The organism is Methanothrix sp., assembly GCF_030055635.1.
Taxonomy (GTDB): domain Archaea; phylum Halobacteriota; class Methanosarcinia; order Methanotrichales; family Methanotrichaceae; genus Methanothrix_B.
The window spans coordinates 1-54,506 of sequence record NZ_JASFYM010000014.1 but is presented as its reverse complement, the minus strand read 5'-3'; the positions used below and the strand labels follow the sequence as shown (position 1 = coordinate 54,506).

The window sequence follows — 54,506 nt, the reverse complement described above, 5'->3', positions numbered from 1 at the left end:
GAAGGATCGAGTCCACGAGTGCCCGCGATGCGGGCTCAGGCTTGATCGGGATCTCAACGCGGCATTAAACATTCTCACCCTCGGACTGAGGGGCAGAGCCTGTGGAGATGCTGGATGAAACAGATCAGTGAGACAGGAAGCTCCGGCCTTCAGGCCGGAGAGGAAGTCACCTGCATGTCAGAAAAGCAGGATAGGTGCGCAGGCACCAGGAGCCTCAGGGAGACGATACAGTTCTACATGATAGACTTCCAGACGCCTCTGGGCAGGGCCATAGACATAGCCATCATCACACTGAACATACTGGTTGTGGCGCTCTTTGTCATCGAGACGTATCCGCTGCCGCCACATATATCATCGACGCTCTGGAGGCTTGAGGTTGCGATCATATTCATATTCGTGATCGAGTACCTTCTCAGGTTCTATGGTGCACCAGATCGCTGGAGTTACGTTAAGGACGCCTACAGCATTATAGACCTCGTAGCCATAATGCCGACTCTCATACTGCTGGTGCTTCCGCTCTCCGGTTTTTACGTGGATCTGCGCTTCATCCAGACCATAAGAATCATGGCAGTCTTCAGGATATTCAGGTTCCTCAGGTTCATAGCCGAGGACCATCTGCTATTTGGAATAATCAGCCTGAGGATGCTGAACGTCGCAAGGCTTGTCTTCATTGTAATAATAATATTTTTTATATACTCCGGTCTCTTCTACTTTGCCGAGAGCCCTTTGAATCCCGATGTCAACAACTTCGGCGATGCGTTCTACTTCACAGTGGTTGCAGTCGCGACCGTCGGCTTTGGCGATATCGTCCCTGTATCAGGAGCAGGTCGTCTCGTCACGCTGATGATGATCATATCGGGCATAATTCTGATACCCATACAGGTGAGCAGGATCTTCAGAGAGTGGATCTCAGCCCCGCGAAAGAGGTATACCTGCAGTGGATGCGGTCAGGAGTGGCACGAGGAGGATGCGAGATACTGCAGGATATGCGGCAGCCCTCTTGAGGATGGGTCGGCTGTAGCAGCATGCGAAGAAGATGCTCAAGCGTGAGAGCATCTGGATGGAGGTCATGAGCCGGATTGGAGGAGGTCTCTCAGGAGTCTGTGCCCGACGCTGAGAGCTCCAATCTCCAGGATCAAATGCTGTTTATGCCTGCATGCTGATATCAATGATAGGGTGGCTCATCCAGTGAATTTGCGGATTGGTGAGAATGACAAAAAGAAGCTTCAACGATGCCGAAAATCCGGCTCAATTCAGCCTTCCGATAATTCGCGGAGGCGATCCATACGGTTTCACAACCAGCATCAACGATCGATCTCCAGCTCCATCATGTTCCTCATCCCTGCCTGGGCCTCAGCAGATACAGGTACTCGATCGTGCCCCTGTTCTTCGGTCCTCCACGAATTGGTGAGGGGCATGCATGAATCACCTCGAAATCCGGCTCGAGCCACCTCTCGAAGCTGTTCCTCGCCATCTCAACATCCTCCTCTCTGTGGCCGCCATCGATCTCATACGGCGGCTTGAAGAGCGCCACTATTCTTCCTTTGCTCCTCAGAAACCCCCTCAGGTTCGGCAGGACCTCTCTCAGAGAGACATTGCTCACATCCACCGAGATCAGGTCGAACTTCTCGCCATCCAGATGCCTTAAAAGCTCCTCGGAAGATCCCGCATCGACCCCGCCAATGAACCTGAACCTGGGATCGCTGAGTATTGTGGGGTCCACGCACTCCTCTGCGATATCGATCCCCACAACCCTGGCCGCGCCATGCTGAAGGAAGAAGTCTGAGAATCCGCCCGCAGAGCATCCCACATCCAGGACGCTCAGGTCTATCAGCTCATCCAATCTTTCCTGGAAGATGGCCTCTATCTTGTAGCCTCCCCTGCTGACATACCTGAAGCCCTCCACGATCTCGATTCTGTCAGCAGGCTTCACCCTGTAGGATTGCTTCCTGCAAATAACACCATTCACCATGACCTTTCCGCTCTTGATCAGGTGCACAGCCTTTGATCTGGAGCCTGCGATCTCCACAAGGTAGATATCGAGCCGCATCATCATTGCCTCCACCTGTTAGATAAAATACTGATGGATGGTGCATGGTATCATGATTTTATTTATTACAAGCAACAGAGGAAAGTTCGTTGAGGCGCAGAGGATACTGGGGGACATTGTTCAGGCCGATCTGGGTTATACTGAGATCCAGGCTGATACGCTGGAGGAGGTTGTGCTTTTTGGGTTGAAGGAGCTGTCGTCCAGGCTGGACTCACCGTTCATCATAGAGGATGCCGGACTCTTTATAGAGGCTCTGAATGGGTTTCCCGGGGTCTATTCCGCTTACGTCCAGAGGACGATAGGTAACAGCGGCATACTCAGGCTCATGGATGGGATTGAGAATCGCGCCGCGTTCTTCAAATCTGTCGTGGGATACTCAGCGCCGGGAATGGAGCCGGTTCTGTTTAAAGGAGAGCTCCACGGGGGGATAGGTTTCGAGGCCCGTGGCGCCGGTGGGTTCGGCTACGATCCGATATTCGAGGTCGATGGCAGGACTCTTGCTGAGATGGACCTCGAGGAGAAGAACATGATCTCTCACAGGGGGAGATCCATGAAAGCGCTGAAGAGATGGCTTGAGAGCCGGTGATCCTCTCCGTGGATCACGCATACCTGGACTATCTCCTCTCAAGAGCGCAGCGGGGCAGCATCCTCCTGTTTATTGATTTTATCAGTGGTGCCTGAACCGCTGAGATGTATATCTTCTTCCCCTCGACCTCCATGTAGAAATCTGTCTCCTTCGGAGGGCTCGTCTTGATGGAGAAGATCAGAGGACCCTCGCAGGTCGTTGCTATCCGAAGATCTGTCTTTTTGGATTTTATGTACTCCAGCATCTCAGGCTCTATCCACACGTTGACTCTCTTCATCCAGATCTCACTGGAAATAGCTTTTATATCAAATCATCCCCCTGGTCGGATGTGAAGAGGCGGCAGGCTCATCTACTGAAGGATATCGCACGGCAGCGCATGGAGAGGCTCTTCGAGCTGGCCAGGGTCAATGCAGAGACTCATCCGGAGAGGAGCGACAGGTACGTCGAGCTGGCTCTGAGAATCGGGATGCGTCTCAGGGTGAGGCCAACAAAAGAGATGAAGCGCATGTTCTGCAAGAGCTGCAGGGGTTTTCTGTCGCCCGCGCAGAGAATGGTCAGGCTGCGAGATGGCATTCTTGTGATAAGATGCATGCGATGCGGCCACATCTCGAGAATGAGATACAGGTAGGTTCCAGTGATGGGACTGGTGACAGAATCTGTGGAGAGCGCAGCCCATGTCACCTGCTCCCGGTACATGGGATCGTGAATCCTGCAGGTTCACATGGTCCATCTGCACCAGCTCAGGGGCAATAAATCTTTGAGACCGCAGATCTGAGGAACAACAAGAGGGTCTTGATCATGCTCAGGGCCGGCGATCAGTTCATATCCGGCAGATCCGGCGGGGTGGTTTCGGCATTCTACCCCTACAGAGGGGGTTACCTGGGGGTGGCACCGGCCCACGTATTTCGATACTCCGGGACAGACATGCTCAGGATAGGCCCTCACCGCGCCAGGGTCATTCATTACTGCAGCGATGCGGACATCGCATTCTTTCTGGTTCTCGGGCCATGCGAGCCCACAAGGTTCGCCAGGCCCAGGCTGGGGGACGCAGAGCTCATCAACAGCGCCAGGCGCATGGGCTGCAGGATAACCGATGCCTCCTGGAGCATAGCATATGTCGTGCTCCAGCCCGGAAACCTCCCGGGTCCTGGAGACAGCGGCACCCCTGTATTCCAGGATGGCGCAGTTGTGGGGATGCTGATCGCAATAAATCTCGGAACCTGCAGGGGGACTGTGATAACAGGCGAGTTCATGCACTCGAAGCTCAGCGAGTACGCTCAATCTTCTCACAGGATGTGAGGTTAGTGTACCGCTGAATGACCTCTCCGGCCTGAACTCCTGAGTTTGCGCCCTGCTGCTCTCCATGAAGTTGAATTCACCCTGCACCGCCAGCTATATGTTTGATAAGGTGAACTCAGTGATGGATGGGTCCATCTGAGAGGCCGATGCGCATTGGGGTTTACATCTGCCACTGCGGGCTCAACATAGCAGCTACCCTCGATGTCGAGGAGCTGAGGCGCTTTGCCGAGACGCTCCCGAATGTGGTTGTGGCCCGCGACATACAGTTCACATGCTCTGATGCAGGCCAGAACACGATCAAGAGCGATATAGCAGAGCTCAAGCTCGATGCGGTCGTGGTTGCAGCATGCTCCCCGCGGCTTCACGAGCCCACATTTCGCAGGACCATAACCGAGGCCGGACTCAACCAGTACATGCTTGAGATGGCGAACATCAGGGAGCAGTGCTCCTGGGTCCACATGGACTCGCCGGCGCTGGCGACCCAGAAGGCCAAGGATCTCATAGCGATGGCAGTCGCCAAGGCAGCTCTGCTCCGCCCGCTCGAGACGGAGAGCGTGCCCGTTAGCAGGGACGTGCTCGTGATAGGCGGGGGCGTCGCCGGGATCTCTGCCGCGCTCGATCTTGCGAATGCGGGCCTGAGGGTGTACCTGGTAGAGCGCAGGCCCACCATCGGCGGCTACATGGCTCTTCTCACAGATGTGTTCCCGACAAACGACTGCTCGATCTGCGTCCTCGCGCCCAAGATGGCCGAGGTCTACGCAAACCCCATGATAAAGCTCATGACATACTCTGAGATACTCGCGATCGAGGGGACCGTGGGCCACTTCAGGGTGACAGGGGTCACAAAGCCGCGGTACGTGGATCCGACGCTGTGCAAGGGCTGCATAAATGAGTGCTCTGGAGCGTGCCCTGTGGAGGTTCCGAACGAGTACGATTTTGGTCTGGGGAAGAGAAAGGCGATTTACATGGCGATCCCGCAGTCTGTGCCTCTTGTGGCATGCATAGACACAGACGCATGCATAGGCTGCGGGCTCTGCGCAGAGGCCTGCCCTGCGGACGCGGTTAAGTACGATCAGCAATCTGAGGAGTTCAAGCTGGATGTCGGCGCGATAATAGTCGCCACCGGATGGCAGCCGTTCGATGCATCCAGGAAGGAGGAGTACGGCTTCGGAAGGTACAGGGATGTCGTGACCACTCTCCAGATAGAGAGGATGCTGAATGCGGCGGGCCCCACAAGAGGAGAGATCGTAAGACCCTCCACAGGGGAGATCGCGAGATCCATTGCATTCATCCAGTGCGTGGGATCAAGAGACCATACTGTGGGTAACCCGTACTGCTCAAGGATCTGCTGCATGGCGTCCCTGAAGAACGCACAGCTCATCAAGGAAAGATATCCTGATGCGGATGTAGCGATACACTACATAGACATAAGGGCCGGGGGCGAGGGGTACGAGGAGTTCTACCTCCGTGCGCAGAGGCTCGGCATAAACTTCATCCGCGGGCGTGTCTCCTCTGTGGAGGAGGGCGACGATGGTCTCTACGTCCACTACGAGGACACCCTTCTGGGAAAGACCCTCATGAAAAGATACGATCTCGTTGTGCTCTCCATCGGGCTCGAGGCGAACAGGGATGCCGAGGTCGTGGGGAATCTCCTTGGATTATCGAGAAGGCCTGACAGGTTCTTCGAGATCGCCCACCCGAAGATGCGGCCTGTGGAGGCCCACATAGATGGTGTTTTCATAGCAGGATGCGCATCCGGACCGAAGGAGATACAGGTCTCGATAGCCCAGGGGAGCGCTGCAGCATCGAAGGCGATGCAGCTGCTCTTCAAGGGTGAGATCGAACTGGATCCAACAGTCGCATTCGTGGACAGGGAGAAATGCATAGGCTGCAAGCTCTGCGTCGACACATGCCCGAGCAGGGCGATAAGCGTGAAGGACACAGCCTTCGTCGATGAGGCGAGATGCAAGGGGTGCGGGACATGTGCAGCAGCATGCCCTGTTGATGCGATAGAGATGCGTCTGTTCTCGGATGAGCAGATCCTCGCCCAGATCAGGGCTGCCACAGCTGTAAAGGGCGAGTATCCATTCATAGTTGGGTTTCTCTGCAACTGGTGCAGCTACGCCGGAGCGGATCTCGCAGGCACCTCCAGGATACAGTATCCGACGAACATCCGCATAATTAGAGTGATGTGCGCGGGCAGGGTCGACCCCAGCTTTGTGCTCGAGGCGTTCAGGCGCGGCGCTGACGGCGTTCTCGTAGCAGGATGCCGCATAGGGGAGTGCCATTACGTAAGCGGAAACCTGCATGCCCTCCAGCGGGTGGAGGTACTCAGGGGTCTTCTCAGGGAGATCGGGATCGATCCGAGGCGGCTCAAGGTGGCATGGTGCGCGGCGAGCGAGGGGGATGTACTTGCGAGGAAAATACAGGAGTTCGTCGAGGAGCTCAGGGATCTCGGTCCGGTCGGAACAGAGCTTGCGGCCGCGCTGCCCTCAGGGAAGGTCTGAGCATGCTGGAAATACAGAAGGATATGGATGTTGAGGGCTCCCATGTAGTATGCAGGCAGAGGAGCGGGGATATCACCAAGATCCTGGACTACGATTACAAAAAATGCAACGGTTGCGGCATATGCATCTCCCTCTGCCCGACGAAGGCCCTCCAGCCGGGGCCCCTTCTGGAGATAGCAACAGGCCTGGATGCTCCGCCAGTGCTCATAGATCTTGATGCATGCGTCTTCTGCGGGATGTGCGCGAACTTCTGTCCGGTGAATGCGTACAGGTTCACGGTAAACGATGTGGATATCAAGACCGATGACCGGTACCCAAGACTTCTCAGAAAAGCGGAGCCGAACGAGAGGTGCCTGCCGTGCACATTATGCGAGCCTGTTTGCCCGACAGAGGCGATAACCGTTGTGTTCAACAGAACAAGAGAGGACTTCGGGCCGCTCAGGGAGGGCATCGAGGGTGAGATCTCTGTCGACAGGGAGAAGTGCAACCTCTGCGGGATATGCGCCAGGTTCTGCAGGGCCTTTGTGCTCCTCGAAAAGAAGCCCGATCCTAGGGATCTCAGGCCGTATGAGCAGCTCCTCGTCGATGAGGATATGTGCGACTACTGCGGGCTTTGCGTGGGCATATGCCCTGAGGAGGCGATATCTGTAAAGGGAGAGCCTCTCGATGCGACCCTTGATCTCAAGGGCAGCATAGATGTGGACCAGGAGAGGTGCATCGGATGCGGCAGATGCGCTATAGTCTGCCCGTACGACGCGATGGATGTCGTGAAGCCATTCGAGGGTGAGATCAGGCTCGTGAGCGATCGCCTGGTGAAGTGCGATCCGATCGGATGCCACGGGTGCTTCAACGTCTGCCCCACCGACTGCTGGTATGTCGATGATCAGGGCAGGATTGGAGTTGTCGAGGACCAGTGCATACTCTGCGGCGCCTGCTCAAGAGCATGTCACCTCTTCGGCATAGATGTGACAAGGACAAAGGTCTCTCACACACCGGTAAAGGAGACGCCATGGGCCTCGGAGTGGCGGGATGCGATAAATGCGATACTCACAGGCGAGAAGAGGCGGTATGATGTCTCAGGAACGCTGGTGCCTCCTGTCCTTGAAAGGCCCCCACCGCCGAAGATCGAAGCGCCAGAGCGCGATCCTGAGCTTCTCAGGCGGATCGATGAATCTCTGCGAAGAATAGACGTGGCGATGAGGAAGCCGAAGGTCAGGTACCTCTGGGAGAGGGCGCCTGTCGATGAGGCGAGGAGAAAGATCGCTGCCAGGATCGCTCAGGAGGAATCCGGATGAGCGATGCCGCATTCAGGGAGGAGGTCGTCAGGCTTGCAGGAGATGAGATCAGGACATGCATCCAGTGCGGCACGTGCTCCTCGAGCTGCTCCACCGCTCATCTGATGGACAACAGCATAAGAAAGCTGATCCGCCTGGTTCTTGAGGGCAGAAGGAGAGAGGCGCTTGCCAGCGAATCCATATGGCTCTGCACATCCTGTCTCCTATGCACGGTCAGATGCCCCCGGGGTATAAGGCCGAAGGCGGTGGTCTCTGCGTTGAGGCAGATCTGCGAGCGTGAGGGGATCAGCAGCAGGGATGCATCCTTTGAGAGGATCTTCATGGATCAGATCAGGAGCAAGGGCAGGATATCCGAGGTTCTCCTCTCAGCTGCATATGCTCTGAGGAATCCAGATGCAGCGGTTCCGATAATGGAGATGGGGATAGAGCTTCTCAGCAGGGGCAAGGTGTCACTGGATCCGGGCACTGTTAAGGGCATGGACGAGATCGAGCGCATCTTCAGGGAGCTTGGGAATGACTGAGATCGCATACTACCCCGGCTGCGTGTCAAAGGCGACAGGACGCGAGTACGATATCTCCACGAGATCCGTCGCAAGGGCTCTCGGAATAGAGCTGATCGAGCTGGATGACTGGAGCTGCTGCGGAGCCACCCATGTGCCGAACGAGACGCTCGCCATCGGCCTCGCTGCCAGGAATCTCACACAGACCGAGCTGCCGGTGATGACAACGTGCTCCATATGCTACAGCAACCTGCGCACTGCGGTTCGCCGCCTTGAGGATAACGGCCTGCGCGCGCGCGTGAACTCGGTGCTGGAGAGGAAATACAAAGGCGCGCGGGTCATGCATGTCGTTGAGATGCTATCAGAGTCTCTCAGGAACAGAGAACTCCCCATAAAGCTCAGCGGTCTCAGGGTCACTCCCTATTATGGCTGTCTTCTCACCAGACCTGGCAACGGCATCGACAGCCCCGAGCATCCAAAAGTGCTTGAGGATATGGTGAGAATGCTGGGCGCTGAGCCTGTCGAGTCGCCGCTCAAGATGCTCTGCTGTGGCGGCCCGATATTCATGCCCAGAGAGGATGCAGCGCTGGAGAGCGTGTATCACATACTTCAGAGCGCGAAGCGGGCGGGCGCGGATGCGATTATGGTGGTGTGCCCTCTATGCCATCTCATGCTGGATGCGAAGCAGGGCGCGATCGAGCGGCGCTACGGCGTTGATCTCGGGATGCCTGTGCTCTACATCACACAGCTTGCCGGCATCGCCCTCGGTCTTGGCCCTGAGGAGCTGGCCCTGGAGATGAACAGCATATCTCCCCTCCCGCTTCTGGAACGTGTGTACCAGAGGATGACAGGAGATTGAAGTTTCATCTTACAATAACGACATGCATTCCGCCTGGCGATCGTATTCGCTCGCAGCCCAGTTGCGTCAGCTGCTCCTTCCCGATCCGCTATGCTCACCCGGAGGTTCCATGAACCCGGGCTGAACTGCTCTGTTGATACCCAAAATGCCCATCTGGAGATGCCCAGCTGCCTACGGAAAAAGCATTTATACTTGTTTTGTTTTTAAGTTTCCTGGTCCGTTCCTTATCATCGTGGAGGATTGAAGGATTTGACAACTGTTTATGATGTGCCTCCAGCTGATCTGATAAACGCGGTTGCTGAGGAGCTGAAGGCGAGCGGCAAGATCACGCCGCCTGCATGGGCCGCGTACGTGAAGACTGGAGTGCATACGGAGATGCCACCCAGCAATGCTGACTGGTGGTACGTGAGATGTGCATCGGTACTCCGCCATGTCTATGTCGACGGGCCAGTGGGCGTGTCCAGGCTCAGGACGCATTACGGTGGGAAGACCAAGAACCGGGTGGCCACAGGCAGATCGGTCAAGGGAAGCGGCTCTGTTATAAGAGAGGCGCTTCAGCAGCTCGAAAAGGCCGGATACGTCAAGAAGCAGAAGGACGGGAGACATATCACACCTGAGGGCCAGGCCTTTCTGGACGATATCGCCCACAGGGTCAAGATGAGACTGGTGGAGAAGATTCCCGAACTGGCGAGGTATTGAGATATGGACGATGAGCTGGCAGATCTGAGACGCAAGAGGCTTGAGGAGCTGCAGAGACGGCAGCTGGAGTCCCAGCTGTATGCAGCGCAGCAGGAGCAGATGCAGCAGGAGCTCGAGGCCAAGAAGCAGGCGATACTCAGGGCCATACTGACGCCCGAGGCCAGAGAGCGGCTGAGCAGCATCCGCATGACGAGGCCTGAGTTTGTAGCTCAGATAGAGGCCCAGCTTATCATGCTCGCCCAGAGCGGACGCATAAGATCAGCGATAACAGATGAGCAGCTGAAGGCCATACTGAAGCAGGCCCAGCCGAAGAAGAGAGATATCAACATCCGGCGGATCTGAGGATGAAGGTCACCACTCTGTTCAGCGGCGGGAAGGATAGCGGGCTGACTGCGATACTGCTTGAGCCGTTCTTCGACGAGATCGAGCTTGTGACGTTCAGCTTCGGGCATGACAGAGCATGGGAGGTGGCTGCAAGGGCAGCCAGGGCCATAGGCCATCCCCATCGGGTCGAGATCCTGGAAGGGGAGGTTCTGGAGACTGGTCTAGAGATGCTCCGGAGGGATGGGTACCCGAACAATGCCCTGAACTACGTTCACATGTGCGCTGTCGAGATCCTGGCGGAGAGCTGCGAGTATGTCGCAGACGGCACACGCAGGGATGACAGAGCCCCGGTCATGACCGCAAGCTCCATAAGAAGCCTGGAGGACAGGCACAAAATGCACTATCTGAGACCGCTTGCGGGCTGGGGCTGGAGGGCGATAAACGAGATGGCCAGCAAGTACCTCGAGTTCGAGGTGCTGCCGAGCGACAGGTATCCGGCCTCTGATTTCGAGGTCGGCCTTAGATATGCGCTCGCAGAGCGGTATGGCCAGAGCGAGGTAGACAGGATATTCCCTGCAAATCACACGCATTCCAGAGTTGTTCGGAGGAAGTTGTTTTGAGCAAGAAGATGAAGCCGAAGAAGATACGGCTTGCCAAGGCTCTTAGGCAGAACCAGAGGGTGCCTCTCTGGGTCATAATGAAGACGAAGCGCAGGGTTGTATCACACCCGAAGAGGCGCCACTGGAGAAGGAGCTCGTTGGAGTGAGCATTTATGGAGGTTGAGCAGGTATATACAGTTCCACTCAGGCACGTCAAGCGAGTGCCGAGGTGGAGAAGGGCGAAAAGGGCGGTTTCAGAGCTGAAGAGCTATCTCTCCAGGCACATGAAGGCCCCGCTAAATAAGATCAGCATAGACAACACACTGAATGAGATGATCTGGGCCAGGAGCAATGAGAAGCCCCCAAGCAGGATCAGGGTGAAGGCGGTAAGGTTCGACGATGGCAGAGTTGAGGCGGAGTTTGCAGGTGGCAGATAGACGCACACAGGTCGCCGGGAGCTCCCTCCTTGGGGTATTTGCGAGATGCACCGAGTCGCTCGTTCTGGTGCCGCCGGAGGCGAGCGAGCGGAGCGTGGAGATGCTCAGTGCCGGCTTGGATGTGGAGCCAGTGGTCACCGTCATCGGCTGCAGCTCAGTGCTCGGCTCCCTGATATGTGCGAACTCCGAGGGCTTCGTGGTGACCAGGTACGCCACAGACGACGAGATCAGGGTGCTTGAGGAGCACGGCAGGGTTGCAAGGCTGCCTGGCAAGATAACAGCTGCGGGGAATGTCATACTGGCTAATGACAACGCTGCGCTCGTCCATCCGGGCCTCAGCGACAGCGCATGTGAGGTCATCTCTGATACGCTGGGCGTCGTCGTGCGCAGGGGCACCATTGGCGGGCTGAAGACCGTCGGGATGACGGCTGTGGCGACGAACAAGGGCATACTTGCACATCCCAGGATATCTGCAGAGGAGATAAACGTGCTTGAGGATCTCTTCGGGCTTCCGGTCGATGTAGGCACGGTAAACTTCGGCTCACCCCTCGTCGGCTCCGGGCTGCTGGCGAACAGCCGGGGGTACATGGCAGGTCTGGAGACCACAGGGCCCGAGCTCGGCAGGATTGAGGATGCTCTTGGATTTCTGGAGTGATTGATATGGGTAAGTATATCGTAACCGGGCGTTACAAGGCCAGCTTCATCGGCAATGTCTGGCAGAAGTTCACCAAGGTTCTGGAGTGCCCGAACGAGAGGGTAGCCATAGAGTGGGCATACTCTCTGATGGGAAGCAAGCATGGTCTGAAGCGCGGCCTGATAAAGATCGATGAGGTGAGGGCTGGTGAGTGGTAAGCCACAGTCGCCTGAGAACCAGGCGCGCCAGCTCATAGTCGCATACCAGCAGTACCAGGCGGAGGCCGAATCCCTCGTGAGGGAGCTGGGACTAATACAGATGACCGCAGAGGGTCTGGACAAGGCCATAAGCGCCATAGGAGCCCTCTCAAAGGCAGCTGAAGGGCAGGAGATGCTCGTTCCGATCGGCTCCGGATCGTTCGCCTATGCGAAGCTATCCTCCAAAGACAGAGTCGTGGTTAATGTGGGCGGTGGCGTCTCCATAGAGAAGCCCGCTGGCGAGGCGATGGAGATGCTCAGGGCCAGGAGGAACGCCATATCTGAGAGCTCGAAGAAGATAAACGAGGCGCTGGCTAAGATCGAGCAGGAGATGGCCAGAATCCAGCTCGCTCTTGAGAGGCTTGAGAGAGAGCTGCAGAAGCAGGGTGGGAGCGAAGGGTTTGTTCAATAAGCTAAAGGAGAAGCTCTCGGGCTTCAAGGAATCCATAACAACCAAGATCCTGGAGAAGGCTGCGGGAAGCATACCGATAATAGGCAACAGATCAGAGCCCGCGGCAGCTCAGCAGGAGATGAGACCTGCGCCGGAGATTCCCGTGAAAACCTCTGAGAGCAGATCAGCCGCTCCAAATCCACAGGTGGAGGCGGTCCAGCCTCCCAGGGTATCGATTGTGGACAAGGCCAGGTCCCTGATCTTCGAGAGGGAGGTCATTCTCGACGAGAAGGATCTCGAGGAGCCGCTTTGGGGTCTGGAGATGGCTCTCCTCGAGAGCGATGTGGCTCTGCCTGTCGCAGAGGAGATCGTGAGCTCCGTGAAGAGCTCTCTCGTGGGAAGCAGGAAGAAGATCGGATCTGATACAGGCGATCTGGTTGAGAACGCGCTCCGGGCGGCACTTCTCAAGGTCCTATCGAAGAACGTCTTCGACTTTGATGAGTTCATAAAAAACGCTCCAAAACCCGTGAAGATCCTGTTCGTGGGGGTCAACGGCACAGGCAAGACCACCAGCATAGCGAAGGTCGCCAGATACCTCAGGGATCGCGGCTACTCTGTGGTTCTCGCGGCTGGCGACACATTCAGGGCAGGGGCGATAGAGCAGCTCGAGACCCATGGTCAGCGTCTGGACCTCAAGGTCATAAAGCACAAGACCGGCGGGGATCCGGCTGCTGTGATATTCGATGCCATCGAGTATGCGAAGGCCCACAAGAAGGATGTTGTGCTTGCTGATACGGCCGGCAGGCTTCACACGAATATAAACCTCATGGACCAGATGAAGAAGATCGTGAGGGTCACGAAGCCTGACATGCTCATATTCGTGGACGAGGCGATCGCTGGAAATGACGCGGTCGAGAGGGCCAGGCTGTTCAACGAGTCTGTCCCGATCACGGGCACGATACTGACGAAGACAGATGCTGACGCGAAGGGCGGATCCGCGATATCGATCGCCCATGTCACAGGAAAGCCCATCATATTCCTGGGTGTGGGCCAGGACTACCCGGACCTCGTGAAGTTCGACCCGCAGTGGCTCGTGGACAGGCTGCTGGGCGATTGACGAGAAAGGTTTCCCCATCTGGCAGCTGGATGCATCCCTTTTATCATTTTCCTTAAATACCACCCTCACAGGAAGCAATATCAATGCTTCCCGATCTGAGCGAGGATGATGTTCGAGCTCTTGTGGGTCCGAGGAGCTTCGAGCGCGGCTACCGCTATTTTCTTGATGGCGCTGTCTTCGATACCCGTCTCCAGGGAATGAGACTCAGGGCCTACTGCGAGGGCTCACAGCCCCAGCCATACAGGGTACATGTCACATTTGGTCCTGATGGGATTAAAGAGTCCCGCTGCTCCTGTCCAGTGGGCGGTGATGGCGACTGCAAGCACATCGCAGCATTGCTCCTCACATGGATCCATCGCAGGGACGAGTTCAGAGAGGTCGAGGATACGGATGCGGTTCTGGGGAGGATGAGCAGAGAGGAGCTGATCGCGCTCGTCAGGCGAATGCTGGCCCGGCGGCCGGAGCTGGAAGCGCTGGTGGTATCCCCAGAAGGAGGCAAGCGCCGCATGCCTATGAAGCCGGAGGTGTATCGCAGCCGCGCAGCAGCGGTATTTCGGCGCGCGGATTACGGCTGGAGTGTCGAGGAAGCCATCGCGAATGAGCTGAAGGATATCCTCGAGGCCGGCTCAGGCTTCCTGGCACAGGAGGATCCCGCCAGCGCTGCAGCTGTCTACACCGGTGTGGTCCTTGAGATCCTCTCCAGGTACGAGGAGTTCCAGGATGCAGAGGGTCGCCTCTGCGAGGTGGTGCAGGATTGCGCTGAGGGGCTGGGGCTATGCCTGCAGGGCTCTGACGATCCCACGCTCAGAGCGAATATGCTGCGGACGCTCTTCGAGATCGTAAGATATGATATGGACCTCGGCGGTGTCGGGCTGAGCGACGATGTGGTTGATATCATCTTAGAGCATGCATCCCCCGAGGAGCGGCGTGTCTTCGCGTCCTGGATTCACCATGTTTCAGATGGCGATGCGCTGGATGACTGGCAGAGCCGCACATATGGGGAGCTTCTGCTCAGGCTGGAGGGCGAGGATCTGGATGATGAGAGGTTTCTGGAGCTGTGCAGGAAGATGGGGCTCGTGGAGCAGATGGTGGATCGGCTGATCGCCATCGGTCGGCTGGATGAGGCGGTCGCCGAGACGAAGAGAGTGGATGACAAGAGGCTGCTCAGGATTGCGGATATCTTCGTGGCCCACGGACACAGGGACATCGCGGAGCGGTTTGTTGCGGAGCAAATTGGGGCCACAGGCAGCTGGATCTTGATGGACTGGCTCAAAGATCGGTATCTTGAGAAGGGTGAGCTCTCCGGCGCTTTGGAGCTGAGCAAGCAGCTCTTTAAGATGCACCGGACATTTTCGAGGTATCAGGATCTGCGGGGCATCGCCAGGGAGCTCGGCACATGGGAGCATCTGAGAGCGCAGCTGCTCGATCCTGTTATCACAGAAGGCAAGCACGATCTTCTCCTGAAGATCTATTTGGACGAAGGGGAGATCGATCGGGCGATCGAATCGGCGAAGATGCTCTTGGAGAGAGGTGTCCTTAACACATCGGATGCAGATCTCATCGAGAGCGCGGCGCGGGCCGCGGAGGATGAGCGCCCGGATGCTGCGCTGGAGATCTACCGCGCCCTTTCGGAGAAGCTGATCGACGCACGTGGGCGGGACAACTACCAGCGGGCCTGCAGGTACCTCACCCGCATGCGTGATCTCCACCGGCATTCAGGTAGGGAAGAGGAATGGGAGAGATGCATACGCGATCTCCGCGAGCGCAACCGGAGACTTCCCGCGCTGATGGAGGAGCTGAAGAAAGCAGGGCTGTAGCATTTCTATCATCGCTCTCATGTGATAATGCATCGATCAGGATTCCGTCGGCATACATGGACAGGTGTGAGGAGCATCTCAGCCTGAACTCAAACTCACATCTTTTGGAACATCTCGATCGCCCTCGCGCAGTTCCTCAGAAGCCCTGCTGCGAGATTCTGAGAAGGCCAGGAGCCAAGGCCGCAGTCGGGACCTGCGTATCTTACTAGATCACCAAACATCCGCACAGCCCGCTCGAGCCTCTTCCTGATGACCTCCGGGGACTCCATCCTGAGTATCTCGGACTCGAGCCTCTCCGGCTGCTCCCAGAGGTTTGTGCCGAGCCTATCGTTGAGCCTCGCAACCATCGAGAGTATGTCTGTTCTGGCTATCCCGGCTCTCAGGAACGCATCATTCTCCTCGAGCACCTTGCGATCGATGATATCAAGATAATCAGGATGCGACGCTGACTCCACGCCTATTACATTTATGCCGGGAACGCGTGCGCAGAGCTCCGCGTAAACCGGAGAGTGTAGATGCACCTGAACATCAACCCTTCCAGCGCATCCTCTGGTAGCCACATCGAGCGCTTTGATGATCACATCCTCCGAGAAGACTATGCTGGAGCTGATCCCCAGGCTCGGCTCGTCGATCGAGATGACAGCCACATCGATGCCGAGCAGCCGTGCTTTATCGATGGCGCTTTCTATGAAGCGTGAGACGCTCTCCGCCATGTTGAAAAGCAGATCCTCGTACTCTGTCGATCCGAATTCCGATATGTAGAGCTCGAGAGGTCCGGTGACACACACCCGGATGTTTCGTCCGATCGATCTGAGGGCGTCGAGCTCCATTATCTCGGCTGCATCCCTGCGGATCAGATACGGCCCCTCTGTGGTCTCAGGGGATCTCATGGGGTCCAGGAACATGCCTATCATATCCCTGAGCTGCGGGTACGTCGGCACCTGGACGCCAGCGGAGATCTTCATCTCCATTATGCTCCTCACGAGAGAGAGGTACTCCTCTCCGCTCATCCCGTCAATCCTGGCATGCGGAAAGCTTCCTATATCATCGAATCTCATCGCAGACCTCTCAGATATGATTTCAGGGACTCGTACGATCCGCTTATCCGCTCTATGTGCTCCTCCAGGCTGTCGAGCTCTGCCATCGCCCTCGGAATGGGTGGCACCACTCCAAGCACGCGAACGATCTCCTCAGGGAACTTCGCTGGATCCGCGGTCTCCAGCGAGACTGATGGCTCCCAGCGCTCTATCTCCTCAAAGTATCTCATGAGCCCTGCCCATCCAACAGCGCCATGCGGCTCCAGGAGCACCCTGTAACGCTCGTACACCTCCTTTATCGTCTTTCTCGTCTCCTCATCGCTCACAGAGACCGCGAACATATCCCTGCGCATCGCATCGAGATCCGGCTCTCCTCTCACCTCACCCTTCTCATCCATCCAGCCGCCGTAAAGCGCGAATACCCTGGCGAGGTTGCTCGGATGGCCCACGTTCATCGCATTTGAGATGCAGTTCCTGCTGGGTCGAATCGGTCTGTAAACGCCTGTGCGCATGAACACGGGAAACTCATCGTTCTCGTTTGTCGCCACGACAAACCGCCTTACGGGTAAACCCATACGCATCGCGATGAGCCCGCCCATCAGGTTGCCGAAGTTGCCGCTCGGCACTGATACCACGATCTCATCTCCATCAGAGATCCTGGAGTATGCGTAGAAGTAGTAGACCGCCTGCGGCAGGAGCCTTCCGACGTTTATCGAGTTCGCCGAGGAGAGGTTGAGGTCTCTCAAATCAGGATCTGCGAATGCTCTCTTGACAAGAGCCTGGCAGTCATCGAACTTGCCGTCCACTGCCAGAGCGTGCACGTTCCCGCCGAGAGTGGTCATCTGCTTTCTCTGCCGCTCGGTGACCTCCTCCCTCGGGTAGAGAACGACAACCCGAACGTTGCTCAGGCCGTAGAATGCATGGGCCACGGCGCTGCCCGTGTCTCCTGAAGTCGCGGTCAGTATGATTATGCTCCTGCCCTCCCTTTCCAGGAAGTACTGAACGAGCCTGCCCATCAGCCTGGCAGCAAAGTCCTTGAATGAGCAGGTTGGCCCCCGATCCAAACGCATGATATGAGCCTGATCGAAGACCCTCTCGATCGGGACATCGAAGTTGTATGCGTCCTCTAATATGGAGATGAGATCCTTTTCTGGGATGAGATCACCGATGTAGGGGCTCACAACACTGTATGCAATCTCAGGATACCTCATTTCTGAGAAACGCGAGATCTCCTCTGCGCTGATCCTCGGGATGTGCTCCGGCATGTAAAGGCCCATATCTGGAGCCTGGCCTGATAGAAGTGCCTGCCTGAAGTCGACACGCTCCGGCGAGCCGTTTGTGCTGCAGAACATAAGGTTGGTCATGCTGCTGAGAGTTGGAAAGGGAACTATTAAAATCTGTGCGGTCCACGGTGATCCAAAGCAATCATGTGCCTTATAACCGCGGTAAGATCTGCCCGATCATCCTGCAGCACAGCCACACGAAGACATCGACAGCATGGGTACAGGCAACCAGCTGCTGACTGTGTGCAGTCGCGCCGCACGCTGTGGATCTGCGTCTGATCCATCTATGAAGATAGCATGATCGGAAGGCGTCGATTTGTCACAGTGGAGTCACCACGCTCGCATCCATGGCGACTCAATCCATGCGCAGATCGTAACCGCTCAGGTCCGCAAGCAGTAACACGTTGCATATTCAGCGTGCCACCCAACACCGTAATGATTATTAATTATTATTGCGCTACATTAACATGTAAAAACATATGGGGAGGTGAATGGGATGGATGCATTCACAAGCCAGGTGATTGCGGTGATCATCTTCGGCCTGCTGGTGACTCTCCTGCCCGGGCTGCTCAACAGGTTCGCTGACTCAAGAAGCGGAGGCATCAGGACGACATAAGGGGTGAGCATCTTCGCCACCTTTTTCCATTGCTCGAAATTGAGATTTGTAAAGTCCTGAGATTATATCGCTGTCGTTCCAATTGTATGCAGTTTGAATTATTTATATTTTATTCACAACCAGAACAACCTGTGTGTGATTGCAAAATAGGCTTCTAAAGGCATTTTTCGCCTGAAAGTCATTTCAGGAGTCCCAATTCGTTCTAAATCCAGGCTTCCATGAGTTCTGTCGTTATACCATCGTATAAAATCTTCAAATGAAGAAAAAGCTGATCTATGCCTGTTATATTCTCCAAAGAACTGTTCTAGCTTCCTGTTGGTCTGGGGATGCTTTACTCTGGCCAGTATTGGCTTAATGCCGTATTTTTCGATGCTCATCCCCGAGATTTATCGGAAAGCTGGACTGAACCGGATTTTCGGTATCGTTGATGCTTCCTTTTTCGTCATTCTCACCAGTCCGCTAATTCACATGGATGCGTCTCCGGATTACGACTATTACGCCGGAGTTAGATGAGACGCGAAATAATCTCGGGACCCTACAAGCGCAACCAAAAGCCATTTATAAGAAAACTTTAAAATTAAGTTTAGCCTATTTCAAAAAGGAGGCTTCCATGTCCAGCAGTACTCTGTATCTCACAGTTGGCTTTGTGATACTGATTGGAGTCGCATCAGCAGGTTTCGGATCGAAGGTCGATAACACCTCGCCAGACCTGGGTTATCCTCTGGTCGACTTTGGGGGTTACCAGGTGCCGATAGACATAGGATACAGGGATACCGGGTCGAATCCACACATCTTCGATAAGGATGATATGGTCTATCTTCACTTCGGAAGTGCAGTTCCTGCCGAGATCAGTGCAAATGATATTCGTCTGACAACTAGAGGGGAACTGAAGGCGGGCACCAAGGTAAAGGAAGGTGATATAGATTATGGGAAGAACCTGAAACCCCTTCCAGCACCACCGATGACCGCAGGCATATACTTTATGGATTTAGGCGGCTCTTCTCCTGGATATGATTTTGAGGATCTGATTTACCTCAAGATCCTGCTTCCAGGTGGGATTACAGTGACAAACGATGTGAGACTGAGCGATGTTATGGAAAAAACCGGCACTCTTCTACCTGCAGGCACCAAGGTTCTGGACTACAATGATGATCACAACAGGCTCATAATCCCGATGATAATCGGATTCCCAATATATCCGCCTGTCTGGCAGGAGAGCATAGCGACGATCAGATTCTACAATGTAAAAGGCAACACGATGAACGGCATACCAATCTATGATTACGAGGATCCTGTCTACATAGACGTCCCGTTCTCGCCGCTGTCGCCCGGGGTTGTCTCAGTCAACGATGTGCGTCTTACCGCGTAGAGCATCCAGGGACGGGCCCTGCAGCATGACCTGATGCAGGGCCGGGTGCTCATGCTCAGTGTATCGAGGTTTTCCAGAGTGGGCGCATACAGACAAAAAGCGGGATGAGGGCTGCCAGCGAGTCCCTGGAAAAAAGCCGCTTTTTTAGGGCGAGCCACCAAGCGAGTCATCTACAGTGCATTTCAAAAATATTCACGGGAGGAGCAGGAATAAATTAGACATCAAGCGCCTCTCGGACCGAGGACCTTTCTCAGGAACACACCGGGGCCCTTTTGCGGCTCTCTCCTGGGCGCAGGCCCTTTCACTCCCTGTTCGGTCATCACTATAGGGGTGCTCACGCCGCCATGCCGCGACCTTCTGGGTCTTATGTTAACCACAATGGGCCTCTCGATCTCGTTGCTCACTATCATCGCTGTCCCTGGAGGAAGCCTCTTGATCTCCTCCTCGAGCTCGGAGCTCATCCCCTCCAGCCCCTTCGAGAGGGCTTTGAGATCATTCGGATTAGTCACACGCATTATTATCTGGGTGTTGCACTGGGACAGAACATTCTTATCGACCCTTGCAGGCCTCTGGCTTATTATCATCAGACCCATGCCAAACTTGCGCCCCTCTGCAGCGATCGTTCTTATTATAGATGTTGACGCTGCCTTGCCCGTTCCCCTCTCGGGTATGTAGTTGTGTGCCTCCTCTATGACGACCATCCCGGGGCAGACCCTTCCAAGCTTCCGTGCCTCGAATAAATCTGTGAGAAGCTTTGCAACTATCATCGGCTGCATCTCCTGTGGGACCCCGGTCATGTCGATCACAGACGCATGGCCCCGCTGGAGCAGCTCCTCAGGCCTCGTCGGCTCCCCTGAGAAGATCCCCATCTCGAGGAGCTGCTCGAGCTGCCCGATAAGCGTCCACTTCGATTTGGAGCTGGACCGTTCGACCTGTCTCAGTATGTCCTCGAGATCGTAGCTCTCCCTCTCAGCCTTCAGAGCCGCTATCGCCTCGTAGAGAAGCGCCACAGAGCCGTTCGTCGGGTCATCTGGAAGCATCCTGGAGATATCTCTGGCAGAGAGGTTCAGTCCGTCGAACCTGAACGGCCTGTCAGCCCTCGGGTTTACTGCGAGATTCGCTGGAGTGTATACAGTTATGTTGTAGCCCTTTGGCTTCACCCCGAACCTGCTGAAGTCCCCCTCCCTGTTCGGGTACCTCATCGAGCCGTACTCGCCGTGCGTGTCTATCACGAGAAGCGCCACACCCTTATCGAGCAGCTCCTCCAGGATCACCGCAGCGGTGTACGATTTGCCGCTGCCGGTCTTGGCCAGAACACTGCAGTGCTTCTGCACAAGAGTGTTGGCATCCAGCTCCACCCTCAGATCGTGGCCTTTCAGGATGCCTATGTACATATCGCCTTTGGAGAGACCAAGTGCAGCAGCTATCATCTTCTCATCGGCTGCAAAAACCTCCTCACCAGGCCTGGGTGGCGTTGCGGGCGATCTTATGCGACCGTCCGAGGGCACACCTATAACACGCGCATCCGCAACAACCCACTCCCTGCATGTCTGTGTGCAGCCCCTCTCCATGTGGGCGATGCTGTACGCGGTGTTCGATCTCCTTATCTCCTCGACCTGAGCGAGTATCCAGCTCTTGCCCTCCCCCCTCACCTTCACGTAGTCGCCCCTGCCCACAGCGCCGTGAATCATGAATTTGAACTGCAGTGGGCTTGTCTCACCCACTATCACACCAACAGAACCTCGCAAGAATCATCACCGCTGCTCAGCTACTCCCTCTGATCAATTTGTGCTCCACCTTAATTATATTTTCTCTCTAAGGAGATCAGGCGGTGGAGGTCAGCTCCCTGAGCTTCCTTATCGACTCCATCGCCTTGGCAGACTCCTTCAGCTTCTGATCCTCGAAATGCTTTATGATCTCGTCTATCGAGACCTTAAGGGCGTACACCTTCATGGGCCTGCCCTTGCCCTCGCCCTTGACATCGCGCTCCTCGATCCAGCCGTTCTGTCTGAGGAACCTCATCCCTATGCTGACCTCCGGCTGCCTCAGCCCTGTGCCCATCTCAATCTCCCTCGAGGAGACCTCCTTTGCGTTTGAGAGATATGTGACCAGAGCTGCGACATTCCTCTGCACTCCGAGGCTTCTGAGCGCTTCGATGAACTCCAGATCCCGATCGTCCAGCACCTTTACAGTGTAATCCTTCATCCACGACCACCATTAACCAAAGAGCTTTTACATATAATGGAAATAACGTAATCATATAAATAATTTGTTTTGAAACTTGTAGATATTTATAGAAAGTGTGCATCTGAGTGTCACTGATGCATGATCATCTGGCGAATTGAGATGCTCATCTGCAGCAGCTCGTAACTTCGAGTACGCAACTGCTCAGGCCTGAAGGCCAGGGCTTGTAACTGCTTCCACGCTAGCAGAAGCATACCGGATAACCGGATCTGTGAAACCTTCGACTTTGTCGAAGCGCAGGCAGCTCTTCCCCATCAGGGAAGGAAGTCACATCGAGCCTTTCTCAAAAACAGCCGTCAAGTGGAGGTTCTGGAAAAACGCACATGACGCAAGATCACCCATGTGAATGAAAAGTGGTCTGCATTCAATAACCATTTTCGTACCAACCGGAGACGCTGCCCCATAGCAGCATTTGCTGATGCAGTTTTGAGACGGGCTCATCAAAAGTCAGCATGCTGCCGCTCCACGGCATGTGCCTCCATCATCCTGGTGCAAATGGATGCGCATTCCACAAGCGAGGCTGTGTACCGATGCGCTGGTTCTCTTAGAACCTCGCCCGACGGTCCCTCCTCAACTATGCTGCCTCTGAGCATGACCGCGACCCTGTCGCTCACCTTTCTCGCCAGGGCGATGTCGTGCGTTATGAAAATGATCGATAGACCCATACGCTCCTGCAGGTTCATGAGCAGCTTCAGGATCTTCGCCTGGACGCTCGGATCCAGCGCTGATGTGGGCTCATCAGCAATGAGGAGCTTTGGATGCATGACCAGAGCCCGCGCAATGGCGACACGCTGCGCCTCGCCACCGCTGAGCTGGTGCGGATACCTCCTGAGAAACTCAGGATCTGTGGGCAGCTCGGCGCTCTCCAGAGCCCTCATCGCTCTTGTGATCCTCTCCTCCTCGCTTCCGATCTTCTGCACGTCCAGGGGCTCCCTCACAGCCTGAAGCACGTTCAGCCTGTGGCTTATCGACTCCTTCGGGTTCTGGAATACCATCTGCACGCGCCTGTAAAATCCAGCGTCCCATCTTGCCCTCTGGCCCTCAAGAAGTATCTCTCCAGAGTCGGGCTCGACGAGACCCATGATGATCTTTGCAAGCGTGGTCTTTCCGGATCCGCTCTCGCCCACAAGCGCGATCGTCTCGCCCTCGTAGAGCGTGAGGCTGACATGCGATACCGCGGGAAAACCGTTGAAACTCCTGCTCACATCCCTGATCTCCAGCAGCGGGACTATGCCACCCCTGTGGCACGCGATCAGCCTGCCGTTCAATTCCGCGGGTCTCGGTATTTCCACCTCACATATCTCTATCCTCTGAGTGCAGCGCGGGTGAAATGGACATCCACCGATCCCAGGGATGGTCCTCCCCGGAATCCCCTGGAGGTCCTTTGTTGTTCTCATGCTCGGAAATGATCGCAGAAGACCTCTGGTGTACGGATGTCTAGGGTTTCTTATCAGATCTCCCGTCCTGCCCATCTCCATGATCACGCCGGAGTAGAGCACTGCCATCTTTTTGGATAGCGACGATGCGAGCGATATGTCGTGTGTGATTATTATAGAAATGCGATCTGAGGTTGCGGATCTGAGAAGCTCCACGATATCAGCCTTCGTGAGCGCATCAAGAGAAGCTGTCGGCTCATCTAGGATCAGAAGATCCGGGTCGTTGGCAAGAGCCATGGCGATGAGAACCCTCTGCCTCTCCCCTCCGCTGAGCTGATGAGGATAAAGCCTGTACCTCATCTCGTCTAGGCCGACTGCGGTGAGCAGTGCGCGTGCCCTCTCCCTCACACGCGTCCTGCTCCATTTATTGTGAGCCGATATCGCTTCGGAGACCTGCTCCTCTGCGGTGTAAACCGGATCGAGCGCATCCTCGACGTTCTGGAATACCATTGCCATCCTGTCCCCACGCAGACGCCTCATCTCACCCTCTGAGAGCTCGAGGAGGTTCATACCATCGAAGACCATATCGCCGTCGAGCCGGGCGCCGGTGAGCCGCATTATCGCCAGCCCCAGCGTTGTCTTGCCCGCTCCGGACTCTCCGACGACCGCCAGGGAGTCGCCCTTTTCAAGCCTGAGATCTATGCCTCTCAGGACCTCATGCTCTCCATACCGCGCTCTGAGTCCAGATATCTCCAGCATCAGACATCCTCCTGCAGCCTCGGATCCATCGCCCTCTCGAGTGATGCGGCGATCAGGCTCAAACCTACAAGCGTTAACGAGAGCAGAGCACCCGCTGGAATCAGCCACCACTTCCATACATCCAGATACGTGAATGACATCGCCTGCTTCATCATCCTGCCCCAGCTCACCACCATCGGGTCTGAGACACCAAGAAATGCCAGGCCAGCCTCCATGAGAACAGCGCGCCTGGCATCCTGTATCATTATTGCCACGAGGACCGGCCCCAGGTCAGGGAGGATGTGTCTCCAGAGAAGGTATCTCCGGGAGGCGCCGAAGGTGCGGGCAGCCATGACATGCAGCCTCTCCCGGAGCGATAGCGTCTGCGATCTAACGATCCTCGCACCGCCCGGCCAGCTGAAGAGAGAAATCAGGATTATAAGCAGCCACAGATTCGGGCGGATATAGGCTGCCACAAGTATCATCACGACCACTGAGGGTAAAGACATCACAGCATCCACAGCCCTCATGCAGACCCTGTCGTATGTGCCGCCGAGCATCGCTGCGCTTCCCCCCATGATCACGCTTATCACCACTGAGAGGAGTGACACCCCCAATGCGATTATCAGCGATGTCCTCGCTCCATGTATCAGCTTGGCCGCGATATCCTGACCGAGATCGTCTGTGCCGAGCAGATGCTCCTCCGACGGCGGGCTGAAGACCGGCCCGATATCCCTGTATGATGGAGCTATGATAGGAGCGGATAACGCAAGGCCTGCGATTACCGCAACTATCACCATCCCGAATACTCCAGCAGAGCTGGATCTCATCTCATTCCAGAGATCAACGTGCATATCTCACCCTCGGATCCAGGCGGACGTAGGTCATATCCACCAGAAAGTTCGTCACCAGTACGGTTACCGTGACGATCAGCAGCACCCCCTGTATGAGCGGGTAGTCCCGGGCGCTGAGCGCGGTGTTGAGCAGCGTTCCAACGCCGGGGTAAGAGAAGACTATCTCCAGGAAGAGGGCACCTGTTATCATGTTCGGCACGCGCATTCCCATCGCTGTCACGACAGGCAGAAGCGAGTTCCTGCCGGCATGTCTGTATCTTATCGCCCCCTCCTTCAAACCCGTCGCCTTCGCCGTCATTATGAACCTGGCCCTGAGCGTTGTTAGCATGGCATTTCTTGTGAGCAGGTATGTGGGGGCGAGCTGTACGAGCACAAGAGAAATCAGAGGGAGAACAAGGTGATGGGCGAGATCCAGAACCAGATCAATCCCATCATGCCCGGCGTATGGACTCATCGCCCCTCCCAGAGGGGCCCATCCCAGAGTCACGCCGAAGAGCAGCAGGAGAACTATTCCGATGAAGAAGTCGGGCATGCCTCCCAGGAACATCATTCCTGAAAGCATGCAACCATCCAGCTTCGAGCCCCTTCTGTAGCCGGACTCTATGCCCAGAACCACTCCTATGCACGATGAGATGATGAACGCAAGACCTGTCAGGAGCAGAGTCCATGGGAGGAAGCTTATTATCACATCCGAGACACCGGTTCTGTAGTAGTAGGAGTATCCGAGATCACCCCTGAGCAGTGCAACAATGTATGTGAGCAGCTGTGCGTGCCATGGCTGGTCGAGGGCGAATCTCTTTATTATTTCAGCCTCCATCTCCGGGGTCATTGCTATCAGCGCCTCCTCCCCGTAGATGGCATGCAGCGGATCGCCAGGCATCATTCTGGGAAGCACAAAGTTGAGGATGAGTATGAGCAGAAATGATACGGCGTAATTGGATAGCCAGATGTGATCTATCTTGATGATGCAATCATATTTTTTTAGCGAAATGGGCATATGAACAGCCAAACTACAACCACCTGATATAACTTAATTTTATGATTGTTAGATAATTTAAATGTATTATTACTATAATTAATATGTCACTCGTTTGATGTTACAAGTATGAAATGAGTTACATGATTTATTAATTTTTTGGATAAAACTGCTCACAACGCGGGGTCACCCATGTGGATGAAATGGTATGGCGTCAAAGGGCTGTGTGCTTGAATAGCTGAAGTGGCTTTCAGGAATCAGAGTACACCGGCATAATGCTACATGAAATGAGGAAACATGATCTGAATTCGGTTATACGGGTCCACGACCGCATCAAAGGACATTTTCGTACCAAACACTCATGACCTGAGAGGAGTGCACATCTCCCAACCCACCTGGAGGAAAGTGTTTTATCTGGAGATTACCTCAGCTCCCGCGAATGAGCTCAGGGATCAAGCATCATGTCCACAGGCTTCTTGAGCCCGGGGACGATGAGGGGAGATGGTTCGACGTCTTCATAATATGTCTCATAGTCCTAAACGTTACGGCAGTGGTGCTTGAGACCGTCTGGTGGATAAACGCGCGCTTTGCGCATCTCTTCGATCTCTTCGAGATGTTCTCTGTTGCCGTTTTCACCGTAGAATACATTCTCCGGGTCTGGTCGTGCACAGTCGATCCCCGCTTCAGCGACCCCATACGGGGAAGATTCAGGTTCATGAGAACGCCGCTTGCGGTTGCTGACCTGCTTGCGTTTTTGCCATTCTATCTGCCATTCGTGTTTCCGGACATGAGGGTTCTCAGAGTGGTACGCCTCTTCCGGCTGCTCAGGATCATGAAGCTCGTGAGATACACAGAGTCGATCGATCTATTCGAGGATGTCATCAGGATGAAGAAGGATGAGCTTGTACTGGTCTTTGTCTCGCTGCTGATACTTCTCCTGGTCTCATCCACGCTTATGTACGAGGTGGAGCATGATGCACAGCCCGATAAGTTCTCATCGATACCCGCAGCCATGTGGTGGGGTCTGGTGACTCTGGCAACCGTAGGCTACGGCGATGTGTACCCTGTAACGCCCGCTGGCAAGCTCATAGGCTCTGTGGTAGTTATGCTTGGAATAGGTCTCTTCGCTCTGCCAGCTGGCATAATCGCATCCGGCTTCAGCGAGGCCCTTCAGAGGAGAAGGGAGAGCCACGAGATGGTGTGTCCTCACTGTGGAAAGCCGATAAAGAGGAGATGATATCTATTGCTCCGCCAAGGCACCTTTGTGGAGGCCCGAAATTATTTCGCGTTTCATATAACTCCGGCATCGTAGTCCGGAATATGAAGCCGACCCGGGAGAAGGTTCGCTTTACTGTTATGGGCTTGAATGATGCTCTGTGCTACAGCGAGCTGGCAGGTCAATATAAATACCTCTTGGATGTGATGACCTTGAATCCTGCACAAAGTTCGACTGGCTGAAGGAGCATGGATCGATGCTGAAGGCTGCACTGACGGAGAGCAGGGGCAGATCAAAGGAGGATTATGCTCTTGCAATGGCGAGCAGGATGGAAATGTAACTCGTGATATCCGCCAAACTCAGGCGCGCCTCGAAGCACCACCTCCATCACCTCATGTACTTTCTCGCGAACGTCGTATGAACGCGGCCCACATGAATGTACCGAATATGGCCTGAGCGCCCGCTAACCATTGGCTTCAACCAAACGGCCGATATCTCCTATCCTGGCGTTGCAGAAGTAACTATGCTGAAGTAGAGAAATTCCCGGAAAGAAGTAACATTTGTCGCTCTTATCCATCTGATAACTCGCCTGTAGCGGCACCGGTCCTGCTACGCGCTCCTATAGAATGAGGGCTTTCGGCAACCTGCCTCTCGACCCCTAAGTTGCTGAATAGATGAGTGTATTAAACAATAGGGGTATCATTGATGAGCCATATCGATCTGGTCTGGCTCATTTAGTCGAACCGTAGGAGAGGCAAGCGCTGGTAACTTCAAAGCAATCGAATTCGCCTCTTTTTGCAAGGTTACCGACCCGCCGAATTCGCAGGGATCTGTCATCTTCTTTATATAATTTCCTGCACATCAAAAAGGTGAACCTTTGTTTTTGCGGATCTCAGACAGCGAGCATCCTCTCTATCGCACGTCTCGCCCTGACCGCTGTGCTCTGTGGGACCTCGACTCGGGGGGAAAGCGTCTCCAGAGCTCTCAGGACCTTCTTCAGCGATGTCTTCTTCATGTCCTCGCATACAGCACCTGTGCTGAGCGGGTAGAACCTCTTCCGCGGGTTCTCAGCGCAGAGCCTGTGGAGGATACCGATCTCAGTCCCTATTATGAACTCGTCCGCGCCGCTGGCTCTCGCATGCTTCAGCATACCTGAGGTGCTGTACACGCCATCTGCCAGCTCTATGACCTCAGGCCTGCACTCGGGATGGACGAGAAGCTCAGCATCAGGATGCTTTCTCCTGGCCTCCAGGACGTCTGATGCGTTGTATCTGTCGTGGACGTAGCAGTAACCGTTCCAGGGGATTATCCTTTTATCAGTGTGCCTGGCGATGTAAGCTGCGAGGTTCCTGTCCGGTATGAACAGGATCTCATCAGCATCCAGGGCGTTGACGACCTGCACACCATTCGCGGATGTGCAGCATATATCGCTTTCAGCCTTGACCTCGGCTGAGGAATTGACGTAGCAGACCACCGCAGCATCAGGATACCTCTCTCTCAGCGACCTCACATCCTGGGGCGAGATCATCTGCGCCATCGGGCAGCAGGCGCTCCTGTCCGGATGTACGACGATCTTCTCAGGAGAGAGTATGGCTGCTGTCTGCGCCATGAAGTCCACGCCGCAGAAGACGAGAACTTTGCAGTCGATTGTGGCTGCTGCCCTGCTCAGCTCCAGGGAGTCGCCGGTGAGATCGGCGATGTCCTGCACGTCCGCTGGCTGGTAGTTATGCGCGAGTATGATGGCATTTCTCTCAGACTTCAGCCTCAGTATCTCCTTCTCAAGCATAATAGTCCGGATCTGGTGATAGGTCATTGTTTAAAAAGGCTGCTGTCAGCCACATGCCGTACATCTCGATGCTTCCATGATAGTTGCGCTGCGTATTACTCGAATCGGACCTGTCCGAATAAGATAAAAAACAGAACTGAGTATAAAATTAGCTCACTGAAATTTAGAGAGGTGATGCCGGATGACATCCAGCACTCTGATTTCTGCGTTATCCAGCTTACCTCTCTTCAGCAGAAATAAGGTGCCTTTAGAAGTTAAGCTTTTCGCGATAGCTACCTACGTGGTCTCATCCAGCGTTAGGAGGACGGCAGCAGTTCTTGGTGTGGGTAAGTCAAGTGTGCATTACTGGATCACACGATTCAAGGAGTCCCTGGATTACAAACCTGAGAATGTAAAGTCGCTTGGCATAGTGGGACTCGGTGTGGATAAAACAATTCTGAAATATAATGATAATAAATGCTATCTTTTTGTTGCAATTGATCTGCTATGTTTGATAAGTAGCTTTATATTCATATATTTTATTATTCTTTCAAGAATCTTCGTCATAATGTTGTACGCTTAAAATTATAGTATAAAATATGAACAGCCTGCGTACTTCGCGAAGAAAGTCTTTATGGAAGGAGATCCTCACGGATCTATGATAGTTGTGACAAACTCGCGCCTTCCGCCAGGTCTGCCGTCATGATGTCCATCGTGCCGGCCGTCATGCCATGTGTGCCCTGTTGACCTCCACTCCCATGTGTACTTGTAGGTCCATCGTATCGGCTCATACACTATTGGCCTGTAGTAGTACCTGACCGGAAGCGTGTAATAGTATGTTGTGAACGTGTAGCCTCCGTACCACCACGGCCAGTCCTCGCGGACGTAGTACCAGACGTAGTTGCTCCTGTAGACGCCATCAATCACGTACCATACCTTGTAGACGCCGGGGAACGGCCCGTAGAACCATGCCCAGTATCTGTGGTATGGGCGCACGCGACCCAGATGCTGTGTGACTATCTGGCCGGTCGGGTACTCGTAGTATATGACCAGGTCACCACCTACCGATGGCACTATCTCCTGGTTCGCCCAGCTCTTTGGCGGCACGTTCAGGCTGACCGTGTGCTCATAATTCAAACCATCAACTATCCACAGCCCGTTTCCCTCTGGCACGCTGCTCAGGACAGATGGGTCATCCACAGCGCCCTGATCAACCAGGCTGCCGGCATCTGCAGGCTCCTCATTTGTGAAATATGCGCTATCAGGCGGCGGCTGGTAATAGTCAGCCGGCTGATCCGGATACTCTGTTGGGTAAAGAGCATCATAATCCTCTGGGTTCATCGCAGCAGAAAGGCCTGCGACGATCACCAGTCCGATGATCAGTTCTTTAAGCATCATACATGCAGAGAGGGTGCGCCAGGGAATAAAAGGTTGATTTTTATATGTGAGTCAGATAAGATCTAGAAGCGATCTACAGATGATCTAGGTGATGAGCAGCATCGCTGCATGCGGAAATCCAGGAAACACCGCGATCCACACGGAGATCATCATCGAGATACCGATTCTGTATCAATAGGGAACCATACAACCTCGCGGAAATCGTGATCTTTTATCTGACGCAGTACCGCATAGATTCAGCGGGTCGAGGGCTTATGGTCTCAATGTAAGTACAAAATCTGCACCCGACAGGTTTCATGCTGCCGATGCATACCGGATTTCTGTGTCCCAATTGTCACGGCTCTATTCTGCTGTTCCTGAGTTCCTCGAGGGCGTTTTTGTCCATTCGTATCTCGCTTATCTCCACAGCGCCCAGCGTGCAGATGAGCTTCGAGAGGGACTCTGAGACCGAGATGCCGAGATCCGCATACCGGCTTGATATCACGAGAGACAGGGCCCAGGCTGTGTTATATGCAGACCACATCGCGTAGATGAGATGAACAACAAGCTCATCCACGCCGCCCTCTATCCACGGGCCCTCTGCGGTCGGCCAGATTATTCTCGAGCGCATGACGGTGGGATCCTCGATCTCCACCTCGAATACTATCATTCCATCCAAACTTCCATCCCCGGGATGCACAGACACGCTTCACCCCCAGAAAGAGACCGGTCCGGAGCACCCCATGATATTTAAGGTCTCATCGAATTTAACCCTTGGGGATGGTCATGTCGGTGATCTCTGGAAGGGATGCTCTGAGCTACCTGGAGTCGTTTGCAGACAGAGAGATCCAGGAGCAGATATGTGGTATTGATCTCACTGCCAGAAGCATCGAGAGGTTTGTGTCGTCGGGATCAATCGACCTCGACAACAGCGAGCGCAGGGTCGCAGAGACCGAGGTCGTTCAGTATGATGAAGATGGATGGGCGTTCCTGGAGCAGGGCGCTTATCTGGTGACGTTCAACGAGATCGTCAGGATGCCCATGGATATGATGGCTTTCGCGCTTCCCAGATCAAGCCTTCTTAGATGCGGGGCGAGTCTCTCCGCTGCGGTTTGGGATCCCGGGTACAATGGTAGATCCCAGTCGCTTCTCGTGGTTCACAACCCGCATGGTATACGCATCAAAAAGAACGCAAGGCTCATGCAGCTCGTCTTCATCACCATGAAGGGCGCTGCGGAGAGAGCCTACAGCGGAGCCTACCAGGGGGAGAACATCTAGACTATCCTTGCAGTGCTGATAATCCGTGATGTGGTGTTGCTGTCCAGCATGGATAACAGCATTATGTAGCTCTCATCTCCCGCGTGCCATACCGCAAGGTATCCATCGCTGCCCGCAAGGGTACCTGAGGTGAATGTCATGTTATGCACGATCACAGGCGCTCCGTAGTAGCTGGAAGCGGTCCAGTTTCCGGTCTCGTATCCCTCCTTTGTGGCCTCGACCATCAGCGCCACCGACATTATATCCAGGAATGATTCCTTGCTCAACATCTTCAGGATCTCATCGTATGGCGTGAACACCACCGCATCTGCTTTACCGGCCTCACCGCTTATCGTGAAGTTCTCCATGAAGATACCAGAGGATGTATCGATGTCGCCCGCATTAATGTAGTAACCCTCTCCAAGATCGACTACAAGGGTCCTCTCGCATGGTGTGATCACCTTCGCGTCAAGGGCAGCCGAGCATCCAAGCAGTGCAAAAATCGCCACTAATATGGCCAATCTATTCACAATCTCACCAGCCTAGTCTCAAATACATGTTCCGAATAAGGCGAAGATCCGCCTGTATTCGGAGCGAAACTGATCTTTTAAAGATACTTATGGGCGATGATGCAGGAAGCAAATCCCTTTCTGCTGAGATAGTCTCTGGTTACCATTCCCACTTTGCATCTGTTATTCCCAGCGCCTTGAACTTCTCCTTCAGCTTCTTGCCCTCTTCCTCGGTACTAAATGTCTGCTCTACCTTTTTCCCACTTTTATCTGTATATGTTACTTTCAATGATATCCCCCACGTTAATCTCACCCTCATCACTTAATAAATTTGTGCTAAGATTCTATCTCGGGCCCTGGTCTTGAATAACTTAACGCTCTTGTGTGTTCAGCAACTTAGAGGTCAAGCAGCAGGTTGTTGTAGGCACATGTTCGTCATCCAAGAACGCATAGCTGGGCCGGTGCCTCTTCTGGCAAGTCATCATATGGATAAGAGCGTAACTTAAAAGTTGTCAGAAATCAGCGTGTACTGGCATGATGCGACATAGATCCCACAAGGAGGCATGCGTCTGAACTTGTAATACCAGCAGAAACCAGCGCCAAACGCCAAAAATACCCCGATGAAGATTGATTTCTCCAGCTATGGCTCAGCACAGCCTGTACCTCTGCCCCCTCGCCGGGATGACGACCTCTGAGCCGAACTCGGTTCCTATCGCCTCTGCAAGTGCTCTGGTTGCTCGATGCTCTCCATGGTTGAGGAAGATCTTGTCCGGGAACTGCCTGAACGAGCGCAGCCAGCTCAAGATCTCATTTCGGCCGGCATGAGCTGAAAATGCATCAAGTGACTTGATCTGGGCCTTAACATCCAGATCTTTATCCATTATTCGAATCTTTCTTGCCCCGTCCAGTAGCTTTCTACCTATCGTTCCATCCGCCTGATAACCCACAAAGAGTATCGTGGAGTCCTTATGCTCCAGATTCTTTATCAGATGATGCAGAACCCGGCCGCCGGTGCACATTCCGCTCGCTGAGATTATGATGCGAGGCCCTTTGTGATCGTATATGGCCTTGGACTCATCCCGCGACCTTGTATACCGGATTCCAGGAAACTCAAGCGGGCTGTCTCCACTTCTCAACAGAGAGAGCGTCTCCTCATCAAAGCATTCTGGGTGACGAGCGTAGATCTCGGTCGCAGAGATCGCCATCGGACTGTCAACGAAGCAGCTCACCCCATTTAGCATTCCCCTTTCAGCATATGGATTCAGCTCGTACAGTATCTCCTGCGTCCTCCCGACGGCAAAGGCTGGAATCACGACATTTCCGCCTCGGTCCAGCGTCTCAAGAATGATATCCAGCAGCATCTTGCCTCTCTCGGCGATATCCCCATGATCCATATCGCCATAGGTGGATTCAAGCACCAGCCAGTCTGCCCCATCAATCTTTTCAGGATCGCGAAGAAATGGAGCACCTGGCCGTCCGAGATCGCCACTGAAGACCAGCCTCTTCTTGCCGAATGATAACTCGATAATCGCCGATCCCAGGATGTGACCAGCGTCCCTGAATCTGATCGAAAACCGACCCAGGTCGTGCTCTTTATCATATCTAATCGCTGTGAAGTGCTTCATGGCCGCTAAAACGTCCTTCTCCTCGTAAAGTGGTCGGTCGAATGGGTTGCGTCGCTGATCACTGTGTTGGATCTCATGCTCTGCTGCTTCCATCATAAGGTGTGCAGAGTCCTTGAGCATGATCTCGCAGAGGTCTACCGTAGCGGCGGTTGAGATGATCTTACCTGAGAAGCCCCTTTTGATCAATAGCGGCACGCGTCCGCTGTGATCGATATGTGCATGCGTGAGCAGTAGCACTCGCATCGAGCGCGGATCATGACCGAGATCTGCCTGGTCCCTGGATGCCTCATTGCCCTGAAAGAGACCCGCATCAATTCCGATTCGCATGCCGTCGGCATCCAGAACCATGTGCGAACCTGTAACACCACCCGCTGCACCGTGGAACTCTAGATTCATCTTTTTGAGATTGTTTCTATCTTGAGATTAAGCTTTCGGCACCGGCATATTTTATTTTTTATATGCACTCGTTGTTACAGCATTTGCTGCACAATATGACGAACCGCCGCCATGGATGGTGCTCGTCCAGGACGGCACAGAAGCCACCTGGCACCATAACCCTGTAATGTTACTGATCCACCGAATTGCAGAGATGTGCCTTTTTTGGCCTGCTCTGCCTGAGGCAAAATATGTTCCAGCCAGCGAGTCTGTTGGAGGTGCTCGCACCTGGCGAGAGAAAGCTTAAATTTGTATTAGCGCCAGCAGGTCTAGCAGGAGGAGTTCTCTATGGCAGACTGTGATCTCTGTACTGTGGCAAAGCCGACTCTGATACCGATAAAGGTCAAGGTGCACACGCTTGCTAATCCCGAGGGCGCATACAAGGGCGTTTGTGAGAGCTGTCTCGAGGCGCTCAACGCTGCGTGGATGGAGCGGTTCGGTCCCAAGGAGAACAAGAAGTAAGAGCTGCGGGGGGCAGTGGGCATCTGGCTTCAGAGGGAGGAGAAGATAGCGGTAGTCCTGCTTCTGATGGCCCTCTCCTCTCTGGCAGTCGCTTACTGGGCATTTGGAGCCTCTGGATCCGATGACGAGATCTCTCTGAGCGGAAGTATTGTCAGCATCAGAGAGACCCGCACCGGCGGCCATCTCATAATCACGCTGGACTCAACCCCGATGCAGATCTTCCTCCCCGCGAGGGTTGCAGAGAGGGTCAGAGGGAGCCTTTCACCGGGTGATCGCATCGAGGTCAGAGGACGCATCTCAGAGTACATGGGCAGAAGCGAGATAGAGGTGCGCAGGCCCTCGGATATAGCAAAGCTGTAATCACAGGAGCTAAGAAGAGCCCTGATGGATCGAAGAGTCGGTGAAATCAAAGATCGGGGTTCTCAGCCATTAAGTTTTGAGCACAGTAGGGATCTGTTCCATGAGAATCGTGCTCGTAAAGCCGGGCTCTCTCAAGAGGGACGAGGCCGGAAACATCCTTTACGCAAGCTCGTCCGTGACGCTGATCATCTCAGACAGGATTCTGGTGGTGGATACAGGATCCGCTGATGAGAAGGATATTGTTTTTGATGGCCTGAGAAGAGCAGGGGCATCGCCAGACGACATAGAGATCGTGGTTAACACGCATCTCCATGAGGATCATACGGGCTGCAACGGTATCTTCCGCAGCGCAGATGTGCTCTCCTACCATACAGGTCTCCGCGAGGGCTGCGTTCTGGCGCGGGGCGTGAGGGTCATCGAAACACCCGGTCACACCCTGGACAGCATATCTGTTCTTTGCAGCGGTGAGATAGTAATCGCCGGCGATGCTCTGCCAACCGCTGACAACCACATCAAGGATCTTCCGCCGAGGCTACATGTGGACAGGGCTCTCGCCATGAAGAGCATGCACAGGATCGCCGGCATCGCCAGGATTGTGATTCCAGGCCATGGAAAGCCATTCTCGATCCCTGGCGGCCGCGACGTTGAACTCGCATGATCTGATCCTGACGATCGCAATGCGGATGCTCAGGTGCATGGATGCTCTGCATCTCTCACCATGGTCTGGCCACGCGCCTGAACTTCCAGAGCCTGTCTAGCTTTGCGGTCGCATCGACCCCTACCTTTGTCGTTATCCCATCCACAGATCTCGGATCCAGCGTGCTTCCCCTCACATTCGGATACACGTAGATGTCCTGATCGCCGCGAACCCTGGTGGCGATCGCGTACTCCAGATCCCTCGGATCGTGGATATCAATATCCGTGTCGACAACAAGCACATGCTTCAGGCTCCCGTGAGCTGCCATCGCAGCCTTTATTGCCTTCAGGCCATCTCCCTCGTCCCTCTTATCTATCTGAACAACCGCGTGGAAGTACGTGCACCCGCCCTCTGTCAGAAGCACGTTCTTGACACTCACGACCTTTGATGCCTCTCTGTATATCAGCGGCTCGTAGGGCACGCCCATCAGCATCCTGTGCTCCCCGCCTGCTGGAAGAAGCGCGTGATAGATCGCGTCATCCCTCATCATCATCCTCGTGATCTCTATGACGGGCTCCTCCCTCACAAGATCCATCGTGCCGGTGATGTCCACAAACGGCCCCTCCGGAGCCCTCTTCTCCGTCAGGTAACCCTCCAGAACGATCTCTGCATGCGGGACCGGAACGCCGTTGCCGAGGGTCACGACCTCAACCACATCCCCTCTGAGAGCGGATGCGTACTCGAACTCCTTGCTCTCAGGCACCCTTGTTGAGGCTGCTATTAGGACCACGGGATCAACGCCGATTGCGATCGCCACCGGCAGCCTCCTGCCTGCCTCGATTGCTCTGGAGTACATCTGGTGCGTGTGCCTTCCCGGGACAAGCCTGGCAGCCAGCCTTCTCTCATCCAAAACCATCAGCCTGTGAACGCATGCGTTGATCCTCTCATCCAGCCTCGACACGACAACGCCCGATGTTATGTACCGCCCGCCGTCCCCCCTGAAGTGTCTCAGCACTGGCAGTTGCGAGAGATCCGGCTCCAGGATGTTCTCCTGGAACTGCGATGAGTTGACCTCTCTGACACGTCCCTCATATCCAACAGCTGATAGATCGCGCGCAAGGTTCCTGGCGTCCATCCTCAGGGCACGGGCGAGAAGCTCCCTGCTCCCAAGTATGTTTATGCAGCACATGTGTCCATCTGCATTGTGGAAGAGCATGGGTCCCCTTCCGGATGCGCGCATTGCCAGCTCATACTCTGTGGATACATGCTCGTGGATCTCCTCCAGAACGCCACCCGAGCGGAGATCCTCCAGGAAAGATCTGAGGCTCATGATCGGTAGTTAAAAGCATGCTTAATATATTCCCGCCCCTCGAACGGGCAGCAGCGTGAACACTGAATTTTATTTTTGTTTAAAGAAACTAATGTTATATTAGTATGAAAATGATATATATTCTGTATTTTTAAATAGATAATGAATTAAATTAAAATCAGTCTTGGAATATAATGATTAGAATCTCTTTCATTCAAAAACTATTTAAAGATATAACTCATTTGATATACTGATGGACCAATTAGTAGTGCTTCATGAGATATTCGAGTCGTTCTCCAGGGGCACCGGCGCCCTTCGCGATATCGAGCCCAGATCTGTCGAGGGCAGGTGCGCCAGTCTTGTTGTGAAGCTCCTGCAGAGCTGTCTCGATGGTGATATCGATGAGGAGGTGTGTCGCGAGCTCTCCGAGTGCCTGAGCAACATCTACGAGCTGAAGAGGCTGGGCGACATATGCCGGCGGGCGGGCATGCCGGAGATCGCGATGAAATGCTACTCGAAGGCCCTCTCCCAGACAGAGGAGCCGCATGTGCGCTCTGTGCTGATGAACAACCTCGGCCAGGTCCATGCGCAGAAGGGCGACCTGGGCAAGGCCATCGTCTACTACAAAAAAGCGCTGGAGGGGTTCGAGTACGCAGGGGATCCGGGCAGCGCTGCCCATGTCATGGGGAACCTCGCATCTGCCTACAGGCGCGCGTACCAGTGGGATCGTGCCGTGGAGTGCTACTTCAAGGGTCTGAAGGGGTTCGAGAAGCTCAACGACAGCTTCGGCGTCGCCCAGATGACCGGATCTCTTGGAAGGGTATACGCGGAGATGGGCGAGAAGGAGCTGGCTGTGCTCTATTACGAGAAGAGCCTGAGGATGTTTGAGCAGCTTGGGGATCGCAGGAGTGCAGCCTGGCTTCTGAGCCGTCTTGGCAGGGTATACGCAGAGAAGGGGAGGTGGGATGACGCGAAGAGATGCTTCGAGAGGAGCCTCTCCATCTTCGAGGACCTCGGCCAGAGCCAGAACGCGGGCATAGTTCTCTCGAATATGGGCCGCTTCTATCTCGATAAGGAGGATCCCGATTCCGCCAGGGATTCTCTGGAGCGTGCGCTGAAGATATTGAGAAAGGAGATGCTTCCCGTATACCCGAACACGGTTGCAGCGCTCGCAGCCGCTTACAGCCTGCTCGCAAGAAGGTACGCGGCTGAAGGGGATGTGAAGCAGTCATCTCAGCTTTATTCAAGAGCATCCGACTGCTTCAGTGAGCTATCTCTCCACCCCAGGATCCTCATCTCCGAGCTGAGGGCGGCTGCAGGTCAGGCGAGGTCTCTCTCTTATCTTGTGAAGCTCCGCGCGGACCCCCGCGAGGACGAGGCCGTCGCCCTGTGCGAGAGAGCCATCTCAGCGCTCGAGAGCACGATCGCCAGCACAGCATCGAAGGAGAGAGAGAAGGTCGCCTCACTTGTCCGTTGCTTGCAGGGGATAAAGGAGCTATGGAGCATAGACCTCTACGCAGCGGAGCCGTGGCGGATACTCGGCATGGTCTCTGTGGCATGCGAGTACCTGATGGGGGGCATTCGGGAGCTTGCCAGGAGTCCTGGATCGTATAAGGAGATGTACGAAGCGCTTGTCGCCATCAACGGAGCGCTGGATGATGAGAAGCAGCGGAGGGACTCCTCCGCGAACCTGAGAAGAGCGGCTGAGCACCTCCGGGCATCGCAGGTGGAGGGCTTCGAGAAGATCGCCGAGACGTTAGAGATGGCTGGAAGATCTGAGCTCGTACAGGGAATGAGCCCATCTGACATACTGAACTACGGTGCTCACAGAAAGGCCCTGCTGAGCATCGGCTGGGCAGCAGCAGAGAGCCTGCTCTCTGAGATCGACAGGACCGGCTGGATATACGCATGGGACGAGTCCATGAACCTCTCAGAAGCCGGACCGGTTGGCAGGACCGAGCGGATAAGGAGAAAGGCGGAGAGCATCGCGGAGATCAGGGAGGTGCCTGTGGTCGAGGTGGGTTCAGCGAATCTCAGGGGATCTGCAGCTGATGTATCTGAGGAGCGGACTGTCGGGAGCACATCCATCGTGCCCGCGCAGACCGTGCTTGTGTCAGCCGCGGCACCATCGCTTCTGGCTCGTACGGAGACCATCCGCCCGGAGATCGCTCTGGAGGGTCCATACGTCATCGAGAGCTTTGCGGATTATGAGCATGATGAAGCATCTTACGATGAGCCGCTGAGATCTGAGAGCTCGGATGCCACAGCCGACGCCGTTTACTCAGGGGCTGCCCCTGTGGCTCACAGAAGCTCTCTGAGGGAGTCGGTCGCCGCAAGGATACTTCTGGGGCTGATCGCACTGGCAGGGACAGCATACGCGATAATGCATGTGATCCTGGGAATCCTGTGATCTTCGCATGTGATGTTTTCACAAACTGCGCCGTAGAGCGGATGTACAACGGATTGGTCCTGTCTTAGGGCAGGATCATGCAGCTTGCGGAGGAGCTCAGATCAGCCAGGCGGGCTGACTCCTTGAGATTGGTCACCAGGACAGGCTGCCTGTGACCAGTCACATCTTAATAGTTTGTCATCCATAAAGCCAGCAGATGTTGCGCCAGAGGTTTGTTTTCGATACCACCGCCCTCACAGACTCGCAGGCGTGGGAGAGCGAGGGCTGCAGCACTCTATGCGATGGCATGTCTGCGATCCTGCATAGAGTCGCACAGGCTAGGCTGCATCTTGGTATAAGCTGTTACGTCCCGTACCCCTCGGTTTACAACGAGATAAGGGATTTTGTCAGGAACAACAACTGCGACATAGCGATAATGGGAAAGGTCGATACCTGGCTCGTCAAGAAGACTCCCGACAGGTACAGGGTCAAGATACCCTCGAAGATCTTCTACGAGTACGTGGACTACATGAGGAGCAGGATAAACAAGGGGATGAATGTGTCGGAGGAGGCGATATGGGAGGCTGTCTCGCGATGCATCTCCATCAGCGCGACAGGTGAGAGCCTGGATCAGATGAGGGAGGAGATCGAGAGGGAGGTGGTGGGGAGCATAATAAGAAAGTTCCGGGAGAAGTACAGGGCGGCCCTGAGATACGGCATACTCGACAGCGCCCCGGACATAGATGTTCTGCTGCTCGCCAAGGATCTGGATGCCGCAGTCGTATCCCAGGATCTCGGCATTCAGAGATGGGCAGAGCAGCTTGGGCTCAGGTTCATGGAGGCTAGGGCCTTCCCGCAGATGGTCCGGGAGTACATGAGCTTTGTTCCCCTCCATACAGAGGAGCTGGAGGACCGGATGGTCTGAGTCTCGCAACTCCGGAAGAGACGGTGCAGTTGAATAATTTCATGGACGCCGATGCGAGGGGCCGCTGCGAACGTAGGCCATCAGGTGATCTGGCGGCCCGGTAATTTAGCAGGAGGAGATGGCGTCTGATGCGGTTTATTGGAGTTCCACAGTTCGCCGCTCCGGCGATTCGACCGCATAAGTATGAAAATATTCACAACACATGCAGGTAGCCTGCATCAGCTTTGTGCCGCTCTGTGATGGTATCAGATGCAGGCTCCCTGCGTAGGATTGCGCAGCCAATCCTGCATAATACCTGCGATTTCAGCTATAATCCATACCAGGCGCGTCGTCCTGCACCTGGCATGCTCACCAACACGCTTACGGCGACTCCTTCAGCTTGAGCTGGATCTCCAGCTCCCTCTTGTTACCCTTGTACTGTATCTCGATCTTCAGGGGTTCCATAGGAGTGACGCCCAGCGTCCAGTCGTCCCTGGAGACATCAACCCTGCCGCCAGCCTCTATCGCAGATGCAAGCTCACGAATGAAGCCCGCCATCTCGCCGCGCGTTACGTATATCTCCTGCTCGAACTCATTCTCAGTGCTCAGAGGCATTCCGGAGCTCTTTCCGACCCTGCCTGGTATCTGGACCATTCGCATCACCTTTTGGATACTCGATCCGCAACTTAGATAACCTTATCGATCTCCAGGAGCGATGAGATGTCCAACTTCTTGGTAGTTCTAGAGGGAGCGTGGATAGTCAGGGACGTGAAGTCTGCTGATGATGCAATCGGTGTTGCGATCTCCGAGGCCGGAAAGAGGCTCAACCAGTGCAGCATGGAGTACGTCGAGGTCGAGGTCGGCCAGAGCTACTGCCCGAGCTGCGAGGAGCCGCTGGAGGGTGTTCTTCTTGTCGCAGGAACCGCCCTGGTCGGACTGATATTCGAGATAAAGATATTCAACGCCGAGAGCGAGGAGCACGCGGGAAGGATCGCAAAGGCGATGATAGGGAAGGCTCTCGGATCAGTCCCGCTGCGAGTGATAGAGGTCGAGAGGCTGAAGTGAAGGCCTGTAATGAAACCTTCGACTTCGTCGAAGGGCTTCGACAGCTCTCGATGCAATCGAGAGGCTTCGACAAAGTCGAAGCGCAGGAAGCTCTGGGCCTTCAGGCCGGAGAGGAAGTCGCACAGAAATGGCAGCCACCACGTCTCCCCAGAAAAACGCTCATGGTATGCTTGCGAAAGAATGCCATGCCCAGCTCTCTGTGCATGCGCTTTGGAAAGCATGGGGCTTTAACTCACAACAGCACACGGATCTTCAGCCTCACCGGTGCAGGAACACGCAGGAACACTTATAGTATTTCACCATCATCTTCTCGCAGATGATCAAACGAATTCCCTCAGGATGCAAGAGCATCGATGAGCTCCTCGGTGGCGGATTCGAGGCGGGAATAATCACACAGATATACGGCGAATCCGGCACCGGAAAGACCAACATAGTGATACAGCTATCAGTGCAGACCGTGAAACTCGGATCGCGTGTGATCTTCATAGATACCGAGGGATTCTCTCCGGATCGGTTCGTCCAGATAGCTGGAGAGAATGCGAAGGAGATCGCCTCGAAGATCGTGGTCTTCCAGCCGCTCAGCCTCGAGCAGCAGCACATGGCGATAAGGGATGCGTCCAGGATCGTCGGGCAGGGCTTCGGGCTCGTTGTTCTAGATTCCGCGACATCACTTTACAGAGCTGCCCTTGAAGCAAATGATAACCGCCAGATAAAGAGATCTTTGACAGCACAGCTATCAGAGCTCCAGGAGATCGCCAGAAGGCACAGCATGCCTGTGGTTATAACAAATCAGGTGTACATGGATGTCGACACGGGGGTCCTCAGACCTGTTGGAGGCACATCGATGGAGCACCTCTGCAAGGCGATACTTGCACTGGAGAGACTGGGCGAGGGGCGGAGGAGGATGCGCGTGGTGAAGCACAGGTCGCAGCCTGAGGGTGAGGTGGCAGATTTTCTGATAACATCAAGCGGTCTGGTCTGATGTCTCAGCTGTAGTGTTTGGACGTATCAGATCTGTGCTTCGCCGGCCACTACTCATCCCTAAGAGGTACATCGAGCCTCATCAGGTCCGATGCTATGAGCGTCTCAGGGAACACCTTCCGGGCATCGTTCAGAAGTGGTGTTGTATCCTCTGAGTACCTGGAGCTTATGTGTGTCAGAACCAGCCTTCTCACACCGGCCCTTGCGGCGAGCGCAGCAGCCTCTCCTGCGGTTGTGTGCTTCGTCTCCACAGCCCAGTCGAGCATATCATCGGCCAGCGCTCCATCGTGTATGAGCAGGTCCGCGTTCCTGCTCGCCTCCTCGATCTCCCGCGTCGGCCTGGTGTCCCCGCTGTACACGATCTTCCTGCCGGGTCTGGGAGCGCCAAGGACGTCCTCCGGCCTCACCAACCGCCCATCAATCTCCACGCTCTCCCCTCTCTGGAGCCTCCCGAACATGGGCCCGACAGGAACACCGAGCTCTATCGCGCGCTCCCTGTTGAACCTCCCGGGTCTCATGTCCTCCAGGAGCATGTACCCCAGGCTCGGCACGCTGTGCTGGGTTGCGATCGCCTTTACAGTGTATCCATTCATCCGCACAGCATCCCCGGGCTTAAGCTCCAGCGCCCTGACCTCGAAATCCCGCGCGCAGCATCCGAGGCCGTTCAGGATGCTCACCATCCTCGCCGTGCGCGGCGGTCCGGCTATCACGAGCGGATCCTCCCTCCCCTGGAAGGCCATCGTCTCCAGGAGCCCGGGTATCCCAAGTATGTGGTCCGCGTGAAGGTGGGTCAAAAATATGTGGCTAAGCCGCATCATGCCGGTCCTCGCGATCATCATCTGCCTCTGAGTGCCCTCACCGCAGTCGAAAAGAAGAAGCTCGCCCTCCCGGTTCACGAGAATGGCCGGCAGGCTCCTGTCAGGTGTGGGCAGAGAGCCGGCTGTGCCCAGAAAGATGACCTGGAGCAAAAGATCACCATCACGTCAGTGCATGTAGCTGTCGAGCCGCCTGAGACCTTCCATCTCGCTCCTGTCCATCCCAGAGATCTCTATGATCCTCTCCTGGATGTGTATCGGCGCCTTGGCCCTTATCGCCAGTGCCAGACAGTCGCTCGGCCTCGCATCGAGCTCGCTCCTCTTGGAGCCGTGCACGAGCGAGAGCCTGGCATAGTATATTCCTCCCTCGAGGTCGTCTATGAGCACATCCGAGATCGTCGCCTCCAGGCATTCCAGGACTGATATGAAGAGGTCGTGGGTCATCGGCCTGGGCGAGACCTCCCCGGAGAGGGCGTTGTGGATGGATATAGCCTCTGAGAGCCCGACGAAGATCGGAACTATCCGCGATCTCTCGTCCTCGAGGAGGACCACGGGTGAGGGGGCTCCGCCCAGCGTCTCTGCTATGTAAACACCCTTCACGCGCACAGGCACAATGCTATCCTCACCAGCATCCTCATAGGTTTCATCTGACATTTGACTTCCTCTCCGGAAAGGGAGATCCCGCCTGGGGGTTTCAGGCTCTTGCCACTGAGACCCTTATATTTACGCCGTCCACCTCCCAGTCCTTTGTGAGTTCTCCCTCAATATCTAAATCATTTCCCATTCTTAAAAGAGTCGCCCTTACCTCGCTGCTTATGTGGTCCTTCCAGCTGGATACAAGCCCGAGAACCTCACTGCTGTCCAGCGCGACGGACACCCGGATCATCTCGTCCACCTTCAGATCCAGATCCTTCCTCATGTCCTGTATCCTCCGTATGATCTCGCGCGCGTACCCCTCGGCTTTGAGTTCGTCAGTGAGCGTTATGTCCACGTACACAATGCCCTTCGAGAACTCGGCCGGTATGAGGTTCGCAGGAGGTATCTCCCTGAACTCGACCATCTCGCTTGTGATCGTGTAGCTCCTGCCCTTCCACTCCAGTGGCTCTCCTCCATCTATGATCCGCTTCACCTCCCTCGGATCCATGGATGTGAGAGCCTCGACCACATCCTTTGACTCTCCCTTGAACACAGGACCTATCTTCTTCTGAACAACTGAGACCTCCAGGTTCATCTCAGGCTTCTCTCCCGGAGGCAGGACTATCACATCCTTGGAGTTGGTCTGCGTCCTGAGAACATGGACGAGATCCCTGAGATCAAGCTGCTCATCGGATGAGATTATTATCCTGGAGACCGGCCAGCGGAGCTTTCTTCCGCCCTTCTGCCTTGCATTGGAGACAGCCTCCGAGATCTCTCTGACGTAGCTCATGCTCTCCTCGAGCCTTTTATCTATCAGATCCTCCCTGTAGCCGGGCCAGTCGCACATGTGAACAGACTCCAGCGCACCCGGATCCAGACCCCTCACGAGGTTCTGGTAGATGCTCTCAGCCAGGAACGGCGTGAACGGCGCCATGAGCTTGACCAGGGTCGACATGACGCTGTAGAGGGTTGCATAAGCCGCCAGCTTGTCGGGATCATCGGTCTCGATCCAGGTCCTTGGGCGCACCAGCTGGATGTACCATCTCGATAGATCTTCAAGAATGAAATTCTGCAGCGATCTCGTCACCCTGTGGAGCATGTACCCCGCCATGTTCTCCTCGATCTCCTTTGCGAGCGAGTTCACCCTTGAGATGATCCAGCGGTCCTCAGGCCTGAGATTGTACCTGCTTGTATCAGCCTTCGAGATGTCGAACCTGTCCAGTATCATGTAGGGCAGTGGGAAGCGGTATGCGTTCCAGAGAATGTTGAGCATGCGGTTGACATTCATCGCCCCCTCCCAGCTGAAGTGTAGATCCTCCCAGGGTGCATTAGATGAAAGGACGTAGAAGCGCAGGGTGTCGGCGCCGTATCTACCAACGACATCCTCTGGATGCACAACATTCCCTATGCTCTTTGACATCTTCCTGCCCTGCTCGTCGAGGGTGAACCCGTGCATCAACACGCTCTTGTACGGGGCCCTGCCGAATGCAACCATGCTCGCGCCGAGCTGCGAGTAGAACCAGCCTCTGGTCTGGTCATGCCCCTCTGTTATGAAGTCAGCAGGCCACCAGATATCGAAATCCCTCTCCTCTCTCGGGAAGTTCAGCGTTGCCCACGAGGCGACAGCGCTGTCGAACCACACATCGAAGACATCCGGCACCCTCTCCATCTCGCCTCCGCAGCTGCATCTCAGCTTCACATCGTCCACTGCGGGCCGGTGCAGATCCTCCACACTCCGGCCAGCCCTCATCTCAAGCTCCGCGGCTGTGCCGATGACATCCATGGAGCCGCAGCTCCTGCAGATCCAGATCGGCAGGGGAATTCCCCAGTACCGCTGCCTGGATATGCACCAGTCGCGGGCGTTCGATATCCAGTCCCTGAATCTCGCAGACCCTGCCCACTCCGGATACCAGGAGACCCTCTCGATCTCCTGTAGCATCTGCTCCCTCAGATCAGATATCCTGATGAACCACTGCCTTGTGGCTATGAATATTATCGGCGTCTTGCACCTCCAGCAGTGGCCGTATCGATGCACCAGCTCCCCACTCGCAAGGAGCGCGCCCCTCTCCATGAGATCCTCCACTACCTCTGGGTTCGCGTCCCTCACGTACTTCCCCTCATACTTCTCGCCTGCCTCTGATGTGTATCTCCCGTCCTCCCCGACAGGACAGAATATCGGGAGTTTCTTCTCGAGGCCGAGCTCGTAATCCTCGAGGCCGTGGCCCGGGGCTATGTGCACGATTCCCGTGTTCTCAGCGGTTACAAAATCAGCAAGATGAACTCCATGGACGAAATCCCTCTGAGGTGGGACCAGATCCTCTAGCGGGTTTCTGTAGGTCAGCGAGAGCAGGTCCTCTCCCCGCATGCTCTCGAGTATCTCATAATCCACGTACCTCCCCTGCTTCAGGACATTCTCTATGAGATCAGTTGCCATTATGAGAATATCATATGTGCCATCCCTGCGCCATGCCCTGACCTTTGAGTACATGAAGTCCTTATGAACAGCGACAGCAACGTTCGCTGGAATCGTCCAGGGTGTTGTCGTCCATATCACGATGTATGTGTTCTCCTCTCCCTCCACAGGGAACTTGACGTATATCGAGGGGTCTCTCTCATCCCAGTACTCGACCTCGGAGTCGGCGATGGCGGTCTGGCACCTCGGGCACCAGTTCACCACCCTCAAACCTCTTTCGAGCAGTCCCCTCTCATGTGCTCTCTTCAGAGTCCACCATGCCGCCTCGATGTACTCGTTCTTGAGCGTCATGTACGGGTTGTCCCAGTCGAGCCATACCCCGAGGGACTTGAACTGCTCCGTCATCTCATCCTTCTGTCTCAATGCGAAGCTCTTGCACTGCTCGATGAACCTGTCCACTCCGTATGTCTCGATGTCCCTCTTGCTCCCGAATCCGAGGTGCTCCTCGACCTTGACCTCTATGGGTAGTCCGTGCATGTCCCATCCGGCCCGGTCCTTGAGCTCATGTCCCCTCATGGACATGTATCTTAGAATGGAGTCCTTGATCACCTTGTTCCAGGCTGTGCCGAGGTGAATCCTGCCGGTCGTGTACGGCGGGCCATCGACGAAGAAGAACCGCCTTCCACCTGACCTCAGTCTCCTGACCTTGTGGTAGGTATCCTCTCTATGCCAGAGCTCTCTGACCTCATCCTCGACATTCTTGGGGTTGTACTGTCCTGGAACCTCGACGATCACACCCAGTCCTCCAGTAAAGCAGCTCTGGACCATTTGGTGATGCTCTATTTAGCCTTTATGCGGTCTCCGATCTGTAGGATATTCCAAAACAAGATCGTACAATTTCGCACTATGCAAAACCTGATCTCATCGATACTCTCCCAGGAGATCGCATCCACATCACGCCTGAGATGAGAACTTTATGGTTTGAGGTCTCCCAGATACGCTGATACCAGCCAGAGGGCCATGAGGGCGATGGCCAGGGCCATGAGCATTGCAGCCATTCTCTGATCCGAGCCTATCACCACTGGTAGAGGTCCGATCATGACAACCGCTCCGCCCCGGATCTCTCCCCTGCGGTCTGCAGGCATCTCTGTCTTCTCAGTATCATATCTACGCTCACGCATCATGCTCTCCACCATCAGAAGCATGATTCCAGAGACGATCATGAGGATCCCAAGAAGCAGCAAGTCTATCTCCTCCAGAGCGCTATCGAGATCAGCATGAGCGCTATCGCGAGAATCATGGCTGCAAACGCCATGCTCGGCGTGGAGCCGAAGACGATCGGTATCGGGCCTATGAGGATCACTCCCCCGAACTCGCTTTCTCCGAGATCGATGGAGAGGAGCGACATGATTGTGACGAAGATCCCAATCAGTATCAGAGACCAGCCGATCAGGCGGAGCATTCATCCACAGTATAGCCGCAAGATATAAAGGCATTTTTGCGAATTCGTGGGTGATGATCCAGAGACCCAGAGGAACCAGGGACTTCCCGCCTGAGGAGGCCCACAGAAGGCGTGCAGTCAGGGAGAAAATGATCGATGTGATGGAGAGATGGGGCTACCGCGAGGTCGCGACCCCGACTTTCGAACATCTGGAGCTCTTCACGCTCAAATCAGGTGAGGGGGTCATAGAGGAGATATACAGCTTCAGGGACAAGGGCGGCAGGGATATCGCCCTCAGGCCGGAGCTCACAGCGCCTGTGATGAGGATGTACGTCAGCGAGCTCCACAGCGCTCCAAAGCCACTGAGGCTCTACTACTTCGCCAACTGCTTCAGGTACGAGAGGCCGCAGAAGGGCAGGTTCAGGGAGTTCTGGCAGCTCGGCTGCGAGCTCATCGGCGGGAGGCGCTCCGACTCCGAGGCAGAGGTCATAGCGATGGCTGATGAGACCCTAAGAGCGGTTGGGATCAGAGGGGATATCCACATCGGTTATCTGGGACTGATAAGATCCATGCTGAAGATGGTCCCTGAGGCGCACAGGCAGGGCATAATGAGGCTCATCGACAAGAAGGAGAGGGATGCGCTCAGGGAGCTGCTCCAGAGCATCGGGGCTGAGGATCTCGGGATCATGGAGCTGATCAGCCTGAAGGGAAGGGGTGCGCTTGACAGAGCCGAGGAGCTGATCTCAGATCTCTCATCGATCGAGATCTCAACAGAAGGCACCGGCACTGCGCATTCTTCTGTGGAGGAGGCAGCTGGTGCGGCCGGCAGAGAGGGAGGACGTGCATCTGCGAGAGCCGGCAGATCTCCGGAGTCTGAGATGAACCTGGGCGAATTCAGGGAGACTCTGGAGCTTCTGGACGCATACGGTGTTGAGGCGACCGTCGACTTCGAGATAGTGCGCGGTCTCGAGTACTACACCGGCACGGTCTTCGAGATATACGCCTCCGGTCTGGGAGCCCAGAACCAGATATGCGGCGGCGGATCGTATGAGCTGGCCAGCCTCTTCGGCGGATCGGAGACGTTCTCCACAGGATTTGGCATCGGATTCGACAGGATAATGGAGGTCGTCGGCGAGGTCGATCGACCAAAGCCCCCTGTGGTTCTTGCATTTACTCCCGATGTGAAGATCGATGCCATCAGAATCGCGAAGCGCCTCAGGAATGTTTTTCCTGTAATCATAGATGTCATGGGACGCTCCCTGAGCGCTCAGCTGAAATCCGCATCCGCGATCAGTGCTGAGCATGTCATAATCGTGGGAAGAAGGGAGCTCGACTCCGGGAAGCTGGTTCTCAGGGATATGGTGAGAGGCTCTCAGGAGGAGCTGGGCATAGAGGAGATCGAGGAGCGACTGCGAAGCGCTTTTGGTCGAACTATTACACCGCAAAAATAGGGTTTTGGTACGGAAATGGTCATTGAATGCAGACCAATTTTCATCCAGATGGGTGACCTGCGCCATGAGCGTTTCCCGAAAAAGAGATATGCCCAGCGGATCTTCCTGCTGACGGCAACGCCATCCCGGATGTAAAACGGTTCGAGACTGTCTCGGCCCGGGACTGTCTAGGCAGCGATGATCTGCTGTTGGTTAACCTTCACGCCTGAAGTACCTCGGAGCGGTCTCGAGCGCCCTGGCTATCAGCTCCGCTCCCTTATCTAGATCCTCCAGGCTCAGAACCTCCACAGGCGAGTGGATGTACCTCGTGGCGATGCTCACAACTCCTGTCTTCACCCCCTCTCTCGAGAGCTGGATAGCGGTCGCATCAGTCGTGCCGCCACCTGAGACATCGAGCTGTACGGGTATGCTGAACTGATCTGCTGTCTCCTGGAGCCAGTTGAGGACATCCTGATCTGCTATCAGCCCGCGACCGGATGCGTCCACGACTGTTATGACCGGCCCCTTCCCCATCTCGAGGGCGGAGTCCTTCTTCTCTATGCCCGGATGATCCCCTGGGATCGTCGTGTCCGTGACTATTGCTAGATCGGGCTTGATGCCGAACGCGCATGTCTTCGCGCCCTTCAGGCCGACCTCCTCCATCACTGTGCTGACCGCATACACCGTGCACTCAGTCCTGGTTCTCTTCATGGCCTCTATCATCATCGCCACACCGGCACGGTTATCAAACGCCTTTCCTGTGACCCTGTCCCCTCTGAGGGAGACAAATGTTCTGTCGATTGTTATGGGCACCCCGGGAAGGATCCCCATCACCCTCGCCTCGTTCTGGTCCCTCGCCCCGACATCTATGAACATGTCCCTGGATTCGACAGGCTTCTTCCTGTCCTCCTCCTTCATCACATGCGGCGGCTTTGACCCGATGACGCCGAAGACGGGGCCGTTCTTTGTGTGAAGTACCACCCTCTGGTTAAGAAGCGTCTGGTCGAACCATCCGCCGATCTTAACGAAGTACACGAAGCCCTTCTCATCCACAAACTTGACCATCAGGCCTATCTCATCGGCGTGTGCTGCTATCATCACAGACGGCCTCTTGCCCCTCCTGGTAGCGACCAGGTTTCCCAGCGTGTCCCTCTTAACCTCATCGACGTGGGGAGCCAGCTCATCTCTTATGATCTCCATCACGCTCCCCTCCCTCCCCGAGATTCCATGGGCGTTGCTGAGCCTCTCAAGCAAAGATCTCATCCAGATCCTCCTATCTACGCGGTTCTTATCCTGGCACCCTCGTTCCTAGATCTTGTTATAATAATCTCCCCACCGATATCGCCCATCACATCGCGGGCTGCTGACTCTATCTCCCTGGTGTTCGTGTCGGTTATCGCATACACCGTGGGGCCGAATGAGCTCAGGCCGGCGCATGCCGCCCCAGCCGATACCATCTCCTGCATCAGCGTTCTGACCATAGGATGCTGCAGCTCGACCTCCACACGCTTGAAGCCGAGCTGCTGTATCCTGTTCACCGCCATCCCGAACGTATCGAGGTCCTCCTCAATAACAGACGGCAGCATCCTCACCATTATCTGGTAGCAGAGCTCCTGGACATCTGAGAGGGGGACAGGGCAGTACTCCCTGAATATATCGACCTCCCGCTGGCCGTATGCGCCCTTCTCTATGTTAGGAACAGCAAGCACGATATTCCAGCTCTCAGGGAAGTCATGGCGCGCTATCACAGGCGGCGGTCTCACCCCGGCGCTGGCAGAGGACGGCCTGAAGTCTGATTTCTCCCTGCCAGGGCCGAACGTGTGTCCCCCATCCACAATGAACCCGCCCATCTCGAATGCCGCGACACCTATTCCGCTGGTCCCGCCGCGGCTCACCGCAGACGCTATCTCTCTGATGCTCGCCTTCTTGCCGTAAAGCTCGCAGAGCGTCTTTCCGACCGCCACAGCGAGCTGTGTCCCGCTGCCCAGACCCACATGCGTCCTGTAGCAGCTTCTGACAGATATGCGCGCCCCTCCAAGGCCGAATCTCTCTGCGACCTTCTTCGCCGCGTCCAGCGCTCTATCAGCCTGATCTCCATCGACTGATAGATCCCTGTCGATCTCTCCCTCCACGACTATGTTCGGCTTATCGAGCGCAATCCCCACTCCACCATCGACCCGCCCGGCCTCGCCGCAGAGGTCTGTGAGCGTCATGTGGATCCTTGCAGGCGTCTCTATGATCACCCTTCGCGTGTCCTGGAACATGTTGTATGGAAATGTCTCTCTTATGGCGATCAGCGGCTCGCCCTTTCTTATGATCTTGTATCTCCTTGAGAGCATCAGCTCCCTGGGGAAGATGTTGAAGAGCTGGCTCATCCTCTCGTCCGCCTGCTCGCACTCTGTCTTTGTTATATCCCTTCGCGACTCTATGCGGTGCTTGTGGAGTATCTGGCCTATCGGGATGTCAGCGCGCATCAGGTCGTTCCTGAACCCGGGCTCCAGCCTCTTGAGCGGGGTGTATGAGACCGCATGTATCAGCGTCTCGCCTGTGCGGGCGTTCTTCAGCCTGACAACACGGTAGTTGACTTCCTCCCCGACCTCAATGTTGAGCTCCCTGGCGACATCCCCGGTCGCGGGCACCACCCTCTGCTCCAGCGTCTCGATTCCCACAGGCGAGCCTGTGATCACCTCCAGCAGGCTCGTCACAGAGCCGTCGGTTCCCAGAAGCATCTTCTGCACAGGACTGAGCCTTCCAACAATCCTCTCGAGCTTCGCTATCTCCTGGGCCACGGGAAAGGCAAAGGACATGTTTGTGGAATCTGGTGGAATAGAATAAAGTTTTTCCCTTTCTGAATCCTGGCTGGATGGGGCATTGAGATGACGAGTTCAAGACTCCCGGGATTCTACAAGCTGCCTCCCGATGAGCGGCTTGGAAAGATCGTTGAGGCCTGCGGTGATGCTGAGATAAAGGAGATGATAAAGAGCGGTCTGAGTCTGGAGCAGGCAGACAAGATGGTGGAGAACGTGATAGGTCTCTTTCAGGTTCCGCTCGGGATCGCTACAAACTTCATAATAGACGGGCGCGAGGTTCTGGTGCCGATGGCAACCGAGGAGCCATCTGTCATAGCAGCTGCCAGCAACGGAGCCAGGATGGCGCGCGATGGCGGCGGATTCTTCACCAGCTCAACGGGGCCTGTGATGAGAGCCCAGATACAGGCTGTTGATCTGAAGGATCCGCATGGAGCGAGGTGCAGGATCCTGGAGCACGCATCTGAAATAACGAGGATCGCAAACGAGGTCGACCCGATGCTCGTCAGGCTCGGCGGGGGGGCTGTGGGCCTGGAGGTGCACGTCATCGATTCCAGAGCCGGCCCGATGGTCGTCACTCACCTCCTGGTCGACTGCAGGGATGCGATGGGCGCGAACGCTGTTAACACAATGGCAGAGGCTGTGGCTCCTGAGATCGAGCGGCTTACCGGCGGGAGGGTTCATCTCCGGATAATCTCGAATCTCGCGGACATGCGCCTCGCCAGGGCGCGGGCTGTTTTCAAAGCAGACGCAATAGGAGGAGCGGAGACGGTCTCTGCGGTCTTCAAGGCCGCAGCGCTCGCCGAGGTCGATCCCTACAGGGCTGCCACGCACAACAAGGGGATCATGAACGGGATTACAGCTGTTGTTCTCGCGACAGGCAATGATACCCGCGCGGTCGAGGCGGGAGCGCATGCATACGCCGCCAGATCCGGGCAGTACTCATCTCTATCAAGATATGAGATCGATAGCAACGGGGATCTTGTGGGCACGATAGAGCTTCCTGTGGCGGTTGGGCTTGTGGGCGGGGCCACGCGGGTGCATCCCGTGGCCAGGGCGGCTGTGAGGATACTCGGAGTGAGATCTGCGGATGAGCTCAGCAGGGTGATGGCAGCAGTCGGCCTCGCCCAGAACTTCGCGGCGCTGAGAGCTCTTGCCACAGAGGGCATCCAGCGCGGGCACATGTCGCTGCACGCGAGAAACATCGCGCTACAGGCCGGAGCAAGGGGAGAGATGGTGGAGATCATCGCTGAGAGAATGGCGTCAGAGCAGAGGATAAACATAGAGCGTGCGTCCGAGCTTCTAAGAGAGCTGGGTGGTTCCCATTGAGGATAGGCGTTCTGGGCCCGAGGGGCTCATACTCGGAGATGGCCGCAGCGAGGCGCTTTCCAGATGCAGAGCTTGTTTACTTCGATGATATAGAGGACGTCTTTGATGCCGTGGAGCGCCGTGATGCGGATATGGGGGTTGTTCCGCTGGAGAACAGCCTGGAGGGATCTGTGGCCCTGACGCTGGATCTTCTTCTCAGAAGATCCCTCTTCATATGCGGGGAGGTTGTGATCCCGATAAGGCACTGTCTTCTGGGGAGAGGCGATCCTGACAGTGTCAGAATCATACTCTCACATCCCCAGGCGCTCGCGCAGTGCAGGCAGTACATAAGGCGCAGGTATCCGGGTGTTGAGGTTAGAACCACAGGCTCAACAAGCCATGCAGCCAGGCTGGCTCAGGAGTTCCCGGAGATGGCCGCGATAGCGAACCTGGAGGCTGCGAAGACATACGGGCTCAAGGTGCTCGACAGGGACATACAGGACTCCAAGAACAATGTGACCAGGTTTGTCGTTCTATCAAGAGAGATGTCGAGGAGAACAGGCGATGACAGGACGTCGATAGTCGTCTACCTCGAAAAGGACAGGCCAGGAGCGCTCTTCTCTATTCTAAGAGAGTTCGCGGTCAGAAACATCAATCTCACAAGGATAGAGTCGCGGCCCAGCAGGAGGGAGCTGGGGGATTACTACTTCTTCATAGACCTTGAGGGTCACATGGAGGACGATGCTGTGAGGGAGGCGCTGGAAGGCATCGAAAAGGCCGCGAACATGGTCAGGGTCCTGGGGTCGTATCCGAAAGGCCAGGCGGTTTTAGAGTGATACTGTAGAACACTCATGGTAATGCGTCGATCTGCTATCGGTATCGTATCTCCAATAATTTCAGTGATGTGCAAGCAGGCAGTCTACCTACCACGTGTGGATAAGTGCAAAAGCAATAGCTTCAGGCAGTTCGCAGTCATCAACCACGCTGCAGGGCGTCGGACAAGTATTAACATGTCCAATGAGTCGATTTCCATGCCGACATTGTTCAAGATAAACATCTACAGGAGCCGGCCCATCGAGATCAACTCAACGAAGGTAAACTACCTGCAAGCAAGTTGCTTACATACGTCATCGGTTAGTGTGTCTGGGTTTGTGGTTGGTCATATGGTATGATCGTGCTTGGATTTCGGTAATAAATTCTCTGGGAGTTATAGCTCAAAAATCGATACGCAGGAATGCGGGGGACGGGATTCGAACCCGCGAACACCTACGTGACAGGACCCTCAATCCTGCGCCTTTGACCCGTGCTGCATCAGAAATCTTCGATTTCTTCGCAGCACGTCGATTTTTGACCTTTTCCACTGCTGCTTCAACTTGTGGAGTCCCGAAATTATTTCGCGTCTCATCTAACTCCGGCGTAATAGTCCGGAATATGAAGCTGACCCAGGCGAAGGTTCGCTGTATTCTTCGCCAGAACCGCAAAGGTGTGGCCACGAAAGAGA

58 protein-coding genes are annotated in these 54,506 nt (G+C 55.2%); 33 read left to right on the top strand and 25 right to left on the bottom strand.

Features of this window, described 5'->3' with window-relative positions; translation table 11 throughout:
- Both QFX31_RS06925 and QFX31_RS06920 read left to right on the top strand, forming a co-directional pair.
- On the top strand, nucleotides 1–118 hold a 118-nt coding region (locus QFX31_RS06925), incomplete at its 5' end, for a zinc ribbon domain-containing protein (protein WP_348531387.1).
- The gene (locus QFX31_RS06920; RefSeq protein ID WP_348531383.1) at nucleotides 115–1,050 is read left to right on the top strand and encodes an ion transporter; all 936 of its coding nucleotides are present in this window, start codon (nucleotides 115–117) and stop codon (nucleotides 1,048–1,050) included. The genes QFX31_RS06925 and QFX31_RS06920, both read left to right, overlap by 4 nt.
- Nucleotides 1,051–1,336: 286 nt before the next feature.
- Here QFX31_RS06920 and QFX31_RS06915 read toward each other — a convergent pair whose 3' ends face one another.
- Nucleotides 1,337–2,056 (bottom strand): SAM-dependent methyltransferase, encoded by a 720-nt coding sequence (locus QFX31_RS06915; RefSeq protein WP_348531382.1) that lies wholly within the window; start codon nucleotides 2,054–2,056, stop codon nucleotides 1,337–1,339.
- A gap of 43 nt (nucleotides 2,057–2,099) precedes the next feature.
- On the opposite strand from QFX31_RS06915, the gene QFX31_RS06910 reads away from it, so the two are divergent.
- Nucleotides 2,100–2,636: an XTP/dITP diphosphatase gene (locus QFX31_RS06910; RefSeq protein ID WP_348531386.1), complete on the top strand. Its 537-nt coding sequence runs from the start codon at nucleotides 2,100–2,102 to the stop codon at nucleotides 2,634–2,636.
- 28 nt (nucleotides 2,637–2,664) lie between these two features.
- Here QFX31_RS06910 and QFX31_RS06905 read toward each other — a convergent pair whose 3' ends face one another.
- Complete coding sequence (locus tag QFX31_RS06905) at nucleotides 2,665–2,913, bottom strand: hypothetical protein (protein WP_348531381.1); 249 nt, start codon at nucleotides 2,911–2,913, stop codon at nucleotides 2,665–2,667.
- A 51-nt stretch (nucleotides 2,914–2,964) separates the two neighbouring features.
- Between QFX31_RS06905 and QFX31_RS06900 the strand changes: the two genes are divergently transcribed.
- The 16 genes from QFX31_RS06900 (at nucleotide 2,965) to QFX31_RS06825 (ending at nucleotide 15,371) form a co-directional block, all read left to right on the top strand.
- Nucleotides 2,965–3,264, top strand: coding sequence for a ribonuclease P (locus QFX31_RS06900; RefSeq protein WP_348531380.1), 300 nt, complete (start codon nucleotides 2,965–2,967; stop codon nucleotides 3,262–3,264).
- Nucleotides 3,265–3,434: 170 nt separating this feature from the next.
- Complete coding sequence (locus QFX31_RS06895; RefSeq protein ID WP_348531385.1) at nucleotides 3,435–3,935, top strand: hypothetical protein; 501 nt, start codon at nucleotides 3,435–3,437, stop codon at nucleotides 3,933–3,935.
- Between the two features lie 146 nt (nucleotides 3,936–4,081).
- Complete coding sequence (gene hdrA2 / locus QFX31_RS06890; protein ID WP_348531384.1) at nucleotides 4,082–6,442, top strand: CoB-CoM heterodisulfide reductase HdrA2; 2,361 nt, start codon at nucleotides 4,082–4,084, stop codon at nucleotides 6,440–6,442.
- Nucleotides 6,443–6,444: 2 nt separating this feature from the next.
- Nucleotides 6,445–7,737, top strand: a complete 1,293-nt coding sequence (locus QFX31_RS06885) for a 4Fe-4S binding protein (protein ID WP_348531379.1) — start codon at nucleotides 6,445–6,447, stop codon at nucleotides 7,735–7,737.
- Entirely contained in the window at nucleotides 7,734–8,258 is a 525-nt protein-coding gene (locus QFX31_RS06880; RefSeq protein WP_348531378.1) for a 4Fe-4S dicluster domain-containing protein, read from the top strand. The genes QFX31_RS06885 and QFX31_RS06880 overlap by 4 nt, the downstream gene beginning before the upstream one ends.
- Nucleotides 8,251–9,096: a CoB--CoM heterodisulfide reductase iron-sulfur subunit B family protein gene (locus QFX31_RS06875; protein ID WP_348531377.1), complete on the top strand. Its 846-nt coding sequence runs from the start codon at nucleotides 8,251–8,253 to the stop codon at nucleotides 9,094–9,096. The genes QFX31_RS06880 and QFX31_RS06875 overlap by 8 nt, the downstream gene beginning before the upstream one ends.
- Before the next feature lie 249 nt (nucleotides 9,097–9,345).
- Entirely contained in the window at nucleotides 9,346–9,795 is a 450-nt protein-coding gene (locus QFX31_RS06870; protein WP_348531376.1) for a 30S ribosomal protein S19e, read from the top strand.
- Between the two features lie 3 nt (nucleotides 9,796–9,798).
- Nucleotides 9,799–10,137: a DNA-binding protein gene (locus QFX31_RS06865; protein ID WP_296610023.1), complete on the top strand. Its 339-nt coding sequence runs from the start codon at nucleotides 9,799–9,801 to the stop codon at nucleotides 10,135–10,137.
- A gap of 2 nt (nucleotides 10,138–10,139) precedes the next feature.
- Nucleotides 10,140–10,739, top strand: a complete 600-nt coding sequence (locus tag QFX31_RS06860; RefSeq protein WP_348531375.1) for a hypothetical protein — start codon at nucleotides 10,140–10,142, stop codon at nucleotides 10,737–10,739.
- An 8-nt stretch (nucleotides 10,740–10,747) separates the two neighbouring features.
- On the top strand, nucleotides 10,748–10,885 hold the full coding sequence (locus QFX31_RS06855; protein ID WP_175266091.1) for a 50S ribosomal protein L39e: 138 nt from the start codon (nucleotides 10,748–10,750) through the stop codon (nucleotides 10,883–10,885).
- A 6-nt stretch (nucleotides 10,886–10,891) separates the two neighbouring features.
- Entirely contained in the window at nucleotides 10,892–11,155 is a 264-nt protein-coding gene (locus QFX31_RS06850; RefSeq protein WP_348531374.1) for a 50S ribosomal protein L31e, read from the top strand.
- On the top strand, nucleotides 11,145–11,810 hold the full coding sequence (locus QFX31_RS06845; protein ID WP_348531373.1) for a translation initiation factor IF-6: 666 nt from the start codon (nucleotides 11,145–11,147) through the stop codon (nucleotides 11,808–11,810). The genes QFX31_RS06850 and QFX31_RS06845 overlap by 11 nt, the downstream gene beginning before the upstream one ends.
- A gap of 5 nt (nucleotides 11,811–11,815) precedes the next feature.
- Nucleotides 11,816–12,007 (top strand): 50S ribosomal protein L18Ae, encoded by a 192-nt coding sequence (rpl18a, locus tag QFX31_RS06840; protein WP_297758467.1) that lies wholly within the window; start codon nucleotides 11,816–11,818, stop codon nucleotides 12,005–12,007.
- Complete coding sequence (gene pfdA / locus QFX31_RS06835) at nucleotides 11,997–12,458, top strand: prefoldin subunit alpha (RefSeq protein WP_348531372.1); 462 nt, start codon at nucleotides 11,997–11,999, stop codon at nucleotides 12,456–12,458. Before rpl18a ends, pfdA begins: the two co-directional genes overlap by 11 nt.
- Nucleotides 12,448–13,554 (top strand): signal recognition particle-docking protein FtsY, encoded by a 1,107-nt coding sequence (gene ftsY / locus QFX31_RS06830; RefSeq protein ID WP_348531371.1) that lies wholly within the window; start codon nucleotides 12,448–12,450, stop codon nucleotides 13,552–13,554. The genes pfdA and ftsY overlap by 11 nt, the downstream gene beginning before the upstream one ends.
- Before the next feature lie 83 nt (nucleotides 13,555–13,637).
- The gene (locus tag QFX31_RS06825; RefSeq protein ID WP_348531370.1) at nucleotides 13,638–15,371 is read left to right on the top strand and encodes an SWIM zinc finger family protein; all 1,734 of its coding nucleotides are present in this window, start codon (nucleotides 13,638–13,640) and stop codon (nucleotides 15,369–15,371) included.
- Nucleotides 15,372–15,466: 95 nt separating this feature from the next.
- Here the strand turns inward: QFX31_RS06825 and QFX31_RS06820 are convergent, their stop codons facing one another.
- The 3 genes from QFX31_RS06820 to QFX31_RS06810 all read right to left on the bottom strand — a co-directional run bounded on the left by QFX31_RS06820 (nucleotide 15,467) and on the right by QFX31_RS06810 (nucleotide 18,684).
- Nucleotides 15,467–16,429: a methionine synthase gene (locus QFX31_RS06820; protein WP_348531369.1), complete on the bottom strand. Its 963-nt coding sequence runs from the start codon at nucleotides 16,427–16,429 to the stop codon at nucleotides 15,467–15,469.
- Nucleotides 16,426–17,772, bottom strand: coding sequence for a threonine synthase (gene thrC, locus QFX31_RS06815; RefSeq protein ID WP_348531368.1), 1,347 nt, complete (start codon nucleotides 17,770–17,772; stop codon nucleotides 16,426–16,428). Before thrC ends, QFX31_RS06820 begins: the two co-directional genes overlap by 4 nt.
- Before the next feature lie 648 nt (nucleotides 17,773–18,420).
- On the bottom strand, nucleotides 18,421–18,684 hold the full coding sequence (locus QFX31_RS06810) for a hypothetical protein (protein ID WP_348531367.1): 264 nt from the start codon (nucleotides 18,682–18,684) through the stop codon (nucleotides 18,421–18,423).
- 233 nt (nucleotides 18,685–18,917) lie between these two features.
- Here QFX31_RS06810 and QFX31_RS06805 point away from each other — a divergent pair, with 233 nt between their 5' ends.
- The gene (locus QFX31_RS06805; RefSeq protein ID WP_348531366.1) at nucleotides 18,918–19,676 is read left to right on the top strand and encodes a hypothetical protein; all 759 of its coding nucleotides are present in this window, start codon (nucleotides 18,918–18,920) and stop codon (nucleotides 19,674–19,676) included.
- 221 nt (nucleotides 19,677–19,897) lie between these two features.
- On the opposite strand, the gene QFX31_RS06800 is transcribed toward QFX31_RS06805, so the two are convergent.
- The 5 genes from QFX31_RS06800 to QFX31_RS06780 form a co-directional block, all read right to left on the bottom strand.
- Nucleotides 19,898–21,424 carry a DUF87 domain-containing protein gene (locus QFX31_RS06800; protein WP_348531365.1) on the bottom strand — a complete coding sequence of 509 codons (1,527 nt, stop codon included), beginning with the start codon at nucleotides 21,422–21,424 and terminating at the stop codon, nucleotides 19,898–19,900.
- Between the two features lie 76 nt (nucleotides 21,425–21,500).
- A complete protein-coding gene (locus QFX31_RS06795) occupies nucleotides 21,501–21,881 on the bottom strand; it encodes an ArsR family transcriptional regulator (protein ID WP_297759930.1) in 381 nt (126 codons plus the stop codon).
- Between the two features lie 479 nt (nucleotides 21,882–22,360).
- Entirely contained in the window at nucleotides 22,361–24,055 is a 1,695-nt protein-coding gene (locus QFX31_RS06790) for an ABC transporter ATP-binding protein (RefSeq protein ID WP_348531364.1), read from the bottom strand.
- Nucleotides 24,055–24,864, bottom strand: coding sequence for an ABC transporter permease (locus QFX31_RS06785; RefSeq protein ID WP_348531363.1), 810 nt, complete (start codon nucleotides 24,862–24,864; stop codon nucleotides 24,055–24,057). The genes QFX31_RS06790 and QFX31_RS06785 overlap by 1 nt, the downstream gene beginning before the upstream one ends.
- A gap of 13 nt (nucleotides 24,865–24,877) precedes the next feature.
- On the bottom strand, nucleotides 24,878–25,885 hold the full coding sequence (locus tag QFX31_RS06780; RefSeq protein ID WP_348531362.1) for an ABC transporter permease: 1,008 nt from the start codon (nucleotides 25,883–25,885) through the stop codon (nucleotides 24,878–24,880).
- A 418-nt stretch (nucleotides 25,886–26,303) separates the two neighbouring features.
- Between QFX31_RS06780 and QFX31_RS06775 the strand changes: the two genes are divergently transcribed.
- Complete coding sequence (locus QFX31_RS06775; RefSeq protein ID WP_348531361.1) at nucleotides 26,304–27,101, top strand: ion transporter; 798 nt, start codon at nucleotides 26,304–26,306, stop codon at nucleotides 27,099–27,101.
- 871 nt (nucleotides 27,102–27,972) lie between these two features.
- Here QFX31_RS06775 and nadA read toward each other — a convergent pair.
- Entirely contained in the window at nucleotides 27,973–28,866 is an 894-nt protein-coding gene (gene nadA, locus QFX31_RS06770; RefSeq protein ID WP_348531360.1) for a quinolinate synthase NadA, read from the bottom strand.
- A gap of 181 nt (nucleotides 28,867–29,047) precedes the next feature.
- On the opposite strand from nadA, the gene QFX31_RS06765 reads away from it, so the two are divergent.
- Nucleotides 29,048–29,428: a hypothetical protein gene (locus QFX31_RS06765; protein WP_348531359.1), complete on the top strand. Its 381-nt coding sequence runs from the start codon at nucleotides 29,048–29,050 to the stop codon at nucleotides 29,426–29,428.
- A gap of 65 nt (nucleotides 29,429–29,493) precedes the next feature.
- Here the strand turns inward: QFX31_RS06765 and QFX31_RS06760 are convergent, their stop codons facing one another.
- Entirely contained in the window at nucleotides 29,494–30,243 is a 750-nt protein-coding gene (locus QFX31_RS06760; RefSeq protein WP_348531358.1) for a hypothetical protein, read from the bottom strand.
- 334 nt (nucleotides 30,244–30,577) lie between these two features.
- A complete protein-coding gene (locus tag QFX31_RS06755; RefSeq protein WP_348531357.1) occupies nucleotides 30,578–30,928 on the bottom strand; it encodes a hypothetical protein in 351 nt (116 codons plus the stop codon).
- A 74-nt stretch (nucleotides 30,929–31,002) separates the two neighbouring features.
- Here QFX31_RS06755 and QFX31_RS06750 point away from each other — a divergent pair, with 74 nt between their 5' ends.
- Nucleotides 31,003–31,500, top strand: coding sequence for a deoxyuridine 5'-triphosphate nucleotidohydrolase (locus tag QFX31_RS06750; protein WP_348531356.1), 498 nt, complete (start codon nucleotides 31,003–31,005; stop codon nucleotides 31,498–31,500).
- Here QFX31_RS06750 and QFX31_RS06745 read toward each other — a convergent pair.
- The 3 genes from QFX31_RS06745 to QFX31_RS06735 all read right to left on the bottom strand — a co-directional run bounded on the left by QFX31_RS06745 (nucleotide 31,497) and on the right by QFX31_RS06735 (nucleotide 34,009).
- A complete protein-coding gene (locus QFX31_RS06745) occupies nucleotides 31,497–32,009 on the bottom strand; it encodes a hypothetical protein (protein ID WP_348531355.1) in 513 nt (170 codons plus the stop codon). The two genes, QFX31_RS06750 and QFX31_RS06745, sit on opposite strands and share 4 nt — an antisense overlap.
- A 139-nt stretch (nucleotides 32,010–32,148) precedes the next feature.
- Nucleotides 32,149–32,307, bottom strand: coding sequence for a hypothetical protein (locus tag QFX31_RS06740; RefSeq protein ID WP_348531354.1), 159 nt, complete (start codon nucleotides 32,305–32,307; stop codon nucleotides 32,149–32,151).
- 328 nt (nucleotides 32,308–32,635) lie between these two features.
- On the bottom strand, nucleotides 32,636–34,009 hold the full coding sequence (locus QFX31_RS06735) for an MBL fold metallo-hydrolase (RefSeq protein WP_348531353.1): 1,374 nt from the start codon (nucleotides 34,007–34,009) through the stop codon (nucleotides 32,636–32,638).
- 327 nt (nucleotides 34,010–34,336) lie between these two features.
- Between QFX31_RS06735 and fpoO the strand changes: the two genes are divergently transcribed.
- From fpoO to QFX31_RS06720, 3 genes are all read left to right on the top strand, one after another.
- A complete protein-coding gene (fpoO, locus tag QFX31_RS06730) occupies nucleotides 34,337–34,510 on the top strand; it encodes a F420H2 dehydrogenase subunit FpoO (protein WP_348531352.1) in 174 nt (57 codons plus the stop codon).
- 15 nt (nucleotides 34,511–34,525) lie between these two features.
- On the top strand, nucleotides 34,526–34,870 hold the full coding sequence (locus QFX31_RS06725) for an OB-fold nucleic acid binding domain-containing protein (protein WP_348531351.1): 345 nt from the start codon (nucleotides 34,526–34,528) through the stop codon (nucleotides 34,868–34,870).
- A gap of 100 nt (nucleotides 34,871–34,970) precedes the next feature.
- On the top strand, nucleotides 34,971–35,528 hold the full coding sequence (locus QFX31_RS06720; RefSeq protein ID WP_348531350.1) for an MBL fold metallo-hydrolase: 558 nt from the start codon (nucleotides 34,971–34,973) through the stop codon (nucleotides 35,526–35,528).
- 55 nt (nucleotides 35,529–35,583) lie between these two features.
- On the opposite strand, the gene QFX31_RS06715 is transcribed toward QFX31_RS06720, so the two are convergent.
- Complete coding sequence (locus tag QFX31_RS06715; RefSeq protein ID WP_348531349.1) at nucleotides 35,584–36,837, bottom strand: UbiD family decarboxylase; 1,254 nt, start codon at nucleotides 36,835–36,837, stop codon at nucleotides 35,584–35,586.
- A 232-nt stretch (nucleotides 36,838–37,069) separates the two neighbouring features.
- On the opposite strand from QFX31_RS06715, the gene QFX31_RS06710 reads away from it, so the two are divergent.
- Both QFX31_RS06710 and QFX31_RS06705 read left to right on the top strand, forming a co-directional pair.
- Complete coding sequence (locus tag QFX31_RS06710) at nucleotides 37,070–39,226, top strand: tetratricopeptide repeat protein (RefSeq protein WP_348531348.1); 2,157 nt, start codon at nucleotides 37,070–37,072, stop codon at nucleotides 39,224–39,226.
- A gap of 196 nt (nucleotides 39,227–39,422) precedes the next feature.
- The gene (locus QFX31_RS06705) at nucleotides 39,423–40,130 is read left to right on the top strand and encodes an RNA ligase partner protein (protein WP_348531347.1); all 708 of its coding nucleotides are present in this window, start codon (nucleotides 39,423–39,425) and stop codon (nucleotides 40,128–40,130) included.
- Between the two features lie 360 nt (nucleotides 40,131–40,490).
- On the opposite strand, the gene QFX31_RS06700 is transcribed toward QFX31_RS06705, so the two are convergent.
- Nucleotides 40,491–40,763, bottom strand: a complete 273-nt coding sequence (locus QFX31_RS06700) for an amphi-Trp domain-containing protein (protein WP_348531346.1) — start codon at nucleotides 40,761–40,763, stop codon at nucleotides 40,491–40,493.
- Nucleotides 40,764–40,829: 66 nt separating this feature from the next.
- On the opposite strand from QFX31_RS06700, the gene QFX31_RS06695 reads away from it, so the two are divergent.
- Nucleotides 40,830–41,174, top strand: a complete 345-nt coding sequence (locus tag QFX31_RS06695) for a DUF555 domain-containing protein (protein WP_348531345.1) — start codon at nucleotides 40,830–40,832, stop codon at nucleotides 41,172–41,174.
- Nucleotides 41,175–41,490: 316 nt separating this feature from the next.
- The gene (radB, locus tag QFX31_RS06690) at nucleotides 41,491–42,156 is read left to right on the top strand and encodes a DNA repair and recombination protein RadB (protein WP_348531344.1); all 666 of its coding nucleotides are present in this window, start codon (nucleotides 41,491–41,493) and stop codon (nucleotides 42,154–42,156) included.
- Nucleotides 42,157–42,205: 49 nt separating this feature from the next.
- Here radB and QFX31_RS06685 read toward each other — a convergent pair whose 3' ends face one another.
- From QFX31_RS06685 to QFX31_RS06665, 5 genes are all read right to left on the bottom strand, one after another.
- Nucleotides 42,206–43,123 (bottom strand): ribonuclease Z, encoded by a 918-nt coding sequence (locus tag QFX31_RS06685; RefSeq protein ID WP_348531343.1) that lies wholly within the window; start codon nucleotides 43,121–43,123, stop codon nucleotides 42,206–42,208.
- Nucleotides 43,124–43,138: 15 nt separating this feature from the next.
- Nucleotides 43,139–43,624 carry a bifunctional nuclease family protein gene (locus QFX31_RS06680; protein WP_348531342.1) on the bottom strand — a complete coding sequence of 162 codons (486 nt, stop codon included), beginning with the start codon at nucleotides 43,622–43,624 and terminating at the stop codon, nucleotides 43,139–43,141.
- Between the two features lie 40 nt (nucleotides 43,625–43,664).
- Complete coding sequence (gene ileS, locus QFX31_RS06675) at nucleotides 43,665–46,814, bottom strand: isoleucine--tRNA ligase (protein ID WP_348531341.1); 3,150 nt, start codon at nucleotides 46,812–46,814, stop codon at nucleotides 43,665–43,667.
- Between the two features lie 179 nt (nucleotides 46,815–46,993).
- On the bottom strand, nucleotides 46,994–47,263 hold the full coding sequence (locus tag QFX31_RS06670; protein ID WP_348531340.1) for a DUF131 domain-containing protein: 270 nt from the start codon (nucleotides 47,261–47,263) through the stop codon (nucleotides 46,994–46,996).
- Between the two features lie 2 nt (nucleotides 47,264–47,265).
- Nucleotides 47,266–47,481 (bottom strand): DUF131 domain-containing protein, encoded by a 216-nt coding sequence (locus tag QFX31_RS06665; RefSeq protein ID WP_348531339.1) that lies wholly within the window; start codon nucleotides 47,479–47,481, stop codon nucleotides 47,266–47,268.
- Between the two features lie 50 nt (nucleotides 47,482–47,531).
- On the opposite strand from QFX31_RS06665, the gene hisS reads away from it, so the two are divergent.
- Nucleotides 47,532–48,911 carry a histidine--tRNA ligase gene (gene hisS, locus QFX31_RS06660; protein ID WP_348531338.1) on the top strand — a complete coding sequence of 460 codons (1,380 nt, stop codon included), beginning with the start codon at nucleotides 47,532–47,534 and terminating at the stop codon, nucleotides 48,909–48,911.
- Nucleotides 48,912–49,103: 192 nt separating this feature from the next.
- Here hisS and QFX31_RS06655 read toward each other — a convergent pair whose 3' ends face one another.
- On the bottom strand, nucleotides 49,104–50,153 hold the full coding sequence (locus tag QFX31_RS06655) for a M42 family metallopeptidase (RefSeq protein ID WP_348531337.1): 1,050 nt from the start codon (nucleotides 50,151–50,153) through the stop codon (nucleotides 49,104–49,106).
- 14 nt (nucleotides 50,154–50,167) lie between these two features.
- Nucleotides 50,168–51,697 (bottom strand): beta-ribofuranosylaminobenzene 5'-phosphate synthase, encoded by a 1,530-nt coding sequence (locus QFX31_RS06650; RefSeq protein ID WP_348531336.1) that lies wholly within the window; start codon nucleotides 51,695–51,697, stop codon nucleotides 50,168–50,170.
- A 69-nt stretch (nucleotides 51,698–51,766) separates the two neighbouring features.
- Here QFX31_RS06650 and QFX31_RS06645 point away from each other — a divergent pair, with 69 nt between their 5' ends.
- The gene (locus tag QFX31_RS06645; protein WP_348531335.1) at nucleotides 51,767–53,026 is read left to right on the top strand and encodes a hydroxymethylglutaryl-CoA reductase, degradative; all 1,260 of its coding nucleotides are present in this window, start codon (nucleotides 51,767–51,769) and stop codon (nucleotides 53,024–53,026) included.
- Nucleotides 53,023–53,841, top strand: a complete 819-nt coding sequence (pheA, locus tag QFX31_RS06640) for a prephenate dehydratase (RefSeq protein WP_348531334.1) — start codon at nucleotides 53,023–53,025, stop codon at nucleotides 53,839–53,841. The genes QFX31_RS06645 and pheA overlap by 4 nt, the downstream gene beginning before the upstream one ends.
- The last annotated feature ends 665 nt before the right edge of the window (nucleotides 53,842–54,506 follow it).

Excerpts from the sequence above, each read along its gene's own strand:
- radB (WP_348531344.1), top strand. The coding sequence starts at position 41,491 with ATGATCAAACGAATTCCCTCAGGATGCAAGAGCATCGATGAGCTCCTC.
- QFX31_RS06720 (WP_348531350.1), top strand. The coding sequence starts at position 34,971 with ATGAGAATCGTGCTCGTAAAGCCGGGCTCTCTCAAGAGGGACGAGGCC.
- QFX31_RS06655 (WP_348531337.1), bottom strand. The coding sequence starts at position 50,153 with ATGAGATCTTTGCTTGAGAGGCTCAGCAACGCCCATGGAATCTCGGGG.
- QFX31_RS06895 (WP_348531385.1), top strand. The coding sequence starts at position 3,435 with ATGCTCAGGGCCGGCGATCAGTTCATATCCGGCAGATCCGGCGGGGTG.
- QFX31_RS06740 (WP_348531354.1), bottom strand. The coding sequence starts at position 32,307 with ATGAGGGTGAGATTAACGTGGGGGATATCATTGAAAGTAACATATACA.
- QFX31_RS06795 (WP_297759930.1), bottom strand. The coding sequence starts at position 21,881 with ATGAAGGATTACACTGTAAAGGTGCTGGACGATCGGGATCTGGAGTTC.
- QFX31_RS06765 (WP_348531359.1), top strand. The coding sequence starts at position 29,048 with ATGACATCCAGCACTCTGATTTCTGCGTTATCCAGCTTACCTCTCTTC.
- QFX31_RS06860 (WP_348531375.1), top strand. The coding sequence starts at position 10,140 with ATGAAGGTCACCACTCTGTTCAGCGGCGGGAAGGATAGCGGGCTGACT.
- QFX31_RS06680 (WP_348531342.1), bottom strand. The coding sequence starts at position 43,624 with ATGTCAGATGAAACCTATGAGGATGCTGGTGAGGATAGCATTGTGCCT.
- fpoO (WP_348531352.1), top strand. The coding sequence starts at position 34,337 with ATGGCAGACTGTGATCTCTGTACTGTGGCAAAGCCGACTCTGATACCG.
- QFX31_RS06785 (WP_348531363.1), bottom strand. The coding sequence starts at position 24,864 with ATGAGATCCAGCTCTGCTGGAGTATTCGGGATGGTGATAGTTGCGGTA.
- rpl18a (WP_297758467.1), top strand. The coding sequence starts at position 11,816 with ATGGGTAAGTATATCGTAACCGGGCGTTACAAGGCCAGCTTCATCGGC.
- QFX31_RS06825 (WP_348531370.1), top strand. The coding sequence starts at position 13,638 with ATGCTTCCCGATCTGAGCGAGGATGATGTTCGAGCTCTTGTGGGTCCG.
- QFX31_RS06850 (WP_348531374.1), top strand. The coding sequence starts at position 10,892 with ATGGAGGTTGAGCAGGTATATACAGTTCCACTCAGGCACGTCAAGCGA.
- QFX31_RS06645 (WP_348531335.1), top strand. The coding sequence starts at position 51,767 with ATGACGAGTTCAAGACTCCCGGGATTCTACAAGCTGCCTCCCGATGAG.
- QFX31_RS06760 (WP_348531358.1), bottom strand. The coding sequence starts at position 30,243 with ATGATGCTTAAAGAACTGATCATCGGACTGGTGATCGTCGCAGGCCTT.
- hdrA2 (WP_348531384.1), top strand. The coding sequence starts at position 4,082 with ATGCGCATTGGGGTTTACATCTGCCACTGCGGGCTCAACATAGCAGCT.
- QFX31_RS06715 (WP_348531349.1), bottom strand. The coding sequence starts at position 36,837 with ATGAGCCTCAGATCTTTCCTGGAGGATCTCCGCTCGGGTGGCGTTCTG.
- QFX31_RS06700 (WP_348531346.1), bottom strand. The coding sequence starts at position 40,763 with ATGGTCCAGATACCAGGCAGGGTCGGAAAGAGCTCCGGAATGCCTCTG.
- QFX31_RS06880 (WP_348531378.1), top strand. The coding sequence starts at position 7,734 with ATGAGCGATGCCGCATTCAGGGAGGAGGTCGTCAGGCTTGCAGGAGAT.
- QFX31_RS06665 (WP_348531339.1), bottom strand. The coding sequence starts at position 47,481 with ATGCTCCGCCTGATCGGCTGGTCTCTGATACTGATTGGGATCTTCGTC.
- QFX31_RS06885 (WP_348531379.1), top strand. The coding sequence starts at position 6,445 with ATGCTGGAAATACAGAAGGATATGGATGTTGAGGGCTCCCATGTAGTA.
- QFX31_RS06905 (WP_348531381.1), bottom strand. The coding sequence starts at position 2,913 with ATGAAGAGAGTCAACGTGTGGATAGAGCCTGAGATGCTGGAGTACATA.
- QFX31_RS06790 (WP_348531364.1), bottom strand. The coding sequence starts at position 24,055 with ATGCTGGAGATATCTGGACTCAGAGCGCGGTATGGAGAGCATGAGGTC.
- QFX31_RS06875 (WP_348531377.1), top strand. The coding sequence starts at position 8,251 with ATGACTGAGATCGCATACTACCCCGGCTGCGTGTCAAAGGCGACAGGA.
- QFX31_RS06750 (WP_348531356.1), top strand. The coding sequence starts at position 31,003 with ATGGTCATGTCGGTGATCTCTGGAAGGGATGCTCTGAGCTACCTGGAG.
- nadA (WP_348531360.1), bottom strand. The coding sequence starts at position 28,866 with ATGCTTGAGAAGGAGATACTGAGGCTGAAGTCTGAGAGAAATGCCATC.
- QFX31_RS06820 (WP_348531369.1), bottom strand. The coding sequence starts at position 16,429 with ATGAGATTCGATGATATAGGAAGCTTTCCGCATGCCAGGATTGACGGG.
- QFX31_RS06650 (WP_348531336.1), bottom strand. The coding sequence starts at position 51,697 with ATGTCCTTTGCCTTTCCCGTGGCCCAGGAGATAGCGAAGCTCGAGAGG.
- thrC (WP_348531368.1), bottom strand. The coding sequence starts at position 17,772 with ATGACCAACCTTATGTTCTGCAGCACAAACGGCTCGCCGGAGCGTGTC.
- QFX31_RS06855 (WP_175266091.1), top strand. The coding sequence starts at position 10,748 with ATGAAGCCGAAGAAGATACGGCTTGCCAAGGCTCTTAGGCAGAACCAG.
- QFX31_RS06705 (WP_348531347.1), top strand. The coding sequence starts at position 39,423 with ATGTTGCGCCAGAGGTTTGTTTTCGATACCACCGCCCTCACAGACTCG.
- QFX31_RS06805 (WP_348531366.1), top strand. The coding sequence starts at position 18,918 with ATGTCCAGCAGTACTCTGTATCTCACAGTTGGCTTTGTGATACTGATT.
- QFX31_RS06735 (WP_348531353.1), bottom strand. The coding sequence starts at position 34,009 with ATGAATCTAGAGTTCCACGGTGCAGCGGGTGGTGTTACAGGTTCGCAC.
- QFX31_RS06775 (WP_348531361.1), top strand. The coding sequence starts at position 26,304 with ATGAGCTCAGGGATCAAGCATCATGTCCACAGGCTTCTTGAGCCCGGG.
- QFX31_RS06780 (WP_348531362.1), bottom strand. The coding sequence starts at position 25,885 with ATGCCCATTTCGCTAAAAAAATATGATTGCATCATCAAGATAGATCAC.
- QFX31_RS06695 (WP_348531345.1), top strand. The coding sequence starts at position 40,830 with ATGTCCAACTTCTTGGTAGTTCTAGAGGGAGCGTGGATAGTCAGGGAC.
- QFX31_RS06915 (WP_348531382.1), bottom strand. The coding sequence starts at position 2,056 with ATGATGATGCGGCTCGATATCTACCTTGTGGAGATCGCAGGCTCCAGA.
- QFX31_RS06865 (WP_296610023.1), top strand. The coding sequence starts at position 9,799 with ATGGACGATGAGCTGGCAGATCTGAGACGCAAGAGGCTTGAGGAGCTG.
- QFX31_RS06810 (WP_348531367.1), bottom strand. The coding sequence starts at position 18,684 with ATGAGCATCGAAAAATACGGCATTAAGCCAATACTGGCCAGAGTAAAG.
- QFX31_RS06710 (WP_348531348.1), top strand. The coding sequence starts at position 37,070 with ATGGACCAATTAGTAGTGCTTCATGAGATATTCGAGTCGTTCTCCAGG.
- QFX31_RS06920 (WP_348531383.1), top strand. The coding sequence starts at position 115 with ATGAAACAGATCAGTGAGACAGGAAGCTCCGGCCTTCAGGCCGGAGAG.